The 57,671-nt window shown below is 38.9% G+C and carries 51 protein-coding genes and 1 pseudogene (1 of these 52 running past the window's edge); 23 read left to right on the top strand and 29 right to left on the bottom strand.

Annotated elements, in window-relative coordinates; genetic code table 11:
• The 3 genes in view from qatC to GQR47_RS12220 are tightly spaced (at most 51 nt apart) and all read left to right on the top strand, a layout consistent with a single transcriptional unit that may run on beyond the window.
• Window positions 1-714 carry the 3' portion of a Qat anti-phage system QueC-like protein QatC gene (qatC, locus tag GQR47_RS12230; protein WP_008109704.1) on the top strand. It extends 621 nt beyond the left edge of the window, so only the last 714 of its 1,335 coding nucleotides appear in the window; its start codon lies beyond the left edge, outside the window; its stop codon occupies window positions 712-714.
• Entirely contained in the window at window positions 711-1,442 is a 732-nt protein-coding gene (gene qatD / locus GQR47_RS12225; RefSeq protein WP_008109706.1) for a Qat anti-phage system TatD family nuclease QatD, read from the top strand. Before qatC ends, qatD begins: the two co-directional genes overlap by 4 nt.
• A 51-nt stretch (window positions 1,443-1,493) precedes the next feature.
• Window positions 1,494-2,033 (top strand): manganese efflux pump MntP family protein, encoded by a 540-nt coding sequence (locus GQR47_RS12220; protein WP_008109708.1) that lies wholly within the window; start codon window positions 1,494-1,496, stop codon window positions 2,031-2,033.
• A 22-nt stretch (window positions 2,034-2,055) separates the two neighbouring features.
• Here the strand turns inward: GQR47_RS12220 and GQR47_RS12215 are convergent, their stop codons facing one another.
• The 7 genes from GQR47_RS12215 to GQR47_RS12185 all read right to left on the bottom strand — a co-directional run bounded on the left by GQR47_RS12215 (window position 2,056) and on the right by GQR47_RS12185 (window position 10,099).
• A complete protein-coding gene (locus GQR47_RS12215) occupies window positions 2,056-2,274 on the bottom strand; it encodes a GDCCVxC domain-containing (seleno)protein (protein WP_008109710.1) in 219 nt (72 codons plus the stop codon).
• Window positions 2,262-2,651 carry an organomercurial transporter MerC gene (gene merC, locus GQR47_RS12210; RefSeq protein ID WP_008109712.1) on the bottom strand — a complete coding sequence of 130 codons (390 nt, stop codon included), beginning with the start codon at window positions 2,649-2,651 and terminating at the stop codon, window positions 2,262-2,264. Before merC ends, GQR47_RS12215 begins: the two co-directional genes overlap by 13 nt.
• 60 nt (window positions 2,652-2,711) lie before the next feature.
• On the bottom strand, window positions 2,712-3,089 hold the full coding sequence (locus GQR47_RS12205) for a MerR family transcriptional regulator (protein WP_008464133.1): 378 nt from the start codon (window positions 3,087-3,089) through the stop codon (window positions 2,712-2,714).
• 222 nt (window positions 3,090-3,311) lie between these two features.
• On the bottom strand, window positions 3,312-3,776 hold the full coding sequence (locus GQR47_RS12200; protein ID WP_008113385.1) for a hypothetical protein: 465 nt from the start codon (window positions 3,774-3,776) through the stop codon (window positions 3,312-3,314).
• Window positions 3,773-5,857 carry a hypothetical protein gene (locus GQR47_RS12195; RefSeq protein ID WP_008113384.1) on the bottom strand — a complete coding sequence of 695 codons (2,085 nt, stop codon included), beginning with the start codon at window positions 5,855-5,857 and terminating at the stop codon, window positions 3,773-3,775. The genes GQR47_RS12200 and GQR47_RS12195 overlap by 4 nt, the downstream gene beginning before the upstream one ends.
• Entirely contained in the window at window positions 5,854-8,625 is a 2,772-nt protein-coding gene (locus tag GQR47_RS12190; protein ID WP_013465872.1) for a hypothetical protein, read from the bottom strand. The genes GQR47_RS12195 and GQR47_RS12190 overlap by 4 nt, the downstream gene beginning before the upstream one ends.
• Window positions 8,609-10,099, bottom strand: a complete 1,491-nt coding sequence (locus tag GQR47_RS12185) for a site-specific integrase (RefSeq protein WP_008113382.1) — start codon at window positions 10,097-10,099, stop codon at window positions 8,609-8,611. Before GQR47_RS12185 ends, GQR47_RS12190 begins: the two co-directional genes overlap by 17 nt.
• 85 nt (window positions 10,100-10,184) lie before the next feature.
• Here GQR47_RS12185 and GQR47_RS12180 point away from each other — a divergent pair.
• The 3 genes and pseudogenes from GQR47_RS12180 to GQR47_RS12170 form a co-directional block, all read left to right on the top strand.
• A pseudogene (locus tag GQR47_RS12180) lies at window positions 10,185-10,442 on the top strand (PhoH family protein); the annotation flags it as partial.
• Between the two features lie 51 nt (window positions 10,443-10,493).
• Window positions 10,494-14,303: an ATP-binding protein gene (locus GQR47_RS12175; RefSeq protein WP_206016103.1), complete on the top strand. Its 3,810-nt coding sequence runs from the start codon at window positions 10,494-10,496 to the stop codon at window positions 14,301-14,303.
• Window positions 14,287-15,186 carry a diguanylate cyclase gene (locus tag GQR47_RS12170; protein WP_024605076.1) on the top strand — a complete coding sequence of 300 codons (900 nt, stop codon included), beginning with the start codon at window positions 14,287-14,289 and terminating at the stop codon, window positions 15,184-15,186. Before GQR47_RS12175 ends, GQR47_RS12170 begins: the two co-directional genes overlap by 17 nt.
• 67 nt (window positions 15,187-15,253) lie before the next feature.
• Here GQR47_RS12170 and GQR47_RS12165 read toward each other — a convergent pair whose 3' ends face one another.
• Window positions 15,254-15,634: a DUF3192 domain-containing protein gene (locus tag GQR47_RS12165; protein ID WP_024596200.1), complete on the bottom strand. Its 381-nt coding sequence runs from the start codon at window positions 15,632-15,634 to the stop codon at window positions 15,254-15,256.
• Between the two features lie 185 nt (window positions 15,635-15,819).
• Window positions 15,820-16,764: a D-2-hydroxyacid dehydrogenase gene (locus GQR47_RS12160; RefSeq protein WP_165723844.1), complete on the bottom strand. Its 945-nt coding sequence runs from the start codon at window positions 16,762-16,764 to the stop codon at window positions 15,820-15,822.
• A 389-nt stretch (window positions 16,765-17,153) separates the two neighbouring features.
• Between GQR47_RS12160 and GQR47_RS12155 the strand changes: the two genes are divergently transcribed.
• Entirely contained in the window at window positions 17,154-18,287 is a 1,134-nt protein-coding gene (locus tag GQR47_RS12155; protein ID WP_165723848.1) for a 1-acyl-sn-glycerol-3-phosphate acyltransferase, read from the top strand.
• 105 nt (window positions 18,288-18,392) lie between these two features.
• The gene (locus GQR47_RS12150; protein WP_008170756.1) at window positions 18,393-18,638 is read left to right on the top strand and encodes a DUF1289 domain-containing protein; all 246 of its coding nucleotides are present in this window, start codon (window positions 18,393-18,395) and stop codon (window positions 18,636-18,638) included.
• Here GQR47_RS12150 and GQR47_RS12145 read toward each other — a convergent pair.
• Window positions 18,635-19,333, bottom strand: a complete 699-nt coding sequence (locus GQR47_RS12145) for a transporter substrate-binding domain-containing protein (protein WP_165723843.1) — start codon at window positions 19,331-19,333, stop codon at window positions 18,635-18,637. The two genes, GQR47_RS12150 and GQR47_RS12145, sit on opposite strands and share 4 nt — an antisense overlap.
• A 119-nt stretch (window positions 19,334-19,452) precedes the next feature.
• Here GQR47_RS12145 and GQR47_RS12140 point away from each other — a divergent pair, with 119 nt between their 5' ends.
• The 3 genes from GQR47_RS12140 to GQR47_RS12130 are packed head-to-tail and all read left to right on the top strand — an operon-like array spanning window position 19,453 to window position 24,600.
• Entirely contained in the window at window positions 19,453-19,656 is a 204-nt protein-coding gene (locus GQR47_RS12140; RefSeq protein WP_024596204.1) for a DUF3283 family protein, read from the top strand.
• A 14-nt stretch (window positions 19,657-19,670) separates the two neighbouring features.
• The gene (locus GQR47_RS12135) at window positions 19,671-20,072 is read left to right on the top strand and encodes a GNAT family N-acetyltransferase (RefSeq protein WP_165723842.1); all 402 of its coding nucleotides are present in this window, start codon (window positions 19,671-19,673) and stop codon (window positions 20,070-20,072) included.
• Window positions 20,073-20,097: 25 nt separating this feature from the next.
• Window positions 20,098-24,600: an EAL domain-containing protein gene (locus GQR47_RS12130; protein WP_165723841.1), complete on the top strand. Its 4,503-nt coding sequence runs from the start codon at window positions 20,098-20,100 to the stop codon at window positions 24,598-24,600.
• Between the two features lie 16 nt (window positions 24,601-24,616).
• On the opposite strand, the gene GQR47_RS12125 is transcribed toward GQR47_RS12130, so the two are convergent.
• Together GQR47_RS12125 and GQR47_RS12120 are read right to left on the bottom strand one after the other, a co-directional pair.
• Window positions 24,617-25,570, bottom strand: coding sequence for an ion transporter (locus GQR47_RS12125; protein ID WP_165723840.1), 954 nt, complete (start codon window positions 25,568-25,570; stop codon window positions 24,617-24,619).
• A complete protein-coding gene (locus tag GQR47_RS12120) occupies window positions 25,570-28,239 on the bottom strand; it encodes a bifunctional acetate--CoA ligase family protein/GNAT family N-acetyltransferase (RefSeq protein WP_165723839.1) in 2,670 nt (889 codons plus the stop codon). The genes GQR47_RS12125 and GQR47_RS12120 overlap by 1 nt, the downstream gene beginning before the upstream one ends.
• A gap of 114 nt (window positions 28,240-28,353) precedes the next feature.
• On the opposite strand from GQR47_RS12120, the gene GQR47_RS12115 reads away from it, so the two are divergent.
• Window positions 28,354-29,070 carry an SIMPL domain-containing protein gene (locus GQR47_RS12115; RefSeq protein ID WP_002962579.1) on the top strand — a complete coding sequence of 239 codons (717 nt, stop codon included), beginning with the start codon at window positions 28,354-28,356 and terminating at the stop codon, window positions 29,068-29,070.
• Between the two features lie 321 nt (window positions 29,071-29,391).
• Entirely contained in the window at window positions 29,392-29,835 is a 444-nt protein-coding gene (locus GQR47_RS12110) for a hypothetical protein (RefSeq protein ID WP_039488311.1), read from the top strand.
• Here the strand turns inward: GQR47_RS12110 and GQR47_RS12105 are convergent.
• The 8 genes from GQR47_RS12105 to GQR47_RS12070 all read right to left on the bottom strand — a co-directional run bounded on the left by GQR47_RS12105 (window position 29,818) and on the right by GQR47_RS12070 (window position 36,845).
• Complete coding sequence (locus tag GQR47_RS12105) at window positions 29,818-30,486, bottom strand: hypothetical protein (RefSeq protein WP_165723838.1); 669 nt, start codon at window positions 30,484-30,486, stop codon at window positions 29,818-29,820. The genes GQR47_RS12110 and GQR47_RS12105 overlap by 18 nt on opposite strands.
• A gap of 90 nt (window positions 30,487-30,576) precedes the next feature.
• Window positions 30,577-32,412 (bottom strand): DUF885 domain-containing protein, encoded by a 1,836-nt coding sequence (locus GQR47_RS12100; protein WP_165723837.1) that lies wholly within the window; start codon window positions 32,410-32,412, stop codon window positions 30,577-30,579.
• Window positions 32,413-32,491: 79 nt separating this feature from the next.
• On the bottom strand, window positions 32,492-33,628 hold the full coding sequence (hemW, locus tag GQR47_RS12095) for a radical SAM family heme chaperone HemW (protein ID WP_165723836.1): 1,137 nt from the start codon (window positions 33,626-33,628) through the stop codon (window positions 32,492-32,494).
• Window positions 33,625-34,224 carry an XTP/dITP diphosphatase gene (locus tag GQR47_RS12090; RefSeq protein WP_002962573.1) on the bottom strand — a complete coding sequence of 200 codons (600 nt, stop codon included), beginning with the start codon at window positions 34,222-34,224 and terminating at the stop codon, window positions 33,625-33,627. Before GQR47_RS12090 ends, hemW begins: the two co-directional genes overlap by 4 nt.
• Before the next feature lie 4 nt (window positions 34,225-34,228).
• Entirely contained in the window at window positions 34,229-34,672 is a 444-nt protein-coding gene (locus tag GQR47_RS12085) for a DUF4426 domain-containing protein (protein WP_165723835.1), read from the bottom strand.
• Between the two features lie 60 nt (window positions 34,673-34,732).
• Window positions 34,733-35,266, bottom strand: a complete 534-nt coding sequence (locus GQR47_RS12080) for a YggT family protein (RefSeq protein WP_165723834.1) — start codon at window positions 35,264-35,266, stop codon at window positions 34,733-34,735.
• Between the two features lie 26 nt (window positions 35,267-35,292).
• The gene (gene proC, locus GQR47_RS12075; RefSeq protein WP_002962567.1) at window positions 35,293-36,114 is read right to left on the bottom strand and encodes a pyrroline-5-carboxylate reductase; all 822 of its coding nucleotides are present in this window, start codon (window positions 36,112-36,114) and stop codon (window positions 35,293-35,295) included.
• Between the two features lie 17 nt (window positions 36,115-36,131).
• Window positions 36,132-36,845, bottom strand: a complete 714-nt coding sequence (locus GQR47_RS12070; RefSeq protein ID WP_165723833.1) for a YggS family pyridoxal phosphate-dependent enzyme — start codon at window positions 36,843-36,845, stop codon at window positions 36,132-36,134.
• Between the two features lie 2 nt (window positions 36,846-36,847).
• On the opposite strand from GQR47_RS12070, the gene GQR47_RS12065 reads away from it, so the two are divergent.
• A complete protein-coding gene (locus GQR47_RS12065) occupies window positions 36,848-37,888 on the top strand; it encodes a type IV pilus twitching motility protein PilT (RefSeq protein ID WP_024596218.1) in 1,041 nt (346 codons plus the stop codon).
• 9 nt (window positions 37,889-37,897) lie between these two features.
• On the top strand, window positions 37,898-39,034 hold the full coding sequence (locus GQR47_RS12060) for a PilT/PilU family type 4a pilus ATPase (protein ID WP_024596219.1): 1,137 nt from the start codon (window positions 37,898-37,900) through the stop codon (window positions 39,032-39,034).
• A gap of 74 nt (window positions 39,035-39,108) precedes the next feature.
• On the opposite strand, the gene ruvX is transcribed toward GQR47_RS12060, so the two are convergent.
• The 6 genes from ruvX to GQR47_RS12030 form a co-directional block, all read right to left on the bottom strand.
• On the bottom strand, window positions 39,109-39,558 hold the full coding sequence (gene ruvX, locus GQR47_RS12055; protein ID WP_002961947.1) for a Holliday junction resolvase RuvX: 450 nt from the start codon (window positions 39,556-39,558) through the stop codon (window positions 39,109-39,111).
• 37 nt (window positions 39,559-39,595) lie between these two features.
• Window positions 39,596-40,153 carry a YqgE/AlgH family protein gene (locus GQR47_RS12050; RefSeq protein WP_165723832.1) on the bottom strand — a complete coding sequence of 186 codons (558 nt, stop codon included), beginning with the start codon at window positions 40,151-40,153 and terminating at the stop codon, window positions 39,596-39,598.
• A gap of 115 nt (window positions 40,154-40,268) precedes the next feature.
• Complete coding sequence (gshB, locus tag GQR47_RS12045) at window positions 40,269-41,219, bottom strand: glutathione synthase (RefSeq protein ID WP_154903711.1); 951 nt, start codon at window positions 41,217-41,219, stop codon at window positions 40,269-40,271.
• A 54-nt stretch (window positions 41,220-41,273) separates the two neighbouring features.
• On the bottom strand, window positions 41,274-42,008 hold the full coding sequence (gene rsmE / locus GQR47_RS12040) for a 16S rRNA (uracil(1498)-N(3))-methyltransferase (protein WP_002961950.1): 735 nt from the start codon (window positions 42,006-42,008) through the stop codon (window positions 41,274-41,276).
• A gap of 68 nt (window positions 42,009-42,076) precedes the next feature.
• Window positions 42,077-42,577, bottom strand: coding sequence for a hypothetical protein (locus GQR47_RS12035; RefSeq protein ID WP_165723831.1), 501 nt, complete (start codon window positions 42,575-42,577; stop codon window positions 42,077-42,079).
• 65 nt (window positions 42,578-42,642) lie between these two features.
• Window positions 42,643-43,536, bottom strand: coding sequence for a hypothetical protein (locus GQR47_RS12030; protein ID WP_165723830.1), 894 nt, complete (start codon window positions 43,534-43,536; stop codon window positions 42,643-42,645).
• 77 nt (window positions 43,537-43,613) lie between these two features.
• Here GQR47_RS12030 and glnE point away from each other — a divergent pair, with 77 nt between their 5' ends.
• Complete coding sequence (glnE, locus tag GQR47_RS12025) at window positions 43,614-46,409, top strand: bifunctional [glutamate--ammonia ligase]-adenylyl-L-tyrosine phosphorylase/[glutamate--ammonia-ligase] adenylyltransferase (RefSeq protein WP_165723829.1); 2,796 nt, start codon at window positions 43,614-43,616, stop codon at window positions 46,407-46,409.
• Between the two features lie 73 nt (window positions 46,410-46,482).
• Here the strand turns inward: glnE and GQR47_RS12020 are convergent, their stop codons facing one another.
• The 3 genes from GQR47_RS12020 to tolC all read right to left on the bottom strand — a co-directional run bounded on the left by GQR47_RS12020 (window position 46,483) and on the right by tolC (window position 49,493).
• A complete protein-coding gene (locus GQR47_RS12020; RefSeq protein ID WP_165723828.1) occupies window positions 46,483-47,055 on the bottom strand; it encodes a toxin co-regulated pilus biosynthesis Q family protein in 573 nt (190 codons plus the stop codon).
• Window positions 47,056-47,096: 41 nt separating this feature from the next.
• On the bottom strand, window positions 47,097-48,026 hold the full coding sequence (gene lpxL / locus GQR47_RS12015; RefSeq protein WP_149603220.1) for an LpxL/LpxP family Kdo(2)-lipid IV(A) lauroyl/palmitoleoyl acyltransferase: 930 nt from the start codon (window positions 48,024-48,026) through the stop codon (window positions 47,097-47,099).
• A 111-nt stretch (window positions 48,027-48,137) separates the two neighbouring features.
• Window positions 48,138-49,493 (bottom strand): outer membrane channel protein TolC, encoded by a 1,356-nt coding sequence (tolC, locus tag GQR47_RS12010; protein WP_165723827.1) that lies wholly within the window; start codon window positions 49,491-49,493, stop codon window positions 48,138-48,140.
• A 151-nt stretch (window positions 49,494-49,644) separates the two neighbouring features.
• Between tolC and GQR47_RS12005 the strand changes: the two genes are divergently transcribed.
• From GQR47_RS12005 to parC, 7 genes are all read left to right on the top strand, one after another.
• Entirely contained in the window at window positions 49,645-50,271 is a 627-nt protein-coding gene (locus tag GQR47_RS12005; protein WP_002961957.1) for an NUDIX domain-containing protein, read from the top strand.
• Window positions 50,272-50,297: 26 nt separating this feature from the next.
• Window positions 50,298-50,756 (top strand): DUF1249 domain-containing protein, encoded by a 459-nt coding sequence (locus GQR47_RS12000; RefSeq protein ID WP_165723826.1) that lies wholly within the window; start codon window positions 50,298-50,300, stop codon window positions 50,754-50,756.
• The gene (locus tag GQR47_RS11995; protein ID WP_165723825.1) at window positions 50,743-51,528 is read left to right on the top strand and encodes a metallophosphoesterase; all 786 of its coding nucleotides are present in this window, start codon (window positions 50,743-50,745) and stop codon (window positions 51,526-51,528) included. Before GQR47_RS12000 ends, GQR47_RS11995 begins: the two co-directional genes overlap by 14 nt.
• On the top strand, window positions 51,513-52,073 hold the full coding sequence (locus GQR47_RS11990) for a YqiA/YcfP family alpha/beta fold hydrolase (protein ID WP_002961960.1): 561 nt from the start codon (window positions 51,513-51,515) through the stop codon (window positions 52,071-52,073). The genes GQR47_RS11995 and GQR47_RS11990 overlap by 16 nt, the downstream gene beginning before the upstream one ends.
• Window positions 52,074-52,180: 107 nt before the next feature.
• Window positions 52,181-54,070 (top strand): DNA topoisomerase IV subunit B, encoded by a 1,890-nt coding sequence (parE, locus tag GQR47_RS11985; RefSeq protein WP_002961961.1) that lies wholly within the window; start codon window positions 52,181-52,183, stop codon window positions 54,068-54,070.
• A gap of 29 nt (window positions 54,071-54,099) precedes the next feature.
• Window positions 54,100-55,194 carry a PQQ-dependent sugar dehydrogenase gene (locus GQR47_RS11980; protein WP_165723824.1) on the top strand — a complete coding sequence of 365 codons (1,095 nt, stop codon included), beginning with the start codon at window positions 54,100-54,102 and terminating at the stop codon, window positions 55,192-55,194.
• A gap of 10 nt (window positions 55,195-55,204) precedes the next feature.
• Window positions 55,205-57,499: a DNA topoisomerase IV subunit A gene (gene parC / locus GQR47_RS11975; protein WP_024605066.1), complete on the top strand. Its 2,295-nt coding sequence runs from the start codon at window positions 55,205-55,207 to the stop codon at window positions 57,497-57,499.
• Window positions 57,500-57,671: the final 172 nt, after the last annotated feature.

Below are 57,671 nucleotides of genomic sequence, written 5' to 3'. Positions count from 1 at the left end.
TCAATGTCTCCCCATATTATTAAGCACTTAGAAGGTAAAACTGACATTAGTATGAGGGGAAGAAGCTTTAACTTCCTAGCTATGGCGGTACTTGGTATATCAGCCTTAAGAAATGCTAATTGCGATAGCAGTATTGAAACTATTGTCGTCCCAGAGAATGGCTATATTTCTATAAATCCGCCGCTTACCAGAAGACGGATTGGTAGCCATAGCACTAGAACTACTCATCCTAATTTTCTAAGCAGGCTTGAATCTTTGCTTAGAGACACTGGGTTTCATGTCAAATTTGTAAACCCCTATCAATTCAAAACTAAAGGTGAAATGTTAGCGGAATGTGTTGATCAAGACGCAATTAGAAAAGCAGTTCCCCTAAGTGTTTCATGCAGTCATTGGCACAGAGAACATAAACAGTGTGGGCATTGTGTACCTTGCCTTATTCGAAGAGCGTCAGTTTTTCATGCTGGTTTTACACAAGATGCGCCATACAAGACAAAGCGGTTGAGAGATCTTATCAAAGAAAAAGATACTCGCGATGATCTCCAAGCGGTTCAAACTGCCATTATTAGATTGAAACAATCCGATAACTATCGTTCTTGGCTTCGAAGTTCAGGGCCAATACCACAAGAAAAAGATATACGAGAAAAATTAGAATCAACTATTAAGCGAGGATTGGCAGAGGTTGAATTATTTCTCCAAGCGGATAAATCGTCATGATGGATCTTCATTGCCACGTTGATTTATATCCAGATCATCAAGAGGTATTGAACGACATAAAAAGCAGTAATTATTACGTGCTATCAGTAACTACGGTGCCTTCAGCTTTTGAAGGTACTGTCCAGTTAACAAGTGGCATAAAACACTGTAAGACGGCCTTGGGGCTTCACCCTCAACTTGCTCATCTAAGAAAAAATGAATTAGCACTATTCGATAAGCTAGTTGATAGAACTAGATATATTGGAGAAATTGGACTGGATGGCTCAAAAGGTTACGCTGATTACTTTGATGATCAATTAGAGGTTTTCACGCATATTCTAAAAAAATGTGAAGGCTTTGATGACAAAATACTAACTATCCATAGTCTTAACGCGACTGGTGAAGTTCTTGAACAACTTAAGTTACATCCCAATGCTGGTACTTCTATTCTTCATTGGTTTTTAGGTACTAAGAAGCAAGTTCTAGAAGCCGTCGAGCTAGGCTGTTTCTTCTCTATTGGGCCAGCCATGCTAACTTCAGCCAGAGCTAAAAAAGTAATATCGTGGATACCTCAAGATAGAGTTCTACTCGAAACTGATGGACCTTTCGCCAAAGTGGCGGGGAATATTCTGTTTCCTTCAAGTGTTGGCACTGTTACTGAATATCTGGCTGAAATTTGGTGTAAAAATAAGGCTTTGATAATAGAAAAATTGTCAGTAAATCTTAGGTGTTTAACATCAGTCAAGTAACTAATTATACGTCACGTAATCTTATAACAATTTTATTCAGGTTTAATCGGTTTGTTTGAAGTATTTGTATTAGCTATAGCACTCAGTATGGACGCGTTTGCAGTATCCATAGGCTTAGGTTCTAAAAAAGTAGTAAATGCTGAAAAGCTCTTTATTAAAGCCGCTGCTTATTTTGGTTTTTTCCAAGGCTTTATGCCTCTTTTAGGCTATTACAGCGGTAAAGGTTTATCATCTTGGATTGAAGATTATGCACCTTGGATAGCTTTTATTTTGCTAGTATTTATCGGTGGCAAAATGATTTATGAGTCCCAATCTGAAGGAATTGAAGAAGATATTGCTAATGTTACTCATCGTGTGCTATTTGTTCTTGCTATTGCCACCAGTATTGATGCAATGGCGGCAGGTTATGCAATCACATTGCTTGAGGTAGATATAGCCGTAGCTTGCTTGATAATAGGCGTCACGACGTTTGCCTTTAGCTGGATTGGTGTGAATATCGGCGAAAGAAGTGGCGTATGGCTGGAATCTAAAGCTGAACTATTTGGTGGTTTAGTGTTAATCGCAATCGCATTTAAGATATTACTTGGTTGACACAGAACCACCGAATACTAGGCTACTTACCTGAGCAACATGCATTGCCTTCTTGAATAGGAGGACACTTAACTGTTCCATAAGAGCAATAAACGCAACAATCACCTTTTAACGGTTTAAGTAGTGCTTTACAGCTTTCGCATTCGTAATACCATTGGCAAGCGTTTGTAGGCATGGTTTCAACTTTGCTAAATCCACATTCAGGGCAAGTGATTTTAGATTCTAGTTCTATACCTTGCATACTGGTTCCTTAATGGGCTTAACAATATCTAAAATAGACATTACGACCATCCAAATGATCCCAAAGTAAAATAAGTAAGTGCTCCAGTCGTATTGCCATAAAGGATAAAGGGTCAGCAATACTGCAATTGGGCCAATGACACTTAAAACGCCTCTCAATGAATCTCGATGTTGATACCAATTATAGAAATTAACTAACAACGCTAGTGAAGCAAATAATGGCAATAAGGTGTTCACCGCTATCCCTTCAAAATGTGAAAGAAAACCTAACCCAAGAGCAGATGCCAATGAGCCGAGTGCAGGAAAACATGCTGTGCAGCTAAGGGCGGCTAGCCAAACGCCACCAGAACCTACTTTATCTAGAATTTTATTGATCATAACTATCTACCTCAATTTTTAAGGTAGTATAAACTCCGTACATAAGTACGGGGTCAATAGCTATTTAAGTGAATTTATTACCGGGCAGGATTGAGGGTCTTGATTGGCCTTGCAAGAATCTGTCATATCTTGAATTACTTTCTCTAATCGCTGTAAATCAGCAATTTTATTACGAATGAGATTAAGTTTTTGCAACCCCATCGACTCAATATCAGCGCAACTGTCACTTAGTGACATAAGCGATTCAATTTCTTTCAGCGTAAACCCTAATGCTTTAGCTTTCAGAATAAATTTGAGTTGACTGGTAAGGGCATCGCCATACATTCTGTAACCAGACTCTGGTTTTAAAGGTTGCTCTATCAGACCTTGGCGCTCATAGAAACGGATTGTTTCAACATTGATATCTAAATCTTTTGCCAGTTTTCCAATGGTTCTCATAAACATACTCTTTAGAAGCAGAAATATCATTATACAATTAATGCGGATTGCCTAAACTCAATTTTATTGCATGAACGGGGTCGCTAAGCGTCCTCTTTGTAGAATTAAGTTCACATATCCAGATCACTCTGACCGTCTCTTGTTCGCTCTTGCTGCCTGTCAGGTGAAGTCTAAGCCTAATCAACAAAACTGTAAGTTGAGATATGAGCTACTACATCTAATCTATTGTTTCGTTGAAACTAATTCAATAATTTCACCAGTAGACGTATCCACTCTTATTTCTGTATGTTGCCCTGAATGCTGAAGTTGATTTTGTAAATCGGCATTAATCAGTTTGAGCTTATCTATTTCTGCGTACATTTCACTCAACAACACTAATAACTTTGTATCTTTATTATCGATTTCCTTAGTGCCGATATTATTTTTTTGCTTTTCTTTAGCAAGCTTGCTTTTTAGTTCGGCTACCTTTGTTCTGAGTTGTTTTATTAAATTATCTTTATTTTTTTCTTCCCAAGTTAATTGAGCTTTTTCAATACTTTCTCGTAACTTTACCCATTTTTCTTCTTCTTTAGATAGATTCGCAATATTTCTTTTAGCTCTCGTTGCTACTGCATTTTTGGTTATCTTGCTGCCATCAGATTTCATCTCTTCAAAAGCACGTTTTATATCATCATATGCGCTACTCATGCTTGTTCTCCTTGGTTTGTATGCGCTTTGCCTTCATCTAATACATAGTCAGCTGCTGCTATATTATTTTTCCAGTGAATAGCAAATAGCTCGTAATCTTCTTGCTCTTCTGTGGTTGATGCTGCATATGCCTCTAGTTTCTGGGTCGCATCTTTTTTTATCACTTGCCAATTGACCTTGTGGCGTTTGGTAATGATTTTACTACCACAATACACACAGCCACTAGGGATTCCTGCTCCTTTTATCTTGCAAGCTTCTCCCGCAGTGCAGTACCCCGTAGGCAAGCCACGTATGTTTTTAATATTTTTGACGAGAAATTTTTTCAGTTCTTCAATTGAACTGAAATGGATCTGCTTAATCACAGTCGAATCTTTACTTTGACTATCAGTAATACCTATTATCAGATCTTTAGATGTTTTATTAATTTGCTCACCAGCACCACCTTTAAGTGATTGTGACTCGGCTTCATCTATTAACTCTTCTGCAACACGGTCAATTAAAATCTCATTAAACTCTTCAGTAGTTTTAATTAAAGTTGTTGAGGCCAAAAATGCTCTTCGAGTATAAACAAACGTCATTAGGCTGGTTAAATGTTTAAATTGATATCTAATATCATCAAGCTCACCTAATTTATTGGCAATGACAAAGTAGGCCAACGTATGTCGAAACATGTGAGCGGTTAATCTAAACGTATCGCCTTCTTCGTATGGGACACCTCTATTCTCTCCTCTAACTTCTTTGTAGTTAGATTCAAGGCGTTCAAGCTCTGCTATATCATCATCGTCTAGAGTTAAGTCAAAAAGCTCAATGTTTTCACTGTTTTTAACCTCAAATTTTGTGAATCGCCCAGCATCGCTAAAACTAACACTACAGCTACTATGTGAAACCCCGAAAAGACGGTTTCTTTCTAACCCTTCTTTCAAGTTGTGTGCTTGACTACTTGTTATATTGGCTCTGCATGAAGAAAGTACAGCTTTTGCCCTTTCTTGCATACCGAACACATATTTTTCGTAAATACCAACACACTCATGTACTTCAGCGTTTGAAAACCATTCCATCTCAACCTTACTGTTGTCGGTTTTGGTCATGATTGCCGTAATGTAATAAATATCATCTTTGTAATTGGCACAGCCAACCTTGCATGTAAGTACTTCGTTATATCTCATGCCTGTATAGGCCAAGATATTAATGTATGTGGCTAATTTTAAATCTTCTAATTCTTCGGATAATTGAATGAATTCCACTTCATCGGGTAAGTTTCTTACATGTTTTGCTATTAGCTCACCTGTACTAATTTTGGGCGGTGGTTCAACGGAGCCTTCATTTAAACTATCTATTAAGCGTGCATTTAATTCTAGCCATCGTTCTATCTTATCCTTAGAGTTTTCAACTATTTTTTCTGCAAACTTCAGAATTTTTTTCATTACTTTAGTAGGAATGACAGGGTGCGAATAAGTGACTGGTCTCGGATGGTGTAACTCGTTTAGTTGGTTAAGTACATCAATAAAAACACTACACACCTTAGGGCCAAAAAGACGAAAGCTGCGCTGCACGTCAAATAGTTTAGTAAATGAGTGTGATTGTCTGTAAATAGCTATTTTCCTGACTTCATATAAATAGTCTTTTATGAGATTCCTAATAACTAAGTCAGATTTGAACTCCAACTCATGAAATGAGTGATAACCTCTTTGTCTTAAGAAGGCTGCAAATAAATTTAGATACGTTACATCATTTTGAAGTGTAGAGATTTTTAGAGGTTTACCGCCTACAACATCACCATGTGTGAGTTTAATTAGTGAATAAATTCGAATTTGATATGCTAATTCATCAACACCTTTAAAATTCACATTTCTTTGCGTTTCTTCATAGCTTATCCAAGTGTCATCGCCAAAGTGAATAGTGCCATGTTTAGCAATATTCAATGCTCTGTTTTCCCACAAAGCAATCGAATTAAAAGCGCTAGTATCATCAACTTTAAAATCTTCTAACACCTGAACCAAAGGTTTTATAGTGATTTGACCTGTATGTGTTTTTACAACAGCGATATCAAGTAGTTTTGTTTTAGTTATCTCTTTGGTCATAGCAAACCTGTGTTTTTCCAATGAGGATGAATACCCTCTGTTCTCAATAGTTCTTTTCCATCAGTCACAGCTTGAGCATTAAGCTTGGCAATATCAGCTAATATTTCGTTAACCCTATTTTTCAACTGCTCTATGTTTTCCAGTTGCTCTGTTATAGAGTCAAATGTTGCGGCTGAGTTTTCCATATCAGCAACAACAAAATCCCGGTATGACAAAAGTTTCCAAACATGCAATGCGTCAGCAACACAGCGATAGAACGGACACCACAAGCATGCGTTAAAGTCGGCACATGCATGCTCGTTTGTATCTCGCTGGTCTAATAATTTCCTGTTTTGTGATTCGAATGCCACTACTGCGGATTTATCTTTTGAGTTAATGCATGTGCCATTCGGGACTTTTTTACCGTCTTCTGGTGGAGTCTGCAAAATGATTACTTTGTCGGTAACATCGCGAACAAAATAGTCTGCCATTGTTTTTGTCGCTCTGTTGATTGTCATTGCAACATCTTTGTTATCTTGCATTAAATAATGACGCAAGAACGTTTCATAAGAGTGCTTGCCAGCTTTTTGATACCACTTAAATTCTTTGGCAACTTTTCGGTAAATGTAGTTAAGCCCTGATTTTCTGATCTTTTGCGAATTAAATACGATATCACACCCAAGCTCAGTCAATATCCTATCTATAGTGGTCTTGAAACGTGATGCTGTTAATAATTGAATCTTTACTTCTCCAATACTATTTACTTTGGGAAAAACAAAAATTCTTTTTGATAGGTTCTCAATAGAAGGGCGGTAAATAGACGTAAGTTTAGTCGCAGCCTTAATATCAAATATTACTGGTTCGACAACGTCGCCGTATAAGACGCCTTCTTTTTCTAGATCTTCGGCTTTAATTTCAAATTTATGCCATTGTGTTTGATAATTAGCTCGGCGTTTAAATAAACGAAGAGCAGGAGTTTTACTTGAATGTAATGGCGTGTTAAAGAAAAATAAGTCGTCAGTATCAAGCTCTAGCGTAGGAGTTGAATTCCAACCAGTTTTCAATATGACTTTTGCTGCATAAAGTGTAACTTTGTCTTTAATTGTGAGTAAGGTCTCAGAAAGCCCTTTTTCTATGTAATATGCTAATTCTACTACTTCTCTATATGAGTAGAGCTTATCTTGATTCTGAGAGAGTTGCTCTTGATGTTGTGCAGTTAATTCGGTGTTGACCGGAAAGCTTTTAATAGTATCTAGACCATAAAACGATAGTAATTTGTCGATAGCGCTCTGATATTGATTACCAACAAAAACCGACAAATCGCCTTGTTTTGATTTTAGTTGAATTGCCTCTCTTATAGCCTTTAGTATCTCACAGTTATTTTCAACAAAAGCATGAACCCCATGATTGGCAATAAGCTTCATTTGTTCATCTGTTAATGATGATGCATTTTCTTTCAATGCTCTAGCCATACTACCTATGTAACCTTTGAGAGTGACGATGCCTATGCTCTCGCCATCAATTCGCTTTGTAAAAACTTTATGGTATTCGACTAGGTTTTGATAAAATTTATAGGCATTGTCATATACCCACTCATGCTTCTGCCATTCGGTAGTGTCACTTTCTTTAAGGTAATAGCCCAATGAGTAGGGTAATAAACTTTCCTTTGCGATTTTTTCACCCGTAACAAAGTGGTAAAGGTCCAATGCAGCGTTTAGTAGCAGTAAAAACTGCTGGTTATTTTGAGTTTCTTCTTGGTAATGCTTATAAAGGTATTTAAATCCCTGAAGGCCATTTTCTGCAAACCCTTGAATTCCACGCTCACTAAGCAGCTTAATTATTGGTGATGCTACGCTACCAGCACTATTCAACCACCTTGGAAATGATAAAGTTGAGGATCTAACTCTTGTTGTATTAGCTTCCGAAGCGCTTGCTATCTGATTTTTCAAAAAAGCATCAACTTCATTGCCAAATTTGGATGATATGCTTTGTGCATACCCTATCACTTCGGCTTCAGTTTTAAATTGATTGACTCTAGCTTTACCCCACACATCGGGTAGTATAAATTTTAAAAAAGTACGGAAGTTGTGATTGCATATAAATGATGAAACGAATTCCCTATCCTTTAATGTTGCCAATAATGGCAGTTTGACGCGTTCAGTATTCTTAAAAGTATCATGTAGACAAATATTTATAATAGCAGTCGCAGTTTTGAGGATGTTGTCTCTAATAGAAGAATCTTTGAGGCTTAATTCTGGAAGGACGAGATAGTCCAGATATTTTTTTAGTAATTTACGAGTCTCTTTTACTTGATGGAATTCAAGTTCGAATAATTTAGTTATGTCGATTGAAGTAGCCCCATTTACTAGCCTAAAAGGAGCGTTGATAGCGTTATCATAAAAATGAAACTTAGCTATGTTTTCTAAAGCTTCTTCTATACGAGTAGCATAACTAGGTAGCTTGACATCATTTATTTCATTAATGCAAAAGTATTCCAGTTCTTGCCAAATTTCAAAGTCTGATAGAGCATTTAATCCCGAAGTTTGAATTGATGTCGCAGTATCTGCACTAACCTTATTAAGGGCTAGAGGAAGAATGTGCTGTAAACTGACACAAGCATTCCGCAAGCGACTCATTGAAATAGCAGTGTCGTCACCTGTGCTAATATTGCTTTCTTTGTCATATGCCCTGTTAAATAAAACGTCTAACTGTTCGGCTAGAACAATTGAATGAGGTTTAAATCTAGCAGGAATACGATTGGACTTCCGCGTTTTAACTTGCTGTAGCATCTTCAGCCTCACGCATAAGCAATTCGTTAACATCACCGTAGATATCTTTTACCCACTCTGACATCGCTCCGTATGCATCCACTGATACACTTTTGGCAAAGTCGATGTAACGTTTGGTTGTTTTAAAGCTTTCGTGACTCATCAAAGTCATTAGTGTTTGTCGGATGGAACTTTCTGATTCACCTTTGTCAATTAGGTATTTAGCGACATAAGTAGCAAAGGTAGCGCGTAAGTCATGGAATGTGCGTAATAGTATTTCTAATCCCTGCTTCCTTTGTTCTTTTCTAACTATGGAAATAGTATTCCCCGGTGTATCTTCGCTTATCCGCGATCCTGAACTATTCATAAACAAAGGAAGCGGATGTTCGCTATTGTCCATACCATGATTAGTCTCATGTTTGGTACGTCGCTTCATATTTTGAATTGTCAAAGTGTGATTGTACAAAAGCTTCATTAGAACTCGCGCTATTGTTAATCTCACTGGCTTATGTCCTTTTCGTACAATGTTCAATTTTGGAATACGTTTCTCGTTTTCTTTTTCATCAGGGTTAAAGAGGTCTTTCTGGTCGATGGCCGAAATTTCAAAAGATCGAAGTCCACCTAACAAGGCACACTGCAAATAAAGTTTATAAGTCTCTTTTTGAGCTGTATTCGTCTCCAGTAACTGTTTAAGTTCTTTTGGAGAATATGGTTGTAGACCTTTGTCTGGTGAGTCTTCTTTTTGTTTCAATGTATTTGGAATGCTCAAATTACTGACCCATTTCCATAAGCCCCCAGAACGATTGTTGCTGGTAGGTAATTGAAACAACGAACTGACACCTGATTTAGCTTTCGATTTAATACGTACCTGTTTGTATTCAAGTGAGAAGGGGAGGCTATCTATAGCTCCGCGCTTATGGCTCCATATATAGAATGCTTTAACAGCTCTAATTCGTTCTTGAGCGCTGTTAAAGCTTATGCGTTTAGACTTATCTTTGGTTTCGACTCTTTCACATAAATGTTTGTGATATCTCCACACAGGTAACCTAGAAATATCATCATCTACAGATTGTTTTGAAAGTGGTGCAGCTATTACTTCAAAATAGGATGCATCATCTTTATCCAACCAATCTAAGAAAGCTTTTAAGTGCTTAGCTATACTGCGAACAGACTTAACATCTAATGGCTTTCCCGGTTGGCTGGCATGATAAGCGTCACTAAAAGCCTCATTGTCTATTTGATTCTTTTTGAGACTGAAATGACCTTCAAAGCGGTGCATTAAAAATAAGTTCATTTCTTGGCATTCGGTGAAGCGAGTCGGGTGATATAGCACTGGAAAATTAGGTTCTATTTTATCGTGCCTATATGAGTGAGTTCTGATGCCTTTTTCAGTCTTAATAGGTTGCCCTGATTTATCGAGGTGAAAAGACATTCCTTTTCCAAAGTTGACTGATGTTTTAATTATTTTAGTTTTTGTTGTATTTCGAAGTATCATTTTCGTTCACCTTTGATTCTTAGCTAGAGTATGTGTGTAAAAACTTTTTTGTTCAAGTTTATTGAGGGTATGATAGTATTATATCAATTCGGGGGTGATTTTAGATGAGAGCCAAAATTTAACGGCATCTCAACTTAAAACGATTATTACTCGCTGCGGCGAAGGTACTAAATTAATTTGTACAGGTAACTTGGCGCAAATAGATAGTAACTATTTAACGCCAGTAACATCGGGCTTAACGTACATAGTAGAGCGCTTTAAAAACTTTGAAGGCAGCGCAACAATAAACCTCAACGGTGTTGTGCGTAGTCGCTTAGCGTCATTTGCAGAAGAAAATTTATAACTTGCGCTTAACAAATTGGCTCGATAGTCTATCGATTGATTTTCGAGCCAAATGGCAGGCAGTACATTGAATTTTTTACCTCTGAAGCATTACTATCGTTCATTATTTATTGCGCTGTTAGTGCCATTGATTGTCGCTTTTTTACTGTGCTTGCACTTATATAATATAAAGCTTGAGCGGACGGTTGAAAAACGCCAAGCTGACTTTACAAATGTTTCAGCACAGGTTACTCACGGGATGGACTCGGTGAGTAATCTACTTACCACCATGTTTAACTTATACGAGCAAGCGACTTATCCCAAAATAAACCAAGATTTGCTCGAAGGCATAAATCAATATGATGGTTACTATTATCGTCATTTTATTGATCAAAGTACGGAAATTGTAGGTAAAGGTGAGTTTGCGTTATCTGCTAAGGCATTAATGCAGTGGCAGCAGGCTATTACATTAGGGCCTTCGTTTAATACAACGCTTGCATTAATGCAGTCGTTATCTGCTGTAGCGTATGTTGATGATAATGGTTTTGCTTATGTAAGCAGGCACAACAAAAGCCAAAGTTTTATGCTTACTGAAATTTTAAATGGAAAATTTAAGCCAAAATTTGCGCAAAACAAACTTACTTCAAGTCCTATTGTTAAAGTGAATGACAATTCGTATTTTGCTATTGGTCGACAACGAAGCACAGGCTCAGCCGATTACATTATTTTAATTTATGATGTTCAAGCAATTTCTGGATGGTTAAAAAAGGTGTCACCGAACAGTGGTGAATACGTTTTTATGAACCAATCGCATCAAATTATCGCCAGCTCTAAACAGATAATAGAGCAAGCGACTGCGTTAAAAAATTATTGGCCAGACTTGGCCAATCATCAGAGTCAAAAAACAGTATTAACTAGTGATAGTAATTACTTTATGCAGCCTATGGATGCGTTACCTATTCACGCAGCATTTTACGAGCACAAACCCCAATTAATAAGCTCAATTAAGTATGAGATATTACTAGAGTTTACTTTTTTAACGCTATTTTTAAGTATTATGTTTGGCGTGTTTTTTTGGTTAAGTCAGCGCATTTTTATAAAGCCGATGACTCACTTAATGTCATACCTTGAGAGTAACGGTACACAACAAGATGAGCAGCTAAATTACAAAGTACCACTGAGCTGGCAACCTTGGTTTTCTAAAGTGAAGCGTGTATTTACTAAAAACAAACAGTTAGTTGATTCATTACAAAGTGCAAATAAAGCTCTGGACGACCAAGTTCAGCTGCAATCAGAAAAACTAAGCCGCAGTTACGAAGCCAAAGAGCGCCACTTAGCTTTACTCAACACTATGCTAAACAGTGTGCCAGATCTTATTTACTTTAAAAACATTGATGGTTCATTCTTAGGATGCAATAAAGCATTTGAGGCGTATATCGGTAAAGATCAAACTGCATTAGTTGGTAAATATGTAGATGATTTAGGTGACAATGATCAGCAAATAAATGCGCTTGAAAAACAAGTATTACAAAACAGAAATAGTGTTGAACAGCGAATAGAAACTGATACAAAATCGTATCAACTTACTATTGCTCCTTTTTATAACGAGCACCAACACCTGTTAGGAACCATGGGTATTGGCCGCGATATTACCGAGCAGCAACAAACATTATTGGCCTTAAAATCATCTGAATCTAAATTTAGAAGTGCAATTGAATTTGCGGCTAACTGCGTGGTTTTACTCTCGCTTGAGCACACAATATTACAAGTTAATAAAGCAGCAAGAAAGCAGTTTTCTGATCAGCCAGTACTAGTTGGGGAGCAGTTGAAAGCATTATTTGATGACTCCCAATGGCAGCAAATAAAAAGCACTTTAGCGCAATTGCTAGATGACAAAAAACGCGTATATCATTTAACGCTTGCTCAAGGGCGCTTAACAAGCTGGTTGCAACTAAGTGTATCGCTTGTCTGGGATGAAAACCGCGATCCAGCTTATTATGTTATACACATTCAGGATGTGAGTGCCTTAACTAAATCAAAACTAGATGCCGAACGAGCAACCCTAGCTAAAAGCCGCTTTATAGCCAATTTAAGTCATGAAATACGCACCCCTTTGAACGCTGTTTTAGGGTTGCTTGATATGTTAATTGAGCAAGGCTTAACGCAAAAGCAATTACAACAAACGGATCAAGCTAAGCATGCAGCACAAAGCTTGTTATTAATGCTTAATAGAATGCTTGATTTTGCGCGTATTGAAGGTTCGCAAACCGATTTAAAACAAGCATCTTTTAGCATGGTTGAGCTGGTGGATATTTGTGAAAGCTTAACGGCTCCATTGTGCGAAGGAAAAGGTATTGAGTTTTTTATTGATATTGACCCGCGAATAGCACCTGATTTGATATGCGACAGTATACGTTTGCAGCAAATATTAGGTAACTTATTAACTAATGCCGTTAAGTTTACAAAAACAGGTTCCATTACTTTAAAAATGGAACTTATTGAAAGCGATAGCCTAGAGCAACAGCATATTTGCTTTAAAGTAATCGATACTGGCATGGGTATAGATGAAGCTGATCAAAGTCGCTTATTCGATGCTTTTACTCAAGGTGATGAATCTTCAACCCGCATACACCAAGGGGTTGGGCTAGGTTTAGCTATTGTTAAACATGCAGTATCGTTAATGGGTGGGGAGATTGCTTTAAAGAGTAAAAAAGGCCACGGCAGCGAATTTTATTTCAGTATTAGTTTTTTAGTTGATACCACTAAAAACACAGTGTTACCGACTAATACATTGGCTATTTTATCTGATCAAAGTAAAGAGCTTAAGCAGGTGACAAATGCATATAACGAACTTGCTAATATTAATTTAGATGAGGTACTAAAATACCCAATTAAGCTCTCTAATACTCAAAAAATAATAATTGATGCAGCTGACTTACCTGCACTTTTAAATGTTGAAGCGATTAATGATTCGTTATCAGCTAAAGAAACATCGGTAATTATTATTAATCATCAGCACACACTTAATTTACCGACAAGCGAGCACTTAGCTGCGCATCACGTTAAAGCATCGGCATTAGGGCAAAGGCTATTTAGTTTGAACTCTCAGCAAAAGCCTATAGTTAATACAAGTGCCGCAGTTCACAGTGCAACTGAAAGTAAAGCTGATATATCGGGTCTACTTGTATTAGCAATTGATGATAATCAGCTTAACTTAGAAATAATTAGCAGTGTCCTGCGCCAAGCAAACGTAAATGTTGTCACGGCTTTGAGCGCATCAATTGGTATGGAATTATTGCAAGTTTTAAAGCCTGACTTAATATTGATGGATGTGCAAATGCCGAAAATCGATGGCTGTCAAGCAACCGCTTTGATTCGTCAACAGTTTGACGCAAAGCAACTGCCTATTTTTGCTTTAACGGCTCATTGCGAGCCTGCTGATGTAGAGCGTTCTTTAAAGTGCGGCATGAATAAACATTTAACTAAACCGGTTGTTGCTAAAGTACTTATTGATGCAATTGCTGATTTAAACTTAGTTAAACCAAGCTTTTTTGAAAAATCATTTGCTTTAACGCAGTTTAGTATGGATGAAAAGCTACTTAATACGATGATTGATAAGTTTGCTAGCTTGTGTGAAACCCAGCTATCGCAACTAGAAGAAACAACCAATAAGGATGATTTGGTACGTTTAGTGCATAGTATCAAGGGTGTAGCAGGTAATTTAGGTTTTAGACGATTATCACATTGTGCTTTATTGTGTGAAAGAACGCTTAAAACAACTAATAAGCCTATTGAGATTACACTACAAGAGCTTATCATACAGCTAGAACAGGTAATTGTTTTTATAAAAGGGCTAGGGGTTAGGGATGTCGAAAAGAGCTAAAGTACTTATTGTGGATGATGATCCAATCAATAGATTAGTACTTGAAAAAACACTTAAAGCAGAACACGACGTGTTCTTAGTTGAAAGTGGCGAAAAAGCACTGACCTTTGTAAAAACAGCGCAAGTTGATTTAATAATCCTTGATGTAATTATGCCTGGAATTGACGGCTATCAAGTACTTGTGGAGCTTAAAGAAAACCCAATAACTCAGTCTATTCCTATTATATTTATATCAGCCAATCGTAGCCATGATGATGAAGCAAAGGGCTTAGAGCTCGGTGCAATGGACTACATAACCAAGCCATTTAGTCCTTCTATTGTTCGCGTTAGAGTGCGCAACCAACTCCTCATAAAGCAAAAAAATGATTTGCTAGAAATGCTAGCTTCGATAGATGGCTTAACTGAAATACCAAATAGACGCTACCTTGATGAAAACTTATCTCGAGAATGGCGCCGCAGCAAGCGAAGTGGAACACCGCTATCGGTGTTACTTATGGATATAGACCACTTTAAACGTTACAACGATTGCTACGGACACCGTGCTGGCGATGAGTGTTTAAAGAATGTTGCGCAAGCACTTGCAGCTCAATGTGAACGTGGCAGTGACTTTATTGCTCGTTATGGCGGAGAAGAATTTGCTGCTGTGCTACCAGGAATTGATAAGCATGAGGCAATGGAGTTTGCTAATAAATTACGCAATGCTGTAAATGCTTTGAATATAGAACATAAAGCTTCATTAAATGCAGACCACATCACTATAAGTATAGGTATTGCCACTACACAAAGTGGTAAAGTGTATGCTGAGCAAGCATTGTTAGAAGAGGCCGATTTAGGCTTATATGCCGCTAAAGATGCAGGGCGAGATAGAATAGTCGCACGCTAAAAACTTAATATACAAAAAACGCCAATATTCATATATTGGCGTTTTTGTATCAAACATTTTTTATTGGTTACTGCGTGATCATACCTAAAGCGGTGTCACCAATGCCCACTAACTTATCATTTTTAAATACAAGTGGCGTACATTCATCTTTTGTTGTTTTTGAATCTGAATGCTTGCTATGCGTTACATAAAAAAGTACTTGGTATACATCATCATCTTTTTTTAATAGCTCAGTGAAATTAGGCGTTTTTAATTGCGTTAAAACAGACTGATAGCTGCTATCCATTTTTAGCTCCGATATAACTTCACGATTATTTTTATGCTGTGCTTGCCAGCTTGATGAGTTTTTCCCTGCCCAATGAGTCTCAGCTTCGCCATCTGACACGGCAATAACACAGCCTGTTAAAAATGGAGCAATTAAAGCGGCTGCTAAAAGTGATTTTTTCATTTTTATTTACCTTAATAAGATTTTTAATTGGTTATTAACTGTATTAAAGCAAAGAGTAGACCATATTGATAAGTTGTTATGAATCAGTCTGTTAAGTGAGTTAAGCTGCTTTTATCTAATAAAATATTAAATATATTAGTAAAAACAGCCATTTTTTAGCTTATTTGATTACTACAATAAAATGACTAAACCAAGCGGTTGCGTGATTCGCCCTTACTAAATGCCGCAATATTTAAACTTACTTCATTAATTAAACGCACAATAGATTCAGTACTTGCCCATGCAATATGTGGAGTAAGTAATAAGTTATTGCCTGTGTAATTAGCAAGTGGATTTGAAGCTTCAGCAGGTTCTTTAGTTAGTACATCAACACCCGCTCCAGCAATTAGGTTTTGCTCAAGCGCTGTTGCTAAGTCGGCTTCGTTAATAATACCACCACGTGCTGTATTAATAATTATAGCGCTTGGCTTCATCATTTTAAGCTCATTAAGTGCGATTAAATCACGTGTTTCATCTGTAAGCGGGCAGTGTACGCTGATTATATCGGCTGTTTTAATGACGTCTTCAAAAGGCGTACGACCATCGCGACATTTAACCCCTTTACGCTCTGCAACAATAACATTAGCGCCAAATGCCTCAGCCACTTTAGCAACGCCTTTGCCTAGCGTACCGCCGCCTATAATGGCAAATGTTTTACCTTGCAAGTCGTTAAAGCTGTAATCGAGTATGCAAAACATTTCACTTTTTTGCCATGCGCCTTGCTGGCAATCCGCCTGATAGCGGTGGGTGTTACCCAGTAAGTTAGTAATTAAAGAAAATGTATGTTGAACAACTGAAGGGGTTGAGTAGCCAGCTACATTAGTTACGGCAATACCAAATTCTTTAGCGGCTTCTAAATCAACATTATTAGTACCGGTTGCACTTACGCAAATTAATTTCAGCTGTGTTAGCTGACTAATTGTATCGCGATTCAAAACTGCTTTATTAGTGATTAATACATCAGCGCCTTGGCAATGCTCAATAACTTGCTCTGGGCTGGTAAGTTCATAAGTCGTTAATTTACCAAGTTGTTCTATACACGAAAGAGATGTTTTAGCTAACGTTGCGTTATCAAGAATAGTAATGTTCATTATGAGCCCTAAAATAAGTGGATCTGAAAGAGTTAAAATCGTAAAAAAGAGGCTTACGATCCATCAAAAGTCTAAAATATGGGCTTAAGGTACTACGAAAGAAAGGCTTTGTTAATGGTATTACTACCAAATGATTAGAGGGCTATGTAGTAGTGGTCTGCCCACTAGCAGATTGAGAACATGGTATTTTGCTAGACTGATCAGTTTTTTTGCACTTATAAGCAAGCCTATGGTCATAGAAGGTAATTAAACTCGGCTTTAAAGCAAGTTGCTAAAATAAAAAATCGTTTTTTTGGTTATTTCGCATTTTAGATTGGCTGAGTTATAATCGGATATAGAAATAAACGGTGCCCTTTAGCGTGCCGTTTTTTAACATTGTAGATGTAGTAATGAGTGAATTAGAAGATAAATACGCAGATATACGCCCATACAACGACGACGAAGTTGCGGCGTCGCTTACTCGTTTGATTAACGATGATGCGTTTATTGATGTAATAGCAAAGTATAATTTACCGCGCTTTTTATCGGCAGTGCCTTTTATTGCACGTCCAATAGTAAGAAGTCAGTTACGCAAAAAATGGGGTAAAGTAAGCACCGTTGAAGATGTGCAAAATGAAGTGGCGCAATACTTAGATAAACTAGTGAAGCGCACCACATCAAAAGTTACCTTTTCTGGGCTAGATCAGTTAGACGCTAATCAGGCTTATTTATTTATTTCAAACCACAGAGACATAGTGCTTGATCCTGCATTAGTTAATTGGGGTTTATATCAGCATAAAATGAAAACAGTGCGTATTGCTATTGGTGATAATTTATTGCAAATACCTTACATTACTGAGCTTATGCGTTTAAATAAAAGCTTCATTGTTAAGCGCTCTGCTAAAGCACCAAAAGAAATGTTAAAAGCATTAACCCAGTTATCGTCATATATCTATGACTCTTTAATCGGTGGAAATTCTATTTGGATTGCACAAAAAGAAGGGCGTGCAAAAGACGGTTTTGATCAAACAGATCCAGCCCTTTTAAAAATGTTGCAATTAAATGGACGTAAACAAAAGAAAGAATTTGGCGATTATATTAAAGAGTTAAAAATAGTGCCTGTTTCTATTTCTTATCAATATGAACCGTGTGCAATTGCTAAGGCTAAAGAGCTTTATCATAAACAGCATCATGGTGAATATATTAAGTCAGCGGGTGAAGATATTGCCAGTATTGTTGAAGGTTTTAGTTCAGCTAAAGGGCATGTGCATTTAGCATTTGGACAGCCAATCGAATCTAAATGTGATAGTGCTGAAGAGCTTGCTAAAACAATTGATAGGCAAATTGTAGATTCGTTTTATTTGCACCCAGGTAATTACATTGCTGGTGGCTGTAAAGAGGCGGTAATAGACTCTCCAGATACAGCGACGTTTGAACAGCGTTTAGCCTGTGTACCAGAAGAGTTAAAACCGTTAGTGCTGGCCATGTACGCTAAGCCATTTCACCGTAAAACAGAGATAAATACCAATAGCTGTGAGTATTAATAATCCCAGCTCAAAAAAACTAAGCAGCAATTAAATTGCTGCTTTTTTTTTGCTCAAAAATAACGCTATACTAATACCTCCTCTTCAACTGGGCGGTACTTATGCATGCAACAAATTGAAATATTTGATATTCCAAGTCCTTGCAAAAGTATTTGCTTAGTTAACAACAGAGGGTATTGCAAAGGGTGTTATCGTAGTCGGGATGAGCGCTTTTCGTGGAATACCTTATCGAACGACCAAAAAAAGAAGGTACTTAGTTTGTGCCAGCAGCGCTACAAGCGCTACCTTCAGAAAAAGCAGCAAAATGCAGTGCCAAGCACACAGGCGCAGCAGCAAGGGTTCGACTTTTAAAAGCTCAATCCATATTTGGCTTTTAGTGCGTACACAGTGCCATTGTTAGTTAGGTTAATTAATGACACTTTAAGCTTTTCTACTAAGTTTTCATTACGTTTATTTAAATAATGATAAAGCGGATGAGTACTCAATACTTCTTTTACAAAACAGCCTTGAGGTGACGGGAGCTCATTATTTTGCATTATAAAGTTAATCATTAAAGCTCCCTGTACTTTTTTCTGAGCAAGCAAATTAAGTTGGGTATTCATGCTTTTAACTTTAATAATATTCCCTGCAAACTGTGTGCTTGCTAAATAATGTTCTTGCACAGGGTAGCCATCAACAATTGCGACGCTATCGAGCTGCTCTAAACTGTTAGGTAAACAGTTTTTATATAATACTAAGTCAAACTTAAATAGCTCATAATCGACTCTAATTAAGTTTTCGTAATTTTCTTCAATGCTTGCATCTCTTCCTAACTGCCCATCAAGTACGCCATTATTTGCAGCGAGCAAAGCATTTTGGTGACTAAAATCGATTATATGTATTTTAAAACCGATATCTGCGTATGCTAACTTTAATAGCTCTAAGGCATAATCAGCTTGAGGTGTACTTTGCGGACGATTAAAAGTGAGGTTGTATTGATGACTAAAACAAGAGGCACTAAAAAATAAATTTACCAATAATAACAAGATACTAAAATGTCTATTCATTATCAGTTCCAATTACTACAGAAATAAATAAAATAAGACGCGTATAATAACAAGGAGATTACCTCTTGCCCAGTTTAGAGGGGGAATCAAATAATCTTAAAAGCGAATGAGGAAGTATTGTGAGTTTTAATTTATGCCTATTACCACGTGAAGAAAAATATCAAATTCAGTTAGATTATGAAGCGTCTTTTTGGGCGTATCAAATTAAGCGTAATAAAAAAACGAGAGAGCAAGTTTACAACACAATCCACAGCCGCCCAGTGGCAGAGCAAATGGTTTTGAAACAAAAATTTGAACAGTATTTAGCGCTAATGCTTAGCTAAATATCGATATAAAAATGTATAAAGTTGAAGTGTTAAATGAACTAAAAGCCCCACTTGTGAATAAATTCTACAAAAAGCACAGCGTAAGAGGGCGTGCTAATAAACAAGATAAGGTATGGGTTACTTACTATAATAATGAAATAGTGGCAGCATGTAGGTTACAAGATAAAACAGAGTTTTTATTTTTATCTACCATGTTTGTTGCGCTGGAACATCGCGGTAAAGGGATTGCAAAACAATTGCTTTCAACACTCTTAAAGTCGCAAAATAGAGAGATAAAGACCTTCGCATATGAAAACGTAGCTGATTTATATTGTGCTATTGGTTTTAACCAGGTGTTAACATATACTCTTGCTTTACAAGTACTTTTTGATACTTACAAACATCGAAATATAGTCGCTCTAGAGTACCCATAATAATAAATAATAATATGGAATAAGCATGAGTAAATACGTTAATGGGATCATTAGTTGCTTTGTAGTTTTAATAACTATTCTAAGTTGCCAAGTAGGGGCACAAGTAAAACGTTTATCTCCTAGCGAAGGCTTATCACAAAGCTACGTTAATACAATGCTTATAGACACTAACGGTTACCTTTGGCTTTCGACAGAGGCCGGGCTTAATCGTTATGATGGCTATCAAGTTATTCCAATAAACGGCCCTAATGGTGAGTTAGAAGAGGCGATCATCGATCGTATTTACCAAGACCCTCAAGGGCACATTTGGATAGCCTCTTTACTTGCAGGCCTGTTTAGATACGACCCCGTAACAGATTCATATCAGCAATTTCTAGAAAAACCGACCAGTGAAGAAGAAATTATCAATCAGTCTGTTTTTAGTATGGTGGCCGTTGATAAAAAAACACTTTGGATTGGGCGAGGCCGCGATTTTGCAAAGCTTGATATCGCAACCGGAAAAATAACAACTATTTTTGAGCTTCCGGCTAAATATAAAAATACCCTTGTGAGAAAGCTGTTTGCCTACAATGGTTATATATTTATAGGTACAAGCCATGGTGCATACGTATTTGATATTGCCACCGAGCAAGTTAGACCTCTACAGCATTTAAAAGGTGAAGCTGAGCATATTTACCAAAATAATGTGAAGTCTTTCGCATTAGGTGAAAATAAACAGTTGTTAGTAGGGGCGGTACAAGGCTTATACGAAGTTGATATTAGTAACTTATCAAAAATGTTTGAACGCCCAGATTTACCTTTTAAAAGTAAGGTATTACTAAGTGACTTAAATGTTTGGAGCATAGTAAACGAACACGGAACAATAGATTTAGCTACCGACAAAGGCTTGTTTAAATTTGATTTAAACACAAAAGAGCTGATTAAAAATACTCGAATAGCCAAAAGTAAGTACACACTTGCCGATACCAGTATTATTGATATGGCTAAAGATAAATCGGGTGGTACATGGGTTGCGACTAAGACTGATGGAGCGTTTTACTTATCTCACGACAGCTATCATTTTAATAATGTCGATGGCACTTTGCTCGGGGGGGATGGTTTATCACATCACTCTATCTGGGGGATTACCGAATATAAAGACAAGCTTTGGCTTGCAACGCATAACGGTATTACCGAGGTTGATTTAAAAACAAATATTGGTAAAGCTTATTTAAAAGACTACAAAGTCGACTTACTCACCACTGAGTTTACCGTATATGAAATAACGCCCTATAAAGATAATTTATGGCTTTATACAAACCGTGGTTTATTTATTTTTGACCCTGTAACGCATCAAGTTAGCGAACCAAAAGTGCATAACCCTGCTGATCAAGAGCTGATTACTGGTAGAGTGCATGGCGTTACACTCATGCCAAATGGCGATCTATACTTTGTGCACTCAGATCATGGGGTATTTATATACAATATAGATTCTCAAGTAATAACGCGTCTGGGTGGCCAGTTTGACCAGTTTGAACCCTTTTTAGCTCATGGCTTTTTACCTGCGCTGAGCAATAAACCAGATTCGCCACTATTTTTTAATGCTGGAATTTTATATCAAGTAAACCCAAGTGATTTAGCACTTAAAATGATTTACAAAGTGCCAAAGCAGCACGAAAACGTAGCCATTAGCGTGCTTTCTTATTTAATTGATAACAACAATATATTGTGGATATCACTTTCTAATTTTGGCTTGATAGGCCTTGACGCATCTACTTATCAATTAGTACATACAATCGATTTAGAGAAGAATAAATTAGGCACATTGCTTTACGATATGGTGCTAGATGATGATGGCATGATCTGGATGAGTAGCCATAAAGGCATTTGGCGATTAAACCCAGAAACACTTCATTTTCAACAATTTTCTACGTCAGAAGGGCTACTCTCTGCTGAGTTTAATAGTAACGCCATGGCACAGCTCAAAGATGGCCATATTGCGTATGGTAGCTTAAAAGGTTTTACTTATTTTCACCCAATGGAAAACCAAAATTACCAATCACTTATTGATCACGTAAATATTACGCGAGTTGATTTAATGTCACGAGATCTATCGCTTGATTTAAAACAGCCTCTCAACGAGGTTGTGTTAAACCATGATGATATTGGGCTTGAAGTGGCATTTTCGGCCATGGCATTTAGTAATCAAGAACGCATCATTTATGAGTATCAACTCGATAACGGACAAAAAAGTTATACTCGAAATAACAACCGCGTATTGTTTCCAAAATTGAATCCAGGTAATTACCAATTAAAAGTTTGGGCTAAAGACCCCCTGACTGGCGAATATACCTCGCCCGCTATTTTAAAAATAAAAGTAAAGTATCCGCTTTGGCGTGCACCTTATTTTATGGTGCTTTACGCCATGCTGTTTATTGGTTTTGTTGCTATGTGGGTTATGCGCCGTAATAAAATTCAGCGTATTTTATTGGCAGCAAATAAAGAAAGTAAAGAAAGCGAAGCGCGTTTAAAATTAGCACTTGAAGGCAGCGAATCGGGTGTCTGGGATTGGGAGTCGAGCAACCCAAGCATTTACCAACCCCGCTTAGCGAGTGAGTTAAGCTACGAAAATGAAACCGTAAGCCTTGATGAATATTTATCTAAAATTCATCCGCAGGACAAACAGCTATTTCGCTTAGAGTGGCTTGAATTTTTATCTACCGATAAAGGCTACTTTAATTGTACCTACCGCCTGCGCCATGCAAAAGGCTATTGGCGCTGGTATAAGGACTTTGGAAAAGTAGTTGAGTGGGATGATAAAACTCCACAAAAAGTAGCGGGTACTTATACAAATATGACCCGTGAGATGGTGTTTGAAGAGCATGCTTTACTATTTACGGCAGCATTTGAGCAAACACGTGATTGGGTGTTTATACTCGATAAAAACTTAAATATTCGGGCTTCTAATAAATCACTGCAAACCGCCTTTAACTTCTCCGCTGAGTCGCTATCTAGCCGGACTTTAAATTTAGGTATATCGCGCAGCAATCGTTTTGATTATTTACGCATTATGCAAAAGCTATCTGTTGGGGAGCATTTTTCGTGCGAAGACAGTGTGGTTTTAGCTAATGGTGAATCGCGTCATGTACTTGTGAAAATAAGTGCAGTGGCCGATAACGAGCAGCGCCTTAATAGTTATGTCATTATTTTAACCGATATAAACGCACAAAAATCAGCTGAAAACGAGCTGCACCTATTGGCCAACTACGATGCCTTAACTGGGCTGCCAAATCGTACATTATTTAATGACCGCGTTGAACACGCCCTTGAACAAGCAAAACTGCATGGATGCAAAGTGGCTTTGTTACATATCAATATTAAACGTTTTAAATACTTTAATGACTCATTAGGGCACGAAGCGGCTGATGAGCTAATTAAAGAAGTTGCTGAGCGCTTAAAGTGCTCTTTGCGACCATCGGATAGTGTTGCGCGATTTGGTGGCGATGAGTTTGTCGTGTTAGTAGAAGATATTCATCAGATAGAGCAAGTACTTATAATATGTACTAAATTGATGGATTGCGTGAATCAAAATATTGCGATTAATGGCCAAGTTGTAAACGTTAATTTAAGTATTGGTGTGTCGATATCGCCAGATGACGCAGAGCAAGGCCCCGCACTTTTAAAAGCTGCGAGCATAGCGTTATATCATGCAAAAGACTCTTTAGAAGGGCGCTACCAGTTTTATAAGCAAGAGATGAACCAGCATGTTCAAAGAGCGCTGCATCTTGAATCTCAGCTTACTAGAGCGTATCGAGAAGAAGAGTTTTGTAATTACTATCAGCCTATTATTAATGCTAAGAGCCAAAAAACAGAAGGCTTTGAAGTGCTGCTGCGTTGGCCCGAAAATAAACTAGTACAAACTCAAGAGTTTTCGCTGGCTGCAGAGGGGATAGGCTTAATTACAAAAATTATGCTGCAGACCTTTGCGCGCGCTTTATTGGAGTTAAAAGAGTGGCGAAAAGCCTCACCTAACCTGTATTTATCTATTAACTTATCAGCACTAGATTTTGAGTTTAAAGAACTCGTACCTGAAATTAAAAAAGCGTTAAATAATTCAGGTGTATCATCTGAGGCAATTGTTTTTGAAATAACCGAATCAATATTAATGCGTGATTCAAAAGAAGCGCTGCACAGCATGGAACAACTTAAAAAGTTGGGTTGTAGATTGTACATGGATGATTTTGGTACAGGTTACGCATCACTTACTTATTTAAAGCGTTTCCCTATTGATGTACTTAAAATAGATAGAAGCTTTGTACAAGACATAGGCATAGACTCTGATGATGAGGCCATTATCCAATCAACACTCGCGCTTGCAGATAGTTTAGGCAAAGAGTGTGTCGCTGAGGGCGTAGAAAGCTCGCACCAACTTGCTTTTTTAAAGGCGAGAGGGTGCAAGCATTTCCAAGGGTATTTATTTAGTAAACCGGTACCTAATACCGAAGTACTCGCGCTTATTAATCGCGATTGGAGTGATATATTTAATTAATCATAGCAGTACTTGTTTAAGGCCTTTTACCGCAGTGTCTGCAAAACAAATGGCTGTTATGCTCATTTAACTGCGTTTTAATGGCCTTATTAGCTTCTAGTTTACTCAAGCCTAACTTATGGCGTAGCTCTTCTAGGTGTACTTGTTGGGTATCATTAAGTGTACCATCTTGAATTGACTCGTGCACTGCGTCTTCAAAAAACTGACGCCGTTTACGTATCTGTTCTGAAAAACTAGACGCCAGTAATCCGGTAGGAATAGCGACCATACCCATGCTCAGTAGTGTGATAACGCCACCGAAAAACTTACCCAATGGCGTTATAGGTACTACATCGCCATAACCAACGGTCGTTAGTGTTGCCATTGCCCACCACATAGCCGCAGGAATAGAGCCAAATTTATCGGGTTGTATATCGTGCTCAATTAAATAAATTCCGCATGAAGCTAAAATAAGCACAACGGCCATTATAAAAAAAGCAGCCATTAATGAACTACCTTCATCGTTAAAGGCTTTTAAAAGTAGTTGCATGGCGCGTGAGTAGCGAGTGAGTTTAAATACTCTTAATAATCTGAGTATGCGTAAAAAACGTAAATCGAGAGGAAATAAAAACATCATTAAACTTGGCAAAATCGCTATTAAGTCGATTAACGCAAGTGGTGATAAAAAATACTTTAATCTGCGTTTACTGTTTGAGCCTTCCATTGCTTCATATTGTGTTTTATCTACACAGGTCCAAAGCCTGGCTAAGTATTCAATAGCAAAAATAGCGACCGATACAATTTCTAAAACTAAGAATTCGTAGTAATACTGCTCTGCCACACTTGGGATTGACTCAATAACAATGGCTACAACGTTAATCATTATTATGCTAATGAGCGCAATATCAAGAATATGCCCTGAGCGTTGATATTGACCTGTACCTTCAAACAGGCAAGCCATTTTTTGGCGTAACGTTTGCGGTTCATTCATTATTTAAGTTTAAGTACCATGTTAATACTGCCTTCTTCAAAGTCGCGACTAATTTTAAAACCTAGCTTACGGGCAAGTTCAATCATCCCTGTATTCTCTGGTAAGGTTATGCCTTCAATCGACTCTACACCTTGGCGTTTGCAGTGATTAATTGCAGCGCTCATTAGTATACGACCAAGCCCTAAGCCTTGGCAGTCTGAGCGTACTACAATAGCAAACTCAGCATGTAGGTTATCGGGGTCCATAATGACGCGAGACACACCCAGTGTACGGGTTTTACCTTCAAAGCGTTGGCACACAATAAACGCCATTTCACGGTCGTAATCAATTTGGGTCATTTTAGCGAGTTGATCGTGGTTAAACTGTGGAAGCTCGCCAAAAAAGCGTTTATATCTGTCTTCTTTGTTAAGTGACTCGTCAAATACTTTATGAGCTTGTTCATCTTCCGGTTTTATCGGTCTGAGCGTAGCTTGGGTGCCGTTTTTAAGTGTTACCACTTCAACAAGTTCAATAGGGTAGGGACGAATAGATAAGCGCTTACGATTGCTCTGAGCTTGATAGCGGTTAAGTGTCATAGTGGCATCGAGCACTAAAAACTGTCCATTGCTGGCAAGTATAGGATTTAGTTCCATTGAGCTTATATCGGGTTGATCAATAACTAACTGAGAAATACGCGTTAGCAGTGCACATAAACGATACTTATCAACTTTTTCGGGGAGTATGCGCTCCTTTAATACGCCTTTGTCGTGCGCTGCAGCAATTAAATACTTTGCCAAGTTCATATTCAGTGGAGGTAGAGCAACGGCGGCTTGTGCATATTCAAGGCCAGTGCCTGCTTCACCTAATAATATAACTGGGCCAAAATTAGGCTCGGTTTTAATAGCAATTCGCAGCTCATTAGCGCCTGCTCGCGGCGCCATTTTTTGTAATGAAAACCCTTCAATAACAGCATCCGGATAAGTGTTTTTAATACGGATAAGCATCGCAAAAGCAGTTTGTTCAACCTCGTTGGCGTCGTTTAAGTTAAGTACCACACCACCTACTTCAGACTTCGAAGCAATACTTGGGCTAATAAGTTTCAGCGCGACTGGAAAACCAAGCTCAATGGCTTGCTCTTTGGCTTCTGTTGGGGTGTAAGCCACTTCAGTTTGAATGCATTTAATACCATAGTGGTTTAATACTTGGCTTGCCTGATGAGTAGGTAAGTAGCTTTGTCCATCATCTAAAAACTCATTAATAAGAGTTCTAGCTGCCACCTTATTTATTTTAGCGTCATCAGTGTTCGACTCAGGTGTTTGCGTTAAATGCTTTTGGTTACGACGATACGTTACCAAGTGCATAAATGCGCCAACAGCCCCTTCGGGCGTACGATAAGTGGGTATTGCGTTGTTTGAGCACACTTTTCTGGCAGCGTAAGATGCGTCTTCACCCATAAAGTTAGTTATAACGTAAGGGCGCGCCATTTTGGGTAATGTTTGTAAGGTTTCTACAATAATGTTGGCGTAGTCTTCGCTGGGTGCAAGCGCTGAGGGAGTATGGATAATCAGTAAGTTTTTAACTTCTTTTGCGTGCAGTAAAATTTCTAATGCTTGCTTATAACGCGCAGGTGCTGAGTCGCCAAAAATATCCACAGGGTTTGAGGTGGTTTCTGATTGTGGAATGACTTTATTTAGCGCATTTCGGGTTTCAATGCTTAGCTCTGCTAATTTACCGGAGCTTTGAATAAGCTCATCAACAGCCATAACACCCGGGCCGCCACCATTAGTTAAAATTGTCAGTTGTTCTACTTTTAATAATTTTGGATGCATGGCGAGTGTTTGTGTCGCTGCAAATAGCTCTCGTAAATCATTTACACGCAGCATACCCGCTCGTTGAAATAACGCATCGTAAACAGCGTCAGAGCTTTGCTTTCCGCCGGTGTGAATTTCGGCTGCAAGTGCGCCCGCAGTTGTTTTACCTGTTTTAATCGCAATTACAGGTTTACTAAAGGCTGCGGCTCTTGCTGCTGATATAAAGCCACGAATATCTTCAATGTTATCTATGTAGAGTAAAATAGCTTTGGTTTTAGCATCACGACCTAAAAAGTCGAGTAGTTCATTAAAGTTTATATCAAGGCAATCGCCTACTGATACAAAATATGAAAAGCCAATTTCTTTGTTTTTAGCCCAATCTAAAATGGTTGAGCATACTGCTGCTGATTGCGATACAAATGCTATTTTACCTGGGCTTGCCACGGTATGTGAAAAGCTCGCATTTAACCCAATATGAGGGATCAGCAAGCCTAAGCAATTGGGTCCAAGTAAAGTAACTTGCTTGGCTTGAGCGCATGCTTTAAGCGCGCTTTTTTGCTCCCCAGATAGCCCATCGGCAATAACAATAGCCGTTTTACAGCCAAGCTCTCCAAGCTGCTCAATAATATCAATTAAGGTGTTTTTGTTAGTACAAATAACAGCAAGGTCAGGTACTTTTGGTAAGTCAGCAATAGAAGGGTAAGCAAGTACGCCATGTACTGCGCTATGGCTTGGAGTAACAGGCATTATCGGCCCTTTAAAGCCACCTTGAAGTAAGTTGCGCATAACCACAAAACCAGCCCGAGTTGATATGTTAGAGGCGCCAATAACGGCCACTGAGCTTGGGTTAAAAAATTGGGTTATACGCTTAAGGCTCATGGTTTTTCCTAGGCTGATTAAATTTTGCGTTATTTATAGTCTCAATGTACCCTGTTTACTGTGTTATTTCGAGCGTCTCGATGCTTATTATTGATATCAATCAAGGAGATTATTGTGAATAAAACCCCCGGTTTTTACATTGTTATAGCGGCTATTTGTTTAAGTATAGGCTTAATTAGCTTAGGGTTTATTTTAAAAAGTACCGCTTTGAGTGTGAAAGGGATGGAACGTACTGTGCAGGTTAAGGGATTGGCCGAGCGAGAAGTAATAGCCGATACGGTAATTTGGCCTCTGCAATTTAGTGATGCCGACAATAACCTTGAAAAATTAGTAAGCCGAGTTGAGAAAAAAAATGATGCGGTAACTGCTTTTTTAAAACTCCATGGTTTTGACGATGATGAAATAACAATAGGTAGCCAGTCAGTTATTGATAAGCAAGCACGTGAATACAGTAATGAAAATCAACAATTTAGATACATAGTGCGCTCAAATATTATTGTTTATTCTGCTGCGCCAGATAAAGTGCAAAACGCGCTGAGCAAAGTGAGCCAGCTTGCTAAACAAGATATCGCAATAGTGCAAGATAGCTACGAAACAAAAGTTGAATACATCTTTACTGGCCTCAATGATGTAAAGCCTGCGATGGTGCAAGAAGCAACTGAAAAAGCGCGTGAAGTCGCTAATAAATTTGCTAAAGACTCTAATTCAAAATTAGGCAAAATAAAAACAGCTCGCCAAGGGCAATTTAGTATCAGTAATCGAGATTCAAACACACCGCAAATAAAAAATATAAGAGTGGTAACCAGTGTTGAATATTACTTAAATGACTAGGGCCTGTTGACCTTTCAGAATTAAAATTTGTTCAATCTAGGTGCGATTTAATCGCGGCGTGAGGTTTGTAACCTAGTAGGCTAAGTAAAAACCGAGCAAAGCTTCCGCGTCCTGCTCACGCCCCTTACCTACATCCATGTAGGCAACAAAGAGTAAATTGCCCCTAGGCAGAACCCTTCGGGCAGCGTATGTTTGGCATTTATTCCACGTTATCGCCTATTTATGGGAAATAACCACACTGCATAGGCTCTGGCTTGCCTAAATACCAAACATACTGCTGCAAATTTAACCTCGAAAGATAAACAGGCCCTAGGAAATAATATGTCAGAGTCTAAATATGGTCAGTTTGTACTGGCGCCCCGTTCGTATTTTTTCACTGCTATAGCGAGCGTAGTATTTGCGTTTATAGGCTTTAGTTATAATGCATGGCGGATGGAGGCAAGTGAAGATAACAACAATACACGCATTGCTAGCTTTCAAATCTTACAAGAACTAGCCGAGCTTGAGCTTATTGTATTTGCGGCACATTACGATAATAACAAAATAGATGGCAGCCCCAGAAAAGGCTGGGTTAAAGTTAACTTAATTCATGACTTAAGCTACTTAGCCGTTGATAAAGTACATTTAAAAACAAAAGACTTACAAAAGGTCTGGCAAACAAATTGGCCAAATATGGTTGATCACCAAAGTGCTGCACAATCTATTACACATGCCATAGACAGTGTGCGTACAGAAGTTGTGAGTGAATTAAAGCGCCTTGATTAAGTGAGCAACTTGCGCCGTTGAGCGTTGCAAGTAAGCGGCGCTCAGTAAAATTGTGGTCTCGTTAACTTTTTGCCCTTTTATTACGTTGGCAAGCTGCTGTTTAGCGTTAGGATTTTGTTTTTGCTCTATTTCCATTAATGCTAACAAAGCTGAAAATTCATGCTTTACCGGTGTGCTAGGTTTATTTGCATAGGCTATGTAGCAGGCAACCGCTGTCAAGCCATGAGAGTTGGGCTGCGCCAGCGCTTTAGCTAACTCATCATTTGATTCAAACAACATCAAAGAGCGCACATAGTTAAATGGCAGCTTTGTCGCATCGGCATGCTTAAACACATTGTGCAGTACGTTATTTCCTTGTGTATCTTGTACTAAAAAGCCTTTATTTACTTTCAGCGCAGGGGTAAAAAAGCTCAATGCGTCAATATTAGTGAGTTGATTAATAAATGGAGAAGGCGCTGTGTTAGAGCTTAATATCCGCGTTGCTATGTTTTGCATAAAGTCATACTTAACACTTAACCGTTGGGCGCTGTCATATAAATGGTTAAGCTGCAAAGTTTGCTGAGCAGGGCTTAACTGCTTAAAGTCGTTATCGAGCTCATTTAACTGTTGCTTTGAAATACGCGCATTAAGTAGTTGTATGCTTAAATCCATTATTATTTCCAAAAATCTTTTTTACTACTATAAAACAAAAAAGGCCGCAAATGCGACCTTTCATATTTAAAGCAATTGTTTAAATTGGTTTTAAGCTTTTTTGCTTGCTACCCATTCATTAACAAAGTTCTCTAGTACATTTAGTGGTACAGGACCATTTTTAAGCACTACGTCGTGGAACTGGCGAATATCAAACTTATCACCAAGTTGCTTTTTAGCGTCTTCACGAAGTTCTAAAATCTTAAGCATACCCACTTTATAAGCCGTTGCTTGTGAAGGCATTACAATGTGACGCTCAACCATTTTAACACCGTCAGATGTTGCATTAGGCGTGTTATTTACGTAGTAATCAATACCTTCTTGACGAGTCCACTTCATTGCGTGAATACCCGTATCAACCACTAGACGACATGCGCGCCATAGCTCCATTGAAAGACGACCAAAATCTGAGTAAGGGTCTGAGTACATGCCCATTTCTTTAGGAATGAACTCTGAGTATAAACCCCAACCTTCAATATACGCTGTGTAACCACCAAATTTACGGAACTTAGGAACGCCTTCTAGTTCTTGCGAAATAGCGATTTGCATGTGGTGACCCGGAATACCTTCGTGGTAAGCAAGTGCTTCCATTTGATATGTTGGCATAGCTTCCATGTCATAAAGGTTAGCGTAGTAAATGCCTGGGCGTGAACCATCTGGAGCTGGCTGTTGGTAAAATGCCTTGCCCGCAGCTTTTTCACGGAATGCTTCAACTGCTTTTACTTTTAAATCAGCTTTTGGTTTAACAATGAATAACTCATCTAAGCGTGTTTTCATTGTATCAATAAGTCCAGTGGCTTCATCAAGGTAGCGTTGCTTACCTTGTGCATCATTAGGGTAGTAAAATTGTTTGTCAGTTTTCATAAACTGCATAAACGCTTTTAAGTCGCCTTTAAAGCCTACTTTATCTTTAATTTCACGCATTTCATCATGAATACGTGTCACTTCAGATAAACCAATTGCATGAATTTCTTTAGCCGTTAAATCTGTTGTTGTAGTGCGCTTAAGTGCGTTGTTATAAAACGCTTCGCCATCTGGTAATTTCCATGCGCCATCGCGATCATCAGCACGTTTCTCAAGCTGCGCTAGGTAATTAATTAGCTTAGAGTAAGATGGTTTAACAGCCGATTTTAATGCATCTGATGCATCGCTGATTAACGAGTCTTTTTCGTTTTGGTTAATTTCAAGCGCTGTTACTTTGCGTTTAAAGTCAGCAAGCAATGTAGAATCATCGCCTTTTTCAAACGGTGCACCGTGAATAATGTTTTTGCTTGAATCAATAACATGCGGGAACACAAATTTAGGAGCAATAATCCCCTTATCAGCACGAGTTTCTAAGTCAGTAATTAGCTGATCAATAACGTCAGTTACACCATTTAGGCGTGAAATGTAGTCTTTAGCTTCTTTTACATTACTAATTGAGTGCTGATTAATTAAAAACGCAGGGATCATAGAATGCGTACCAAACATTTGGTTCACAGGGTAATTATGGTAGCGCCATTTAAAGTCAGCAATTGAGCTTTCAAGATCCTGTTTTTTTAAGTCGTAGCTAACTTTTGTTGCATCATCTAACAAATCACGATTAATTGCTTTTAATGTAACTAGGTCAGCTTTTGTTTGTGCTAAATCTTTAAGCTTTCTTTCTTCGCTGCCATCGTCCCATTTATCGTAATCTTGCTTAATCCCCATGTATGTTTGATATACAGGGCTGCTCATTACATCGCGGTTAAATGTATCTTCAAAAAATGCATTGGCTTTGTCTATTTCACTTTGTTGTGATTGAACTGCTTGTGCAATAGGGGCTGAAGTAGATTGTTGTGTTGTTTGCTGGCAACCAGCAAGTAGTGCAACGCTTACTGCGGCCGCAATAAAAGTGAGTTTACGCATTGTTTTCCCTTTTGTTGTTAGAAACCCATTAGGGTGAATTATATTTATTAGTTTTATATTGTTGTGCAGTGCCTTAGCGCTACACAAACAATTCTAGCAGGTCATTTAAAAAGCGATGACCTTTTAAGGTTACCTGCCAATGGCTGTCTGTTTGAGTCAATAAACCTTTATTTATTGCTTGGTTTAATGCACTTTGCTGACTTTGCAGCGGCAGTGTTGTTAGTTTATTAAAGTCATTAATTGGGCAAGGCTCAACAAGGCGAAAGCGATTCATAAAAAATTCAAACGCTAAATCGTCTTGCTCTACATGCCAGCTTTTATACATATACGGTTTAATTAAATCCATATAGCCGCGAGGATGTTTAACCTTTTCGGTACGCGTTATAAGCCCTGTATTTGCATCAGTAACCTTACCATGTGCGCCGCAGCCAATACCGAGATAATCGCCAAAACGCCAATAATTTAAGTTATGTTGGCATTGATAGCCCGGTTTTGCATAGCCCGATATTTCGTATTGCACGTAACCTGCTTGCGCGAGTAACTCAACCCCTTGTTCTTGAATGTCCCACAGTGTTTCATCTTGTGGCAAGGTAGGGGGCTTTGAAGCAAACTGAGTATTGGGTTCAATAGTTAATTGATACCAAGATATGTGCGGTGGATCGAGCGCTATTATTTGTTTTAAATCACTCAGAGCATCATCAAGTGTTTGCCCAGGTAAGCCATGCATTAAATCAAGATTAAAGCTATTTAAACCGGCTTCTGTAGCTTGTTGCGCGGCATAGTTTGCCTCGTCGCTGCCATGAATCCGACCAAGTGCTTTTAACTTGTCGTTTTGCATGCTTTGCACACCGATAGAAATACGGTTAATGCCTGCTTTTACGTAATCTTTAAAGCGACCTGTTTCTACTGTACCAGGGTTGGCTTCAAGGGTTATTTCGCAGTGTTCTTCAAGCCCAATTAGGTTGTCGACTTCATTTAATAAACGGGTATAAGCTGCACCAGTTAATAAGCTTGGTGTGCCGCCACCAATAAAAATGCTGTGAATTTTACGTCCTTGCACTAAGTGCAAATCTGCTTTTAAGTCATCAATTAAGTGTTGAACATATTCAGCTTCAGGTATTTCACCTTTTTGTCCGTGGCTATTAAAATCGCAGTACGGGCATTTTTGCACGCACCAAGGCACGTGCACATATAAGCTCAGTGGTGGAAGGTTCACAGGCCGCCTTTTTGCTGTAGTTCTAGTAATAATTTTTGCAGCGCTTGTCCGCGATGACTCACTGCATTTTTTTGCTCTTTTGTAAGCTCTGCACTCGTACAATTTTTCTCTGCTACAAAAAACACAGGATCGTAACCAAATCCACCGTTGCCATTTTGAGTGAGCGTAATTTCGCCCTCCCAACTAGCACTACAAATAAGCGGAGTAGGGTCGTCTGCGTGGCGCATTAACACCAGTACACACCAAAAGCGTGCACTGCGAATAGGGTTATCACCTAAATCTACGAGTAACTTATCAATGTTATCTTGATCGCTGGCACCTGGGCCTGCAAAACGGGCTGAGTAAACACCGGGTGCGCCATTTAGGCCATCAACTTCTAAACCTGAGTCATCGGCAATAGCAGGCATGCCAGTAATTTTAGCGGCATGGCGCGCTTTAATAATGGCATTTTCAACAAAGGTAGTGCCGGTTTCGGCAACTTCACCTACGTTAAAATCGCTCTGTGGAACTACATTAATATTCAAAGAGCTTAGCATGTTAGCTAGCTCTTTTACTTTGCCAGGATTACCTGTAGCAAGTACTAAAGTTTTGGTCATGTTATTAATCTACGTAAAATTTTTGCTGAAACTGTAATTTTTGAAATTGATTATTTTGTTGTATCTCAATCTCAAAGCGTAAAATCTCTTCGTTGGTGTAATCAACTTGGGCAAGGTAATAAATTGACTCACCTTCTTTTACTTCTTTAAAAGTAAGCGTTTGTTTGTTGCCTAGTAGGTTTTTCGCTGTGCCTGTAAGCTTTGCCGTTTGTGCTGTTTTATCGGCATCATTTTTTAATATAGAAATGTTTACAACCCCTTTGTAGCCACTGCGCTCAAGGTTGTACGCTTTTGCTATTTTTGGCTGAATAAAAGTAGAAGGAAAGGCGATGTAATGGACTTGCCAAGGGCCAAGCTCTTTGTATTGTGCGCCCTGCATTTCTTCGCTTTGCGCGTTAAATGCAAATGCTAAACAAGCAATAAAACAAAACTTAATTAAACGGTTCATTATGTATTCCTCAAAACATATAAAAAAGAGGCCTTTGGGCCTCTAATTAAAAAATCTATATTAGACTAGAAAATCCATAAGCAGCATTTGCAAAAACTGAATACCAATAATAAGCACTAAAACTGATAAATCTAAGCCACCCATTGATGGCAATATTTTACGAATTGGTTTTAGCATTGGTTCAGTAAGCTGGTGGAAAACCGCTTCTATAGGGTTATAACCTTGGCTAACCCAACTTAAAATAGCGCGAATAATAAGTATCCAAAAAACTAAGTTAAGGCCTTCTTTTAGTACCGTTATAAGTGCTTGAATAAGCACAGGCTGTATTGCCCACGCATTATATATAACAAGCATTAAAGTACTAATTTTGGCTACAGCTACTATAAATGCCAGCAACAGAGATGCTAAATCAAGTCCGCCAAACCCCGGAATGATTTTACGCAGTGGTTTTACCGCAAACGACGTGGCTTTAACCACAAACTGGCTCATTGGATTATAAAAGTCGGCTTTTGCCCACTGCAGCCAAAAGCGCAGTAATACCACCATTAAAAACAAATCAAACAGGGTACTGATTAAAAATTGCATGGCATTCATAGTGTAACCTTCAATAAAAAGTGGTTTTAAAGTTCTTTTTCCATTTGCTCTGCACGCGCAATACACGCATCCATTGCATCGCCAACGGTTTTAGTTAAGCCTTCGTCTTTTAAGTGCTCAACAGCTGCGTGAGTAGTGCCGCCTTTAGATGTTACGTTTGAACGTAGTTGCGAAATACTAATATCAGGCTGGCTAAGTGCCATTTCGGCAGCGCCAAGGGCTGTTTGTTGTACCAGGCGACGAGCGTCTTCATCGTTAAAGCCCAGCGCTTTTGCTTTTTCTTCTATGGCTTCCATAAATAAGAAAAAGTAAGCAGGTGATGAGCCGGTTACAGCAATAATATCGTTAATTTGTGACTCTTTTTCCACCCATACAACAATGCCCGTGCATTCAAAAACTTGTTGTACAAATTCGTGTTCGCTTTGTGTTTCGCCCGCACCATATAAACCTGATACTCCGCGACCTAATAAAGATGGCGTGTTTGGCATGCAACGTACCATTTTAACGTCTTGGCCTAGCATTTCACGTAAACGTTTTACAGTTAAGCCCGCCGCAACAGAAATAAACAGTTTATCGCTAAAATCTACGCCCGACTCTTGAAACGATTTACATAAATCGCCCATCATTTGTGGTTTAACAGACAAAACAATTACATCAGCATCGCGCAGGGCTTCGTTATTGTCACTGGTGGTTTGCACCTTGAAATCAAATGCTACCTTTTCAAGCTTTTCTTGGTTGCGGTTAGTCGCAATTATGTTACTTGCGTTAAAGCCGTTTTTTACCATGCCACCAATAATGGCGTAGCTCATATTACCTGTGCCTATAAATGCGATTTTTTTATCTGACATAAATCTGTTATCACCTTTTAAGTTCGTGTTCCAAAAATGTCTGTGCCGATCCTTACCATGGTTGAGCCTGCGCTAATGGCAGCTTCAACATCGTTACTCATACCCATCGACAAAGTATCTACTTGAGGATATTGGGTCTTTAGTTTATCAAAGCAAGTTTGTAATTGCTCAAAAGATTGAATTTGCGTATCCAGTTTGTCGCTTTTAGCGGGAATTGCCATTAAACCTCGAAGTGTTAAGTGCTCACATTGGTTAATATAATCGGCAAGTTCATCTATTTCATCGCGGCGGCAACCTGACTTTGCTTCCTCATTACTTATATTTACTTGAATAAGTATATTAAGAGGTGGTTTATCGTTTGGGCGCTGGGAATCTAATCGCTTTGCTATTTTTATGCGATCAACACTTTGCACCCAATCAAAGTTAGCAGCTACTAATGCACTTTTATTTGATTGAATAGGGCCAATGAAATGCCAAATGATGTCGCTATATGACTGTAGTTGCGCTATTTTATCTATAGCCTCTTGAACATAAGATTCACCAAATTCGCGCTGACCATGCTCATAAGCTGCAATAATATCTTCGCTTGGTTTAGTTTTAGACACTGCTAGTAGAGTAACTTCGTTAGTGTTTCGCTGTGTGTTTTTTGCCGCGTCTGCAATTCTAGCGTAGGCGGATGTGAGTCGTTCTGCTATTGTAACCATATATTTATCAGTTAGTTGTGGAGTCATAAATGGATATTACCGAATTATTAGCGTTTAGTGTGCAACACAAAGCATCCGATTTACATTTATCGTCGGGTGTTTCACCTATGATACGCGTAGACGGTGATGTTCGCCGCATTAATATACCAGCCCTTGCAGACAAAGACGTAAACAGTCTGGTTTACGATATTATGAACGATAATCAACGCAAGGACTACGAACAAAACCTCGAAGTGGATTTTTCGTTTGAAGTGCCTAATTTAGCACGTTTTCGTGTGAATGCGTTTAACTCTAATCGCGGGCCTGCTGCGGTATTTCGTACCATACCAAGTGAAGTGTTAACGCTTGATGATTTAGGTGCGCCAGATATTTTTAAAACAATCTCTGATACCCCACGTGGACTCGTGTTAGTCACAGGGCCAACGGGTTCAGGTAAATCAACAACACTTGCCGCTATGGTCGATTATATAAATCAAAATAAACATCACCATATTCTAACAATAGAAGATCCAATCGAGTTTGTTCACGATAATAAATTAAGTTTAATTAACCAACGTGAAGTTCACCGCGATACACATAGCTTTTCAAACGCGCTACGTAGTGCATTGCGTGAAGACCCTGATGTAATACTTGTGGGTGAGTTACGTGATTTAGAAACAATTCGTCTTGCAATGACCGCTGCTGAAACGGGTCACTTAGTGTTTGGCACGCTACATACAACATCTGCACCAAAAACTATTGACCGTATTATTGATGTATTCCCAGGTGAAGAAAAAGCTATGGTACGCTCAATGTTATCTGAATCTTTACGTGCGGTAATTTCACAAACACTGCTTAAAAAAATTGGTGGTGGGCGAGTTGCAGCACACGAAATTATGATTGCAGTCCCTGCTATTCGTAACTTAATTCGTGAAGATAAAATTGCACAAATGTATTCGTCTATTCAAACCGGTGCGTCTGTGGGCATGCAAACAATGGATCAGTGTTTAACTAATTTAGTTAATCACGGTATTGTTACAAATACGGCAGCGAAAGAAAAAGCGCAAGACAAAACACAATTTGGTGGGTAAGAAATTATTATGGCTTTATCTTTAAACGACTTTTTACTCATAATGATTGAGAAAAAGGGTTCTGACCTATTTGTATCGAGTCAGTTACCTGTAAGTGCAAAAATAAACGGTGAACTAACAGCTCTCAGTGACGATAGACTGACTGATGAGCAATCGCTTGAGTTAGTAGAATCTGCAATGAGCGAAAAGCAAAAAGCAGAATTTCATACAACGAAAGAATGTAACTTTGCGATTGCTACCGACGAAGGGCGTTTTCGTATTTCTGCTTTTTGGCAGCGCGATAGAGCAGGTATGGTTATTCGCCGTATTGTGACGCAAATTCCTGATGTGAGTGATTTAGGTCTGCCGTCTACGCTGACAGATGTAATTATGTCTAAACGCGGTCTTGTCTTGTTTGTAGGTGGTACAGGTACGGGTAAGTCGACCTCACTAGCTGCACTTATTGGTTATCGAAACCGTAATCAACGAGGTCATATACTGACCATTGAAGATCCGATTGAGTTTGTTCATGAGCATCGTAAAAGTATTATTACTCAGCGCGAAGTAGGGCTTGATACAGAAAGCTTTGAATCGGCACTTAAAAGCTCATTACGCCAAGCTCCAGATGTTATTTTGATTGGTGAAATTCGATCGCAAGAAACCATGGAATACGCCCTAAGCTTTGCTGAAACCGGGCACCTGTGTGTTGCAACACTACATGCTAATAATGCGAACCAAGCGATTGACCGTATTATGCATTTAGTACCAAAAGAAAAACACGATAAGCTTAAGTACGACTTAGCACTTAACTTACGTGCCATTGTTGCTCAGCAATTAGTGCCGACTGCTGATGGTGAAAGCCGTGTTGCAGCTATTGAAATATTGCTTAACTCACCAATGGTCGCTGAACTGATTAAAAATGGTGATATTGGCGGAATTAAAGAGGCAATGGCTAAGTCGAAAGAAATGGGCATGCAAACCTTTGACCAAGCGTTATTTGAGTTGTACAGACAGCAGCGAATTAACTACGCTGATGCACTGCACCATGCTGACTCGCCAAATGATTTACGCTTAATGATAAAACTGCGCAATAACGAACAACAAGGTGCGGGCTTTTTACAGGGCGTTACTATTGATGGCCTTGATGATAAAAATAGCGATCAATAATTTAAAAGTAATTAATAAAAAAGCGCCAATTGGCGCTTTTTTTATTTGTATAAAGGGTTGTTTATATAGCCAGTTTATTCACCGTAACTAGATTCAAAAAAGCTTTCTAAAATAATAACCGCAGACATATTATCTACGTTACCTTTACCTAAGTTTTTATAGCCGCCACTTTCAAAAAGTCGCGCTTTAGCGTCCGCTGTCGTTAAGCGCTCATCTTGTGTTTGCACAGGAATGCCATAATGATTATGCAATCTGTTGGCAAACTTTTTTGCTTTAAAGGTAACCTCTTGTGATGTTCCATCCATATTTAGCGGTAAACCAACAACCATTAAGTCAGGCTGCCACTCGGCTACTTGTACGGCGATATGGTCCCAGTTAGGAATGCCATCTTGTGCTTTTACAGCCTTAAGGCTAGACGCACTGCCGGTTAACTCTTGCCCAATAGCAATACCAATACTTTTGGTGCCAAAGTCAAAGCCCATTACAGTGCGTTCGCCTTGCGGCTTAAGCGATTTTTTTGTCATGTGTATCTTGTTTAAGTTTGCTAAGGGTTAGTTACTATTATGCGTGACCAGCTTCAGGGCTGAGTTGGCTAATATCAAAGCCCAACATTGAAACTGCTTTTTCCCATCGTTTTTCAACGGGGGTATCAAAAATGATCTTCGGATCGGCTTCTATGATCAACCAGTTGTTATCAAGTAACTCTTGTTCGAGTTGTCCTTGCTCCCACCCTGAATAACCAAGTGTAATAATAAACTGCTCTGGTGCTTGTGCAGTGGTTAAGTTTGCTAGAACGTCTTTTGAGGTAGTGATCATAATATCGCTACTGAGTTTTTGACTTGCTGAATAACCCGATTGGGGAGAGTGCAGTACAAAACCACGGTCAGTTTTAACGGGCCCACCTGCAAACACACTTACTTTTGCTGCGTTTTGCGTTTTGTCGTTATCAATTTCTATTTTATCTAAAAGTTCGCCAACAGTAACATCAATAGGTTGGTTTATTACCAAGCCCATAGCCCCATCTTCATTGTGCTCACAAATATAGGTAACAGCACGTTTAAAAAAAGGGTCTTGCATTGACGGCATCGCGATTAAAAAATGATTTTCTAATGACTGCATAGATTTCACCCTTTTTAGTTAATGAACTTTGAGTATGGCATAGTTATTTAAATTGACATAAAAAGCCCATTAATTGCATGAAAGGCTTAAACTAATGGGCTTTTTATTGTGGTAATTACTTACCTAATTTACGCTCAATTGCATCAAATAAAATACCTGTGATAGAAATATCATAAGCAGCTTCAATTTCGCGTACGCACGTTGGTGCAGTTACGTTAATTTCAGTTAATTTATCGCCAATAATATCTAAACCTACAAATATTAAGCCTTTTTCTTTGAGCGTTGGTGCAACAGCTTGCGCTATTTTTAAATCTGATTCGCTAAGTGGACGGGCTTCACCTCGACCGCCTGCAGCCAAATTACCGCGTGTTTCACCATTTTGTGGTATACGCGCTAAACAATATGGAATAACTTCGCCATCAACTACTAGTACGCGCTTATCGCCTTGTTTGATCTCTGGAATGTAATTTTGCACCATTGCGAAGCGGCTGCCGTGCTCGGTTAACGTTTCACAAATTACACCAATGTTGGCATCGTCTTCTCTGATGCGAAAAATCGATGCGCCACCCATGCCATCAAGCGGCTTTAAAATAATGTCTTTATGCTGTGCTAAAAATTCACGAATTTGTTTTTGGCTACGTGTAACAAGTGTGTCTGGCGTATGCTCGCTAAACCATGCTGTAAACAGCTTTTCGTTAGCATCGCGAAGGCTTTGTGGCTTGTTAATTATTAACGTACCTTCTTGTTCAGCACGCTCTAAAATATACGTCGCGTAAATGTATTCAGTATCAAAAGGAGGGTCTTTACGCATTAAAATTACGTCAAGATCGGCAAGGGCTATAGTGGCTTTTTCTTCAAGCTCATACCATTTTTCTGCATTATTAAACACTTGCGCTTTAGACGCTGTAGCGTACGACTTGCCTTTACGAAGAGATAAATCGTCCATCTCCATATAATAAATTTCGTAGCCACGTTCTTGCGCTTGCATCATCATTGCAAAACCGGTGTCTTTTTTGATGTTAAATCCACTAATAGGATCTGAAATAATACCTAACTTAATTGCCATGCGCTGTGCCTTACTATAAATGTTACTGTTTATATGAGGGTGCTTTTAGTTATTTCAATTAGCTAAATCGCCAAATTGAAGTTGTAATGCACTTAAGACCGTTAAAGCGGCTGTTTCCGTTCGTAAAACGCGCGGGCCTAAGCGAATATCTACAAACTCTAGTTGTTTGGTTAGTGCCATTTCATCGTCGGTAAAGCCACCTTCGGGGCCTACTAAAAAGCGTACGCCATCTTTAGGTACCGTAATGGTTTTAATACTGTGCTCAGCACGAGGGTGAAGAGTGAGCTTAATTGCATCGGTTTGTTGTGCAAGCCATTGTTTTAAATCTATAGGTGGGTGAATAATTGGCACAAAATTACGCCCTGACTGCTCAGCCGCAGCAATTGCAATTTTTTGCCATTGTTGGTGTTTTTTCTCAAGACGATCGCCCATTAGTTTCACACCACAGCGTTGACTAAAAATAGGGGTGATTTCGGTAATACCTAGTTCAACTGACTTTTGAATTGTAAAATCCATTTTATCACCACGGGATACACACTGACCTAAATGAATTTTAAGTGGAGATTCTACATCGTGAGGGTTAAGTTCTAATGGCATTACGACGACTGTTTTTTTTGTTACCTCAATTATTTCACTAAGGTATTCGCCACCTTCGCCATTAAAAATAGATACATGCTCGCCTACTTTCATGCGCAGCACTCTGCCAATATGCCCTGCAGCATCGTCATCTAAAGTTACAGGGGTGTTTAGGGCAATACTCGATGTTTGATAAATATGAGGAACTCGCATAGGGCGTCACTTACTACATAGCGTAAAATATATATTGCTATGGTAAGTAAGCTGGGGGCTGTGCGCAATTATTTATTTTTATTAAGTTGTTCGGCGAGATCTATTAAATCTTGTGGGGTATGCGCTATATCGTGATGATTTTTCGAAGGTTCCGTTAACGTCTCATCGGTAACCCGGCTTAGTGTATAGCCTGTATCATCAAGATTTATTAAAAAGCGTTCTTCATGTAAGGAGTTATAAATAAAGCGCTGCTTATCACTTGCGAGTAAATAATCGGTGCTATTGAAAAGGACTCCGTGTAAATCGTGATGATCTTTTAAATAATTAATTAACTCAGAAACGCTTATTTCGTTTTCAAGATCGCAATAACTATAGTCTTTAATAAGCTCGTCAAACATCATTTTTACTAATTGGCGGGTATTACTCCCTGCAGCAATAAGTGTACTCGCTTTTGTTATGCCATTACTATTTACATAGTATTCGGCAAATGCGCGGCTAAATTCGTTGTCTATGTCAATTAACAAATAGTTCGTTATTTCAGGCGGCATAGAGCTAGGACCTTGTTGCATCTAAGTAATTACCATTATTACTTAAATGCAGACGTTTTAATTGCTGTATTTTCAGTAAAAAAGGTCTAAAGAGAAAACATACTAATAAGTAAATAACCAATAGCACAAAAAACAGCAAATTCTATGCATGCTACCCCAATATTATCTTGATGGTCTATTTCAAGAGCCGTATCAATATTTGGTAAAGAGATAACTTTTATCACATACGTTAAGCCGTAAAGTAGTATCCACATTACACCGCAATGCATTACAAGTGTAAATATGTTTTCAACCATTTTACCGTTTTGAAATGCTGCGCTAGATAAACCAGCATATACAGCCAACGCTAAGCCAATTGATTTTCCAGCATATCTTATACCAATAGATGTATTTTCTAGGTTAAAGTTACTTTGTAGTGACGCACCTTGGTTTGCTTTTGCAAAACGGTGTTCTCGTATTTTGCTATCAAGTGCAAACATCCCCTGAAGTGTAAAAAAGCTAACGCAAGCAATAAGTAAGTTGCTAAACCCTTGGGTGTGCGTCCACGTGTACAAGCCCAGAGTAATAATACAGTTAGCGATTAACATTCCTGAGTCTACCAATGCAGCACATACATTTTGTTTTAGTATGGCAGCTTCTTCATTAAATCTGTGGAGTATCCATTTTCTGTGAATTAAATGGCCCACTTTTATAAAAGTGAATAAGAGAACAATAATAATTAACACTTTTAACGGGTTTGACTGTGCAGTGCTTACGCTTATTTCGTCAAATAAAAAGGCTATAGTGGCTATAACAACCGATATTTCAGATGCAAAACTAATACCCATAGCAAAGTTGTCGTGTTGCGCTAACTCATCTTTAAGCGCTTGTTTTGCTTTGATTTGAGTGACAACTCGTAAACAAAAAATAGTTATGCAAATAACCGCAAAACTAATGGCAATCGCAATAAAACTAGTGTTAGATAAAGACAAATATGACATGGTGATCCTAATTAAGTTAACCTTTCTAGGTTTTAATCATTCTAGTACGGTTATTGATGATATAAAAGAGAGGATTGATGAGTAACGTAAAGCAACTTCCTATTCAATTACAAAAACTTGGCTTGATGCGCTTTGAACAGTTATACCCGCAGCAAAGTAAACAAAGTGAAGTTGTAAGGTTATTAGCATTAAGCGACTTTGCTTGGCGCAGTTTAGAGTCACAACCTGATTTAAATACCTGGCTATTATGCAAAGACGAAATACAAAATAGAGTAATAGACTCTCCTTTTAAAAACCTGAATTTAGCTGACCTTGATGAAGCACAGTGCCATAAAGTACTTCGTCAATATCGTGAAAAGTACTGGCTTAAAGTCGCCTTTTTAGATTTATGCTGTAATAACCCCATTGCCGATAGTATTAATTATATAAGCCAACTGGCTGACATGCTAATTAATAGCGCCAACCAATGGGCGCATGCACAGGTGGCAAAAGTAAATGGTGAACCGCTTGATGGGCAAAACCAAGCAATGCCGCTAATGGTATTGGGGATGGGGAAGCTTGGCGGACAGGAGCTAAATTATTCCTCTGATATTGATCTTATTTTTGCGTATCCGCGCAGCACAAAAACCCAAGGTGGCCGCAGAAGCCTTGAGGCCCAAGTGTTTTATACCAAAGTTGCACAAAAACTGATTGCAGCACTTAACCAAGCCACCGGTGATGGGCAAGTATTTAGAGTTGATATGCGCCTACGCCCGTTTGGCGAAAGCGGCCCTTTGGTTATGAGCTTTAATGCCATTGAAGATTACTACCAAGAACAAGGGCGCGACTGGGAACGCTACGCCATGTTAAAAGGGCGCTTAATTGGCACTCCTAATAAGTATTGGGATGAATTTATTAAGCTTTTAAAGCCGTTTGTTTACCGCCGGTATATTGATTTTTCGGTGATTGAATCCTTGCGTAAAATGAAGTTAATGATTGCACAAGAGGTTCGCCGTAAACGCTTAACTAATAATATAAAACTAGGCGCTGGTGGTATTCGTGAAGTTGAATTTATAGTACAAGCCCTGCAAATGGTAAGAGGTGGGCGAGAGGCTAATTTACAAACCCAATCTTTACTCAAAGCATTAAATGAGTTGGCACTTAACCAAGTTATAGATGAGCAAGAAGCAAGCGAGCTGAGGCGCAATTACCTTTATTTACGTAAAGTTGAGCAGTACCTTCAAATATTTGACGATCAGCAAACGCAAACACTCCCCGATGATGAATTGAATCAGCAGCGCTTAAATTTATTATTAGAACAAGCTGATTTTTCTGCCACTTTAAACACTATAGAAAAGGTGATGAAACAAGTTAACGGTGAGTTTGCACTTGTGATTGGCGAGGAAACCGTGCCACTTGATACCTGTGAAGGCGCATTTATTAGTGCTTGGGATCATGGTGATGTGAGCTTTTTAAAAGAGGCCAGAGATGAATGGCAAGCACCCCTTAACGATTTTAAATTAAGGCTGTCTAAGGTAAATATAGGTAACCGAGGGCGTGACACTCTTGATAAGTTAATGCCTGTTTTACTAAATCAATTAAATGACTTTAATGCCAGTGCAGCAGCTTTCACAATGGTTTGCCAAATTTTTAATAAGATAATTTCGCGTACTGCCTATTTAGAATTGCTTTACGAAAACCAAGGAGCATTAAAGCAACTTGTTTTACTGTGTTGTCATAGCAAATGGATAGGGGAGCATATTTCTCGCTACCCCATATTACTTGATGAACTAATAGACCCCGCAGTTCTTTATAAGCCAACCCCGCTCACAGCGTATAAAGATGAAATAAGACAGTATTTTTTACGAATAGAGCATGACGATTTAGAACTGCAAATGGAGTCGCTTAGGCAATTTAAGCAAACGCATCAATTACGAATTGCTGCCGCCGATGCAACCGGTGTTCTTGATGTAATGAAAGTAAGCGATCATTTAACCGTACTGGCAGAGGCGATTGTTGACCAAGCTGTTAATATTGCATGGCATAACACTGTTAAGCGCTTTGGTATGCCCCCTGGCACAGATGATGAAAATAAAGGTTTTGCTGTTATTGCATATGGTAAAACAGGTGGCTTAGAAGTCGGGTACGACTCAGATCTAGATTTGGTGTTTGTGCATAATCATGATGGCTCAAGCCTAACTAATGGTGAAAAACCGATAGATTCTCGCCAGTTTTATTTAAAGCTCGCTCAGCGCCTAATGCATTTATTTAATACCCGTACTGCATCGGGCATTTTATACGAGCTTGATACACGATTACGTCCTGAAGGAGCCTCTGGTTTATTGGCTATCAATTTAGAGAGCTTTAATCACTATCAGCAAACTCAAGCATGGACGTGGGAGCATCAAGCACTTGTTCGGGCTCGATTAATTTTAGGTCAAAACGATCTGATAGATCGTTTTTCACAAATTCGTAAAAATATACTTTGCCAGCAACGCGATGATACCGTGCTAAAAGCTGATGTAATAAAAATGCGCGAAAAAATGCGCGACCATCTAGCGAAGGGAAATATTGATCAATTTGATTTAAAACAAGATGTTGGTGGCATGGCTGATATTGAGTTTATTACGCAATATTTAGTACTTAAACACGCAAACGAGTTTGAACAGCTTACAGTTTACTCAGATAACGTAAGGATATTAACGGATGCGGCAAATATAGGTTGTATTACTAAAGAGCAAAAGCAGCAGTTGATAAAAGCGTATATTGATTATCGCTCGTGTTATCACGTGTTGAGCTTGGAGCAAAAAGGCAAATTGATCCCGCGAGAAACGTTTTTACAAGATATTACTAACGTAACTAATATTTGGAATAGTATTTTTGAATTGAATTGAATTGAATTGAATTGAATTGAATTGAAAACCCAAGCGCTTGCTTGGGTCTATGTACGTGTAAACCCTTAAACCCTTAAACCTTTAGTTTTAAACAGTTTGTACGTACAAATTCTGATGGTAACTCGGTAATAACCGCTGCTCTTTGTTTATGGCAAAAGTAAGTATAAACCTCATGCTCAAAATCATCATTTATAGCGCGTCCAATTTGGTACAGTGCTGAAGTAAAGTTACTGTCTACTCTAAAATGATCTTTAACTACGTAATCTTTACTTAAGTACCAGTAAAGCTCAATCCCCTCGTTTTTAGCATATTGATTAAGTACATCTTTAAGAGTTGTGCCATTTTCAAAGCGCCTAGGTTCAACCTCTCCAGTCCAATTTGTAGGCATTGGATCTACTGTTCGCGCACGTTCAGCCAATACTCTATCCAAGGTTTGTTCTGGTGTTTTAAGTTTTAAAACAAATTGATCTCGTTCTTTATTACTTTTTACTTGGTTACGAATGGAGGAGTAAAAGCGTGATAATCCTTCGGCGGCTGCATTTTTAGATTTTTTAATATCAAATACAGAACCATCACCCACTAAAAAGTATACGGCGAGTGCTATTAGCACGGCTGCAAATGATATATGTCTAATCCAAAACCACATGATTATTACCCACCTTATTTGTTCCTATTATTGTTATACCATTACTTTTTGTAAAAAGAAGGGGTATTTTTATCCGGTCGAGTTTTAAAGCGACGGTGTAGCCACATGTATTGCTCTGGTGCTGCATTAACAGATTGTTCCATGCGTTGATTTACACGTGTTACATCAGCCTTATCATCACCACTTGGGAAGTTTTCAAGCTCAGGTACTACCTCTAAATGATACTTACCATTTTCGTCACGACGCGAGATTAAGCTCATAGTTTCGCAGTTTTTACTGCCAGCAAACATAAGAGTACCTGTTGTCGTTGCTGTGTCAGGGACTGCGTAAAATGGCACAAACTCACAGCGGTTACGGCCGTAATCTTGGTCAGGTAAGTAATAGCATACCTTTTTGTTTTTTAATGATTTTAGTAAACCTTTTACATCTTTTCGGCCAATTAGGTATTCGTTAGAACGAAGGCGGCCATTAGTTGTAAAGTATTCCATTAGAGCGTTGTTGTGAGGGCGGTAAAAGCCTAAACCTTGGCATTTTAATCCCATTACACGACTCGCCATTTCAAGATGCAGAATATGAGGGACAAGCAATAAAACACCTTTACCAGATGCCTGTACGCGCTCAAAATGCTCCAAACCTTTGATTGAGCCATATACACTTTTTACTCGCCACTGCGGCCACCACCAAGCCATGCCGGTTTCAACCATTGCAATGCCGGTGTTTTCCATATTTTTGAGTACAAGTTCTTTTTGATCTGCTTCGCTCATATCAGGAAAGCACAGCTTAATATTTACTTCTGCAATATGGCGACGGCGCTTCATAAATTTATGAACTAAGCGACCAAGCTGTTTACCCATTGCCAATTGTAGTTTTTGTGGTAGCCAAGAAATTAAATATAAAAATAAAACGCCAACCCACGTTAGCCAGTATCGAGGGCCTAAAAAAGATGCTTTAAAAGGAGATGAGGTGACCACAAAAATCTCTCTGAGAATAAAAACGATAGTTTAACGCTAAGCGCTATAAAATACAAAAAGCCAGCTACATGCTGGCTTTGAATAAATCTATATTATGTTTAGCTGTAAAAGTTAAGCTGATTTTAAACCTTGGTTTATAGCAACTAAATCTTCACTTGTTAGTGTACCCGCAGCTTGTTTTAAGCGAAGGGTAGATAACACATAACGGTAACGCACATCAGCAAGGTTACGTTTTGCATCGTATAAATTTTGCGTACTCACTAGTACGTCAACAATGGTACGAGTACCTACTTCAAAACCGGCTTCAGTTGCTTTAAGGGCACTTTGAGCTGAAACAACCGCTTGCTCTAGCGCTTTGTAAGTCGCAATATCTGAAACAACTTGATTATAAGATGTAATTACTGTGCGAGTGACTGCGCGGTAATTTGTTTCATAATCTTGGCTCGCTGATACGTAAAACGCACGCGCTTGGTTTGTTGCAGCAACCGTTGCGCCACCTGAATATAAAGGTACGCTAAAGTTAAGCCCAACAGAACTTGAGTCTGAACGCGGTTGGTCATCAAAATTAGCGCCATTTATTTGAGTGTCTGTAAGAGAGTCACCATAACTTGCACTTAGAGTTAGTTTTGGATAATGACCTGCTTTTGCTAATTCAATTTGATCTTTTGCAATATCAACCGTTACTTTAGAGACTTGTAAGTTGATATTTTTATCTTCAGCTACTTTAACAAAGTCGCTTGAGCGCTTAGTTGGTTTAGTTGTTGAGAAAGTATCTGTATTTAAAAAGTCTAATTTTTCGTGATATTTACCAGTTATCTCACGAAGTTGCTCGCGTGCAGTTTCTACAGCATTACTGGCAATAATTTCTTGGGCTACTGAGTTATCAAACTGAGCTTGTGCTTCGTGTACGTCTGTTATAGCTGTTAAACCTACTGCATAACGTTGTTTTGTTTGCTCAAGTTGACGTGAAATGGCACGTTTTTCTGCTTCGACAAATTCAAGGTTATCACTGGCACTTAATACGTTAAAATAACCTTCAGCAACGCGTACAATTAAATTTTGTTTAGCTGCATCATATAGGCCGCTTGCTTGTAGAGCTTGCTTATCGGCAATATCTAAAGTGTTCCAAGCACCTAAATCAAATAATGTTTGGCTTAAACTTACACCGCGAGAGAATTGGTCTGTATCACTTTCAACTTTTACTTGGTTAGATAAGTCGCCAACGCTTTGGTACGACGTTGCATCGCTTTTCGTATAACCCATAGTTAAACCAATTTGAGGTAATAGTGCACTCATCGCCAAATCGCTTTGGTAAGACTGCGCATCGGCTTGGGCTTTTGCTTTTAAAACAGTAGGATCGTTAGCTGTCGCTATTTCAAAAACTTGTAGTAAATCTTCAGCTTTCACTGCTGTTGCACCTAATGCGCATGATAAACTAACTAGCGCCGCAAGAATGTTCTTTTTCATGTGGGGTTCGGTCCTTAGACAATTTTTGTACTAAAAGCATGTTAACCTGTTTTACTGCATAACAAAAAAAATAATTAGTAAAACAGTATGTTCAAGTGTAACAGAATATATTAACGCATTTTAAAGCTTTAGATAAGTAGGAGGTAGGCACGTGGTTGATAAAAAGCTCGTTCAATTTACACATAAAGATGTAAATTTAAAGCCAATAAAAAACCTTTATAAAGGTTTTTTTCAGGTTGATTTATACCAGTTTGAACATGCTCTTTTTGCGGGTGGAAAATCAGAGCTAATTAGCCGAGAAATATTAGAACGTGGCGATGCAATTGCAGTACTCCCTTATGACCCAATATCAGATACTGTTCTTTTAATTGAGCAAATACGTATTGGCGCTATTAAAAGTAAGCACTCGCCGTGGCTACTAGAATGTATAGCCGGAATGACTGACGGCAGTACGGATTACGAATCAGTTGTAAAAAAAGAAGCGTATGAAGAAGCTGGGCTTGAATTAACTGAACTTGAATTTATGCTTTCATATCTATCAAGCCCTGGTGGTACAACTGAGCGCTTACATTTATATTTAGCGCGTGCTGATTTAAGCCAAGTGAAATCAGGTGTATATGGTCTTGAAACTGAAGGCGAGGATATAAAAACTCATATTTTATCGGTTGATGATGCGCTAATGCGCCTCAATAACGGTGAAATGGATAATGCGGCAACGGTTATTTGTATGCAGTGGCTTGCGCTAAATCGCGAAAAAATGGCAAGCAAATGGGCATAAACTCTTACTAATATTATGGCGGAACTTTGACAGCACAATTAGCAACAAATCGATATATTCAAAGCCTCCCAAAGTATTTAACACTTTGTGAGCATAACTATGAGCGACTATTAAAGTTGTTACCGAGCGAGCGCAATATAGGAAGCATTCGTGAAGTAAAACTTGGCAACAGTGAATTTGCTACAAAAATTGATGGCAGCGCAAAATACACTATGGATATTTCAATTAAGCAGCTAACAGGAATGGTTAAAGGGATAGCGCCGCTGTATTTAACGGCTCGCTTGTATCATGATGCGAAAGTAGCTGAAATTATTCATCACGATTACCATCAACGCATAAAACCATCGTACGGATACCCCAACCCTAAAATGCATCAAAAAGATGAAAAGTATCAACTTAATGCTTTTTTATACGACTGGTTAGTGGCCTGTGTAGAGCATGGGCAAGCAACATTAAATTGGGATGTAAATAATGGCTTGGTTTGATGGTACATATACATTTGATAAATCATCTTTGTGCATTGCGCATATTACTGACAGCCATTTATTTGCAGATAAAAATGGTGAATATTTTAATGTAAATACTGCAGCTCATTTTGAACAAGCTTTGGCACGCATCGCTGAGCAGCCAGTAGATTGCGTAATTTTTGGTGGTGATTTAACACAAGACCATAGTTTCGAATCGTACTTATTATTTAGTGAACTTATAAATGCCAGTGACATCACTTGCCCTGTATTTTGGGTACCAGGTAATCATGATGAACTAGTAATGCTTAATCGCATAAGTGGCGGAAAAATAAATTCGGCTAAACATATTATTGCTAACGGGGTTGAGCTGCTTCTTATTAATTCTAAAGGGCCCACGCCCGCAGGATGGGTTACTGGCGCGCATTTAGATGAAATAACTGATACTTTAGTCAACTCGAATAATAGTAAAGTTATCTTTTGCCATCATAATCCGCTGCCAATAAATGGCTATCTTGATAAGCACTTATTAGAAAATGGTCCACAGCTTTTAAATATTTTAGTTAATAGTAATAATGTATCTGCGCTTTTTCATGGTCATGTACACAACGATTATGAACAAAATTTTAGAGGCTTGCCTATATATGCAAGTCCTGCCAGTTCAGTCCAGTTTGTAAAATACACTCCAAAGTGGGAGCAAAAAAATGCAGGGCCTGCTTACAGAATGCTAAATATAAAGAGTAAAAAAGATAAAGTTGAAGTAAAAACGGAAGTGGTATGGCTAAGCGCGTAATTTATATTCATGGCTTTAATAGTTCACAAAAATCATATAAAGCTGTGCGCTTTGGTGAGCTTATGGCAAACTATGACGTTGATTATTGTGTACCGAACTTAAACCACGAGCCCCTACAAGCTATAATTGAGCTTGAACAATTACTAACGCCAGATACCGTTTTATTAGGTAGCTCGTTAGGTGGTTTTTTTGCCACGTATTTATCGCAGCGTTATCAAATTCCTGCAGTGGTCATTAATCCCGCGGTCGCACCTTATAATTTATTACAGTCGTTACTTGGGCCTAATTATAATCCGTATCAAGATTATCATTACGATTTAAATAACAGTCATATTGAGGCGCTGAAATTACTCGCTGTAGATAAATTAGCACATCCTGAGTTACTGTATTTATTACAGCAAACAGGCGATGAAGTGTTGAACTTTCAACACGCAGTAAAATATTATTCGCAATGCAAGCAATTGATAGAGTTTGGTGGCGATCATAGCTACGTTGAATTTGAACGCACCTTTGCAAGTATTGTAGATTTTCTTAAAATCACGTAAAACTAGTTAGCCTGAACTGAGGTTAGTTACTATATTAACGCTTTAGCGCATATAACAATAAAACTAGTAAACGTATTAGAGCCTTAGCGGATATAAAGACAAAAACTATGAGTGATCAAAATTATAACGCCGAAGCCATTGAAGTACTTAATGGATTAGATCCGGTAAAACGACGCCCAGGGATGTACACCGATACCGTACGCCCAAACCATTTAGGCCAAGAGGTTATCGATAACAGTGTCGATGAAGCTATGGCGGGTCATGCTACTCGTATCGACGTAATTCTCCACGAAGATAACTCGCTCGAAGTGAGCGATGACGGACGTGGTATGCCTATTGATATTCACCCTGAGGAAGGTATCCCTGGGGTTGAACTAATTTTCACTAAGTTACACGCCGGTGGTAAGTTTTCTAATAAAAACTATCAATTTTCGGGTGGTTTACACGGTGTAGGTATTTCTGTAGTAAATGCGTTATCTACACGTGTAGAAGTAACCGTAAGGCGCGACGCTCAACAATACAGAATGGCATTTGAAAATGGCGATAAAGTAGAAGATTTGAGCGTAATTGGTACTGTTGGTAAGCGCAATACAGGTACCACCGTTCGTTTTTGGGCTGATGTTAGCTACTTTGATTCACCAAACTACTCAATTACCAAACTTAATCATTTATTAAAAGCCAAAGCGGTCTTATGCCCAGGACTGCGTATTAAGTTTGTTAATAAGCAAACGAAAGAAACCAAAGAATGGTTTTACGAAACTGGCTTAAAAGACTACCTAATTGAAGCCGTTAAAGGGTTTGAAACATTACCGCAAGACCCATTTGTAGGTGAATTTAAAAGCTCAATTGAAGGCGCTGATTGGGCTGTTGTATGGCTACCTGAAGGTGGCGAATCAATAGCGGAAAGCTACGTAAATTTAATTCCTACCGCGCAAGGTGGTACACATGTAAATGGTCTGCGCCAAGGCTTGCTTGAAGCAATGCGAGAGTTTTGTGAGTTTAGAAATTTACTACCTCGTGGCGTAAAGCTAACACCGGATGATATTTGGGAACGTTGTAGTTACGTATTGTCGGTTAAAATGCAAGATCCACAATTTGCAGGGCAAACCAAAGAAAAACTTTCATCACGTTCATGTGCCGCATTTGTATCGGGTGTTGTAAAAGATTCGTTTAGTTTATGGCTAAATGAACATACCGATACCGCAGAATTATTAGCTGAGTTATGTATTTCAAACGCGCAAAGCCGTTTGCGTGCAGCTAAAAAAGTTGTACGTAAACGAGTTACTGCAGGGCCTGCATTACCAGGTAAATTGACCGATTGTAGTGCTGCCGATAATGACCGAACCGAGCTGTTTTTAGTGGAAGGTGATTCTGCTGGTGGTTCTGCTAAACAAGCGCGAGACCGTGAATTTCAGGCAATTATGCCGCTACGTGGTAAAATTTTAAATACCTGGGAAGTAGAGTCGGGGCAAATACTAGCATCACAAGAAGTACATGATATTTCAGTGGCACTGGGTATTGACCCAGAATCAACAGATATGTCGGGACTGCGTTACAATAAGATTTGTATACTGGCCGATGCTGACTCGGATGGATTACACATTGCAACACTGTTATGTGCACTGTTTGTTCGTCATTTTCCAGAGTTAGTAAAAACAGGGCATGTGTATGTTGCAATGCCGCCATTATTTAGAATAGATATTGGCAAAGAAGTTTATTACGCCCTAGATGAAGAAGAGAAAACCGCTATTTTGGCGCGCATAGAAGCCGAGAAAAAACGCGGAAAAGTAAACGTACAACGATTCAAAGGTCTGGGTGAAATGAATCCGTTACAGCTTCGTGAAACCACTATGGATCCTAATACACGACGCTTAGTGCAGCTTACGCTTGATGAAGAAGTAGAAACCATGGAAATGATGGATATGCTACTTGCTAAAAAACGATCGCCTGATCGTCGTCAATGGTTAGAAGATCATGGTAACAAGGCACTCGTTTAATTGCTTGTGCCTAACACTAGGAGAGACGAATGAAAAAGTTACTAGGAAGTTTGCTGTTACTTGGGCTGACTAGCGCTCCTGCAATGGCTAAAAATATACTTGATAAGCTCACCGTAGCACCTGGGTTTGAAATTAGTTTATTTGCAAATGATGTAGAAAATGCACGTCAAATAGCCGTTTCAAAAAAAGGTATTGTGTATGTTGGCTCTCGTAAAGCGGGCAACGTATATGCGCTTATTGATCACAATAGCGACGGCGTAGCAGATAAAAAAATTGTTGTGGCTAAAGGCTTAAACATGCCCTCTGGCATAGCAATAAAAGATGGTGATTTATATGTAGGCGAAGTGCATCGTATTATTCGCTTTAAAAATATTGACACCCAATTAAAAGATCCAAAATTTGATGTGGTCTATAACAAACTACCGAGTGAGCGTCATCATGGTTGGAAATTTTTACGTTTTGCACCAACGGGAGAATTAATCATTCCGGTGGGTGTACCGTGTAATATTTGTGCTGAAGATGAGCGTTTTGGCCGTATTTTTGCGCTTAATGTAGAAACAAAACAAATAAAAACAATAGTCAAAGGCGTGAGAAATACAGTGGGTTTTGATTTTCATCCTGCTACTCAAGCTTTATGGTTTAGTGATAACGGTCGCGACATGATGGGCGATGATATTCCGCCTGATGAGTTAAACCGTGCAACGCAAGAAGGTGAGCATTTTGGTTTTCCGTATGTTCATGCCGGCGCAATTATTGACCCTGAGTTTGGGGAAGGTAAAAACATTGCCGATTACACATCGCCAGCACTTGCACTTCCAGCGCATGTAGCGCCACTAGGTATTCATTTTTATAACGGTAAGCAATTTCCAGCAAGTTATAAGCAACAATTATTTGTTGCTGAACATGGCTCATGGAACCGTTCTAAAAAGTCAGGCTATAAAGTAGGGCTAGCAACAATCGAAGTAGGTCGCGTAACTAAATATACGCCATTTATTACTGGCTTTATGAAAGATGAAACAACATTTGGACGCCCTGTTGCATTTGCAGAATTAGGTGACGGCAGTCTGTTAGTAAGCGATGATTACGCCAATGTAATCTACCGTGTAAGCTATAAGAAAAACTAGGTAAGCTTTAATGAGTGATACAGATACCTTGCTAATGCAAGGAATTGAGCAACAAACAATGGGGCGTTTTACCGAAGACGCCTATTTAAATTATTCCATGTACGTAATCATGGATCGTGCCCTACCTCATGTAGGTGATGGTTTAAAACCAGTACAGCGTCGTATTATTTATGCGATGAGCGAACTGGGCTTGTCAGCTAACGCTAAGTACAAAAAATCAGCCCGTACAGTGGGTGACGTACTTGGTAAGTACCATCCACACGGCGACAGTGCCTGTTACGAAGCTATGGTATTAATGGCGCAGCCGTTTTCTTATCGCTATCCTTTGGTAGATGGACAAGGAAACTGGGGTGCGGCAGATGACCCTAAATCGTTTGCAGCAATGCGTTATACCGAAGCGCGTTTATCTAAGTTTTCTGAAGTTCTGCTTAAAGAGCTTGGCCAAGGCACTGTTGATTGGACGCCAAACTTTGATGGCACCATGGATGAACCTGTAGTATTGCCTTCTCGTTTACCGCATATTTTACTCAATGGTATAACGGGTATCGCCGTAGGTATGGCAACAGATATTCCGCCACATAACGTACGTGAAGTGGCTAGCGCATGTTGTTTATTACTTGATAAACCAAAAACAGAGCTTGAAGAATTACTTGAGCTTGTACATGCACCAGATTACCCAACAGATGCTGAAATAATTACCCCAAAAGCCGATATTCATAAAATATATAAAACCGGTCGTGGGTCTATCAAAATGCGTGCGGTTTACACCGAAGAGCATGGCGATATTGTTATTACAGCGCTGCCGCATCAATGTTCAGGTGGTAAAGTACTTGAGCAAATTGCAGCGCAAATGAACGCTAAAAAATTACCTATGATTGCTGATTTACGTGACGAGTCAGATCACGAAAATCCAACGCGTATTGTAATTATTCCGCGCTCAAACCGCATTAAAGCTGAGCCATTAATGGCGCACTTATTTGCAACCACCGATCTTGAAAAAAATTACCGCGTAAACTTAAACATGCTAGGCCTAGATGGTCGCCCGCAAGTTAAAGACTTGCGCTGTATTTTAAGTGAGTGGCTAACATTTAGACGCGAAACAGTGCGTCGTCGTTTGCAGTATCGTTTAGATAAAGTATTAGCACGTTTGCATATTTTAGAAGGTTTATTAGCAGCCTTTTTAAATATCGATGAAGTGATTGAAATCATCCGCAGCGAAGACAAACCAAAGCCTGTATTAATGGAGCGCTTTGATTTAACTGATACGCAAGCAGAAGCTATTTTAGAATTAAAACTTCGTCATTTAGCAAAACTTGAAGAGTTTAAAATTCGCGGTGAGCAAGATGAACTAGCCAAAGAGCGTGATAAATTAGCGCAAATTTTGGGCTCAGAACGTCGTATGTCGACACTGCTTAAAAAAGAAATTCAAGAAGCCGCTGAAATGTACGGTGACGATCGTCGCTCGCCAGTGATTGAGCGCTCAGAAGCGAAAGCACTTAACGAAAAAGATTTAATTCCGTCAGAGTCAGTTACTGTTGTGCTATCAGACAAAGGCTGGGCACGCGTTGGTAAAGGTCATGACTTAGATGTACAAGGCTTAAATTATCGCTCAGGTGACGGCTTTAGAGCCTCTGCTCGTGGTAAGAGTAATCAACCTGCGGTATTTTTAGACTCAGCAGGGCGGGCGTTTGCAACTGATGCGCACAGTCTACCTTCGGCGCGTAGCCAAGGGGAGCCAATGACAGGTCGTTTTAACTTAACACCAGGCGCTAATTTTGAGCACGTGGTAATGAGTGAAGACGAGCAAGTATTGCTTATGGCGTCAGATGCAGGTTACGGCTTTATTACCGACTTTAAAGACTTAGTGAGTAAAAATAAAAACGGTAAAGCGCTGGTAAGTGTCCCTAAAGGTGGAATATTACTTTCTCCTATTAGAGTGAACGATGTTGCTAGCGATTACTGTATGGCTATTTCTAACGAAGGTCGCATGCTTTTATTCCCGCTGCGAGACTTACCAAAGTTAGGCAAAGGTAAAGGTAATAAAATCATCTCTATACCAGGTGCTAAAGTACAAGCCCGTGAAGAGTTTGTAAAAGTGCTTGCTGTTGTACCACAAGGAAGCAGTGTTACGCTTCATGCTGGTAAGCGTAAACTAACGCTTAAACCAAGTGATTTAGAGCATTATCATGGTGAGCGAGGGCGTAGGGGTAATAAACTACCGCGCGGCTTACAGCGTGTTGACGAAGCCGTTGTTGAGCTAACCCCACAAGATGATGAACCAATAGAAGCCATTAACGAAGAGTAACCAATTACTTTTTTGTATAAATAAAACGGTCTGCATTTGCAGGCCGTTTTTGTTTTAAAATAAAGAGCTTGCATATTTCAGCGTATGAATCGCCCCGTGTTTGCCAGAGACTCAATAACTTGAGAAACTGGAACTATGAAAAAATCAAATCGCTATACATCAGAATTTCGTG

Origin of the sequence: Pseudoalteromonas sp. Z1A2 (genome assembly GCF_011378755.1) — a bacterium.
Taxonomy (GTDB): domain Bacteria; phylum Pseudomonadota; class Gammaproteobacteria; order Enterobacterales; family Alteromonadaceae; genus Pseudoalteromonas; species Pseudoalteromonas distincta.
This window is presented reverse-complemented; position numbering and strand designations above follow the sequence as displayed.

Coding starts and splice junctions, on each gene's coding strand:
- GQR47_RS12085 (WP_165723835.1), bottom strand. CDS start 34,672: ATGAACCGTTTAATTAAGTTTTGTTTTATTGCTTGTTTAGCATTTGCA.
- GQR47_RS12125 (WP_165723840.1), bottom strand. CDS start 25,570: ATGAATGAACCGCAAACGTTACGCCAAAAAATGGCTTGCCTGTTTGAA.
- GQR47_RS12135 (WP_165723842.1), top strand. CDS start 19,671: ATGTATAAAGTTGAAGTGTTAAATGAACTAAAAGCCCCACTTGTGAAT.
- GQR47_RS12165 (WP_024596200.1), bottom strand. CDS start 15,634: ATGAAAAAATCACTTTTAGCAGCCGCTTTAATTGCTCCATTTTTAACA.
- parE (WP_002961961.1), top strand. CDS start 52,181: ATGAGTGATCAAAATTATAACGCCGAAGCCATTGAAGTACTTAATGGA.
- GQR47_RS12105 (WP_165723838.1), bottom strand. CDS start 30,486: ATGGATTTAAGCATACAACTACTTAATGCGCGTATTTCAAAGCAACAG.
- GQR47_RS12160 (WP_165723844.1), bottom strand. CDS start 16,764: ATGAACATTACTATTCTTGATAACGCAACGTTAGCTAAAACATCTCTT.
- GQR47_RS12050 (WP_165723832.1), bottom strand. CDS start 40,153: ATGCAGTCATTAGAAAATCATTTTTTAATCGCGATGCCGTCAATGCAA.
- tolC (WP_165723827.1), bottom strand. CDS start 49,493: ATGAAAAAGAACATTCTTGCGGCGCTAGTTAGTTTATCATGCGCATTA.
- GQR47_RS12170 (WP_024605076.1), top strand. CDS start 14,287: ATGTCGAAAAGAGCTAAAGTACTTATTGTGGATGATGATCCAATCAAT.
- proC (WP_002962567.1), bottom strand. CDS start 36,114: ATGTCAGATAAAAAAATCGCATTTATAGGCACAGGTAATATGAGCTAC.
- GQR47_RS12090 (WP_002962573.1), bottom strand. CDS start 34,224: ATGACCAAAACTTTAGTACTTGCTACAGGTAATCCTGGCAAAGTAAAA.
- GQR47_RS11980 (WP_165723824.1), top strand. CDS start 54,100: ATGAAAAAGTTACTAGGAAGTTTGCTGTTACTTGGGCTGACTAGCGCT.
- GQR47_RS12130 (WP_165723841.1), top strand. CDS start 20,098: ATGAGTAAATACGTTAATGGGATCATTAGTTGCTTTGTAGTTTTAATA.
- merC (WP_008109712.1), bottom strand. CDS start 2,651: ATGATCAATAAAATTCTAGATAAAGTAGGTTCTGGTGGCGTTTGGCTA.
- GQR47_RS12120 (WP_165723839.1), bottom strand. CDS start 28,239: ATGAGCCTTAAGCGTATAACCCAATTTTTTAACCCAAGCTCAGTGGCC.
- GQR47_RS12080 (WP_165723834.1), bottom strand. CDS start 35,266: ATGAATGCCATGCAATTTTTAATCAGTACCCTGTTTGATTTGTTTTTA.
- GQR47_RS12190 (WP_013465872.1), bottom strand. CDS start 8,625: ATGCTACAGCAAGTTAAAACGCGGAAGTCCAATCGTATTCCTGCTAGA.
- parC (WP_024605066.1), top strand. CDS start 55,205: ATGAGTGATACAGATACCTTGCTAATGCAAGGAATTGAGCAACAAACA.
- GQR47_RS12035 (WP_165723831.1), bottom strand. CDS start 42,577: ATGCAACAAGGTCCTAGCTCTATGCCGCCTGAAATAACGAACTATTTG.
- GQR47_RS11995 (WP_165723825.1), top strand. CDS start 50,743: ATGGCTTGGTTTGATGGTACATATACATTTGATAAATCATCTTTGTGC.
- GQR47_RS12195 (WP_008113384.1), bottom strand. CDS start 5,857: ATGACCAAAGAGATAACTAAAACAAAACTACTTGATATCGCTGTTGTA.
- GQR47_RS12200 (WP_008113385.1), bottom strand. CDS start 3,776: ATGAGTAGCGCATATGATGATATAAAACGTGCTTTTGAAGAGATGAAA.
- GQR47_RS12215 (WP_008109710.1), bottom strand. CDS start 2,274: ATGCAAGGTATAGAACTAGAATCTAAAATCACTTGCCCTGAATGTGGA.
- rsmE (WP_002961950.1), bottom strand. CDS start 42,008: ATGCGAGTTCCTCATATTTATCAAACATCGAGTATTGCCCTAAACACC.
- GQR47_RS12150 (WP_008170756.1), top strand. CDS start 18,393: ATGCAACAAATTGAAATATTTGATATTCCAAGTCCTTGCAAAAGTATT.
- GQR47_RS12020 (WP_165723828.1), bottom strand. CDS start 47,055: ATGTGGTTTTGGATTAGACATATATCATTTGCAGCCGTGCTAATAGCA.
- GQR47_RS12070 (WP_165723833.1), bottom strand. CDS start 36,845: ATGACTCCACAACTAACTGATAAATATATGGTTACAATAGCAGAACGA.
- GQR47_RS12030 (WP_165723830.1), bottom strand. CDS start 43,536: ATGTCATATTTGTCTTTATCTAACACTAGTTTTATTGCGATTGCCATT.
- gshB (WP_154903711.1), bottom strand. CDS start 41,219: ATGGCAATTAAGTTAGGTATTATTTCAGATCCTATTAGTGGATTTAAC.
- qatD (WP_008109706.1), top strand. CDS start 711: ATGATGGATCTTCATTGCCACGTTGATTTATATCCAGATCATCAAGAG.
- glnE (WP_165723829.1), top strand. CDS start 43,614: ATGAGTAACGTAAAGCAACTTCCTATTCAATTACAAAAACTTGGCTTG.
- GQR47_RS12145 (WP_165723843.1), bottom strand. CDS start 19,333: ATGAATAGACATTTTAGTATCTTGTTATTATTGGTAAATTTATTTTTT.
- GQR47_RS12175 (WP_206016103.1), top strand. CDS start 10,494: ATGGCAGGCAGTACATTGAATTTTTTACCTCTGAAGCATTACTATCGT.
- GQR47_RS12185 (WP_008113382.1), bottom strand. CDS start 10,099: ATGATACTTCGAAATACAACAAAAACTAAAATAATTAAAACATCAGTC.
- GQR47_RS12060 (WP_024596219.1), top strand. CDS start 37,898: ATGGCTTTATCTTTAAACGACTTTTTACTCATAATGATTGAGAAAAAG.
- GQR47_RS11990 (WP_002961960.1), top strand. CDS start 51,513: ATGGCTAAGCGCGTAATTTATATTCATGGCTTTAATAGTTCACAAAAA.
- GQR47_RS12110 (WP_039488311.1), top strand. CDS start 29,392: ATGTCAGAGTCTAAATATGGTCAGTTTGTACTGGCGCCCCGTTCGTAT.
- GQR47_RS12155 (WP_165723848.1), top strand. CDS start 17,154: ATGAGTGAATTAGAAGATAAATACGCAGATATACGCCCATACAACGAC.
- ruvX (WP_002961947.1), bottom strand. CDS start 39,558: ATGACAAAAAAATCGCTTAAGCCGCAAGGCGAACGCACTGTAATGGGC.
- GQR47_RS12205 (WP_008464133.1), bottom strand. CDS start 3,089: ATGAGAACCATTGGAAAACTGGCAAAAGATTTAGATATCAATGTTGAA.
- GQR47_RS12100 (WP_165723837.1), bottom strand. CDS start 32,412: ATGCGTAAACTCACTTTTATTGCGGCCGCAGTAAGCGTTGCACTACTT.
- GQR47_RS12065 (WP_024596218.1), top strand. CDS start 36,848: ATGGATATTACCGAATTATTAGCGTTTAGTGTGCAACACAAAGCATCC.